The sequence below is a fragment of the Lysinibacillus sp. GW823-FHT02G10 genome (genome assembly GCF_058797135.1).
On sequence record NZ_JBXAJI010000003.1, the window covers coordinates 57,672 to 115,342 of the forward strand.

Annotated in this window: 61 protein-coding genes and 1 other annotated feature (2 of these 62 cut by a window edge); of the genes, 9 read left to right on the top strand and 52 right to left on the bottom strand. The window is 37.4% G+C overall.

What is annotated here, in order from left to right:
• The 3 genes from lspA to AC1RFD_RS12595 form a co-directional block, all read right to left on the bottom strand.
• Nucleotides 1–238 carry the start of a signal peptidase II gene (gene lspA / locus AC1RFD_RS12585; protein ID WP_004227346.1) on the bottom strand. It extends 242 nt beyond the left edge of the window, so the window shows 238 of its 480 coding nt (coding positions 1–238); its start codon is at nt 236–238; the stop codon falls past the left edge of the window.
• Between the two features lie 164 nt (nt 239–402).
• Entirely contained in the window at nt 403–1,971 is a 1,569-nt protein-coding gene (locus AC1RFD_RS12590) for a sodium/solute symporter (RefSeq protein WP_004227344.1), read from the bottom strand.
• A 24-nt stretch (nt 1,972–1,995) separates the two neighbouring features.
• Nucleotides 1,996–2,331, bottom strand: coding sequence for a DUF485 domain-containing protein (locus AC1RFD_RS12595; RefSeq protein ID WP_048394642.1), 336 nt, complete (start codon nt 2,329–2,331; stop codon nt 1,996–1,998).
• A 202-nt stretch (nt 2,332–2,533) separates the two neighbouring features.
• Between AC1RFD_RS12595 and AC1RFD_RS12600 the strand changes: the two genes are divergently transcribed.
• A complete protein-coding gene (locus tag AC1RFD_RS12600; protein WP_066037185.1) occupies nt 2,534–3,739 on the top strand; it encodes an AraC family transcriptional regulator in 1,206 nt (401 codons plus the stop codon).
• Nucleotides 3,740–3,838: 99 nt separating this feature from the next.
• On the opposite strand, the gene ileS is transcribed toward AC1RFD_RS12600, so the two are convergent.
• From ileS to AC1RFD_RS12755, 31 genes are all read right to left on the bottom strand, one after another.
• A complete protein-coding gene (gene ileS / locus AC1RFD_RS12605) occupies nt 3,839–6,607 on the bottom strand; it encodes an isoleucine--tRNA ligase (RefSeq protein ID WP_492474957.1) in 2,769 nt (922 codons plus the stop codon).
• Nucleotides 6,608–6,719: 112 nt separating this feature from the next.
• Nucleotides 6,720–6,943, bottom strand: a binding site (T-box leader).
• A gap of 96 nt (nt 6,944–7,039) precedes the next feature.
• Nucleotides 7,040–7,564: a DivIVA domain-containing protein gene (locus tag AC1RFD_RS12610; RefSeq protein WP_004227329.1), complete on the bottom strand. Its 525-nt coding sequence runs from the start codon at nt 7,562–7,564 to the stop codon at nt 7,040–7,042.
• Nucleotides 7,565–7,659: 95 nt separating this feature from the next.
• A complete protein-coding gene (locus AC1RFD_RS12615; RefSeq protein ID WP_492474958.1) occupies nt 7,660–8,448 on the bottom strand; it encodes a YlmH family RNA-binding protein in 789 nt (262 codons plus the stop codon).
• Nucleotides 8,449–8,618: 170 nt separating this feature from the next.
• Entirely contained in the window at nt 8,619–8,900 is a 282-nt protein-coding gene (locus AC1RFD_RS12620; protein WP_004227322.1) for a YggT family protein, read from the bottom strand.
• Between the two features lie 20 nt (nt 8,901–8,920).
• Complete coding sequence (locus AC1RFD_RS12625) at nt 8,921–9,418, bottom strand: cell division protein SepF (protein ID WP_004227319.1); 498 nt, start codon at nt 9,416–9,418, stop codon at nt 8,921–8,923.
• Nucleotides 9,402–10,106, bottom strand: a complete 705-nt coding sequence (locus tag AC1RFD_RS12630; protein WP_054549893.1) for a YggS family pyridoxal phosphate-dependent enzyme — start codon at nt 10,104–10,106, stop codon at nt 9,402–9,404. Before AC1RFD_RS12630 ends, AC1RFD_RS12625 begins: the two co-directional genes overlap by 17 nt.
• A 119-nt stretch (nt 10,107–10,225) precedes the next feature.
• Nucleotides 10,226–10,468, bottom strand: a complete 243-nt coding sequence (locus AC1RFD_RS12635; protein WP_225340754.1) for a PRC-barrel domain-containing protein — start codon at nt 10,466–10,468, stop codon at nt 10,226–10,228.
• 131 nt (nt 10,469–10,599) lie between these two features.
• The gene (gene sigG, locus AC1RFD_RS12640; RefSeq protein WP_004227313.1) at nt 10,600–11,373 is read right to left on the bottom strand and encodes an RNA polymerase sporulation sigma factor SigG; all 774 of its coding nucleotides are present in this window, start codon (nt 11,371–11,373) and stop codon (nt 10,600–10,602) included.
• 114 nt (nt 11,374–11,487) lie between these two features.
• Nucleotides 11,488–12,195 (bottom strand): RNA polymerase sporulation sigma factor SigE, encoded by a 708-nt coding sequence (gene sigE / locus AC1RFD_RS12645; protein ID WP_009373518.1) that lies wholly within the window; start codon nt 12,193–12,195, stop codon nt 11,488–11,490.
• 13 nt (nt 12,196–12,208) lie between these two features.
• Nucleotides 12,209–13,042 (bottom strand): sigma-E processing peptidase SpoIIGA, encoded by an 834-nt coding sequence (locus tag AC1RFD_RS12650; RefSeq protein ID WP_492474959.1) that lies wholly within the window; start codon nt 13,040–13,042, stop codon nt 12,209–12,211.
• 182 nt (nt 13,043–13,224) lie between these two features.
• The gene (gene ftsZ, locus AC1RFD_RS12655) at nt 13,225–14,382 is read right to left on the bottom strand and encodes a cell division protein FtsZ (RefSeq protein WP_004224858.1); all 1,158 of its coding nucleotides are present in this window, start codon (nt 14,380–14,382) and stop codon (nt 13,225–13,227) included.
• Between the two features lie 53 nt (nt 14,383–14,435).
• On the bottom strand, nt 14,436–15,719 hold the full coding sequence (gene ftsA, locus AC1RFD_RS12660) for a cell division protein FtsA (RefSeq protein ID WP_004224856.1): 1,284 nt from the start codon (nt 15,717–15,719) through the stop codon (nt 14,436–14,438).
• A 95-nt stretch (nt 15,720–15,814) separates the two neighbouring features.
• Nucleotides 15,815–16,186 carry a small basic family protein gene (locus tag AC1RFD_RS12665; RefSeq protein ID WP_048394651.1) on the bottom strand — a complete coding sequence of 124 codons (372 nt, stop codon included), beginning with the start codon at nt 16,184–16,186 and terminating at the stop codon, nt 15,815–15,817.
• Nucleotides 16,187–16,189: 3 nt separating this feature from the next.
• Complete coding sequence (locus AC1RFD_RS12670) at nt 16,190–16,909, bottom strand: DUF881 domain-containing protein (RefSeq protein WP_036077135.1); 720 nt, start codon at nt 16,907–16,909, stop codon at nt 16,190–16,192.
• A 123-nt stretch (nt 16,910–17,032) separates the two neighbouring features.
• Nucleotides 17,033–17,761: a DUF881 domain-containing protein gene (locus AC1RFD_RS12675; protein ID WP_048394654.1), complete on the bottom strand. Its 729-nt coding sequence runs from the start codon at nt 17,759–17,761 to the stop codon at nt 17,033–17,035.
• The gene (locus tag AC1RFD_RS12680; protein ID WP_048394656.1) at nt 17,739–18,572 is read right to left on the bottom strand and encodes a cell division protein FtsQ/DivIB; all 834 of its coding nucleotides are present in this window, start codon (nt 18,570–18,572) and stop codon (nt 17,739–17,741) included. Before AC1RFD_RS12680 ends, AC1RFD_RS12675 begins: the two co-directional genes overlap by 23 nt.
• 21 nt (nt 18,573–18,593) lie before the next feature.
• Entirely contained in the window at nt 18,594–19,673 is a 1,080-nt protein-coding gene (gene ftsW, locus AC1RFD_RS12685) for a putative lipid II flippase FtsW (protein ID WP_048394659.1), read from the bottom strand.
• Nucleotides 19,674–19,713: 40 nt separating this feature from the next.
• Complete coding sequence (gene murD / locus AC1RFD_RS12690; protein WP_492474960.1) at nt 19,714–21,063, bottom strand: UDP-N-acetylmuramoyl-L-alanine--D-glutamate ligase; 1,350 nt, start codon at nt 21,061–21,063, stop codon at nt 19,714–19,716.
• On the bottom strand, nt 21,063–22,034 hold the full coding sequence (gene mraY, locus AC1RFD_RS12695; RefSeq protein WP_048394663.1) for a phospho-N-acetylmuramoyl-pentapeptide-transferase: 972 nt from the start codon (nt 22,032–22,034) through the stop codon (nt 21,063–21,065). The genes murD and mraY overlap by 1 nt, the downstream gene beginning before the upstream one ends.
• Before the next feature lie 125 nt (nt 22,035–22,159).
• Nucleotides 22,160–24,076 (bottom strand): stage V sporulation protein D, encoded by a 1,917-nt coding sequence (locus AC1RFD_RS12700; protein WP_048394665.1) that lies wholly within the window; start codon nt 24,074–24,076, stop codon nt 22,160–22,162.
• A gap of 57 nt (nt 24,077–24,133) precedes the next feature.
• Nucleotides 24,134–26,356 (bottom strand): penicillin-binding protein, encoded by a 2,223-nt coding sequence (locus AC1RFD_RS12705; RefSeq protein ID WP_492474961.1) that lies wholly within the window; start codon nt 26,354–26,356, stop codon nt 24,134–24,136.
• Nucleotides 26,353–26,724, bottom strand: coding sequence for a cell division protein FtsL (ftsL, locus tag AC1RFD_RS12710; RefSeq protein ID WP_004224836.1), 372 nt, complete (start codon nt 26,722–26,724; stop codon nt 26,353–26,355). Before ftsL ends, AC1RFD_RS12705 begins: the two co-directional genes overlap by 4 nt.
• On the bottom strand, nt 26,725–27,675 hold the full coding sequence (gene rsmH / locus AC1RFD_RS12715) for a 16S rRNA (cytosine(1402)-N(4))-methyltransferase RsmH (protein WP_048394669.1): 951 nt from the start codon (nt 27,673–27,675) through the stop codon (nt 26,725–26,727).
• A 62-nt stretch (nt 27,676–27,737) separates the two neighbouring features.
• On the bottom strand, nt 27,738–28,169 hold the full coding sequence (gene mraZ, locus AC1RFD_RS12720) for a division/cell wall cluster transcriptional repressor MraZ (RefSeq protein WP_004224832.1): 432 nt from the start codon (nt 28,167–28,169) through the stop codon (nt 27,738–27,740).
• A 254-nt stretch (nt 28,170–28,423) separates the two neighbouring features.
• The gene (bshC, locus tag AC1RFD_RS12725; protein WP_347723584.1) at nt 28,424–30,040 is read right to left on the bottom strand and encodes a bacillithiol biosynthesis cysteine-adding enzyme BshC; all 1,617 of its coding nucleotides are present in this window, start codon (nt 30,038–30,040) and stop codon (nt 28,424–28,426) included.
• 398 nt (nt 30,041–30,438) lie between these two features.
• Nucleotides 30,439–30,834: a DUF3397 domain-containing protein gene (locus AC1RFD_RS12730; protein ID WP_066037194.1), complete on the bottom strand. Its 396-nt coding sequence runs from the start codon at nt 30,832–30,834 to the stop codon at nt 30,439–30,441.
• The gene (locus tag AC1RFD_RS12735) at nt 30,831–31,733 is read right to left on the bottom strand and encodes a ketopantoate reductase family protein (protein ID WP_269898952.1); all 903 of its coding nucleotides are present in this window, start codon (nt 31,731–31,733) and stop codon (nt 30,831–30,833) included. Before AC1RFD_RS12735 ends, AC1RFD_RS12730 begins: the two co-directional genes overlap by 4 nt.
• A gap of 368 nt (nt 31,734–32,101) precedes the next feature.
• Entirely contained in the window at nt 32,102–32,479 is a 378-nt protein-coding gene (locus AC1RFD_RS12740) for a transcriptional regulator (protein ID WP_004224822.1), read from the bottom strand.
• Nucleotides 32,480–32,590: 111 nt separating this feature from the next.
• Entirely contained in the window at nt 32,591–33,358 is a 768-nt protein-coding gene (locus AC1RFD_RS12745) for an enoyl-CoA hydratase/isomerase family protein (protein WP_492474962.1), read from the bottom strand.
• Nucleotides 33,359–33,521: 163 nt separating this feature from the next.
• Complete coding sequence (gene rpmF, locus AC1RFD_RS12750; RefSeq protein ID WP_004224819.1) at nt 33,522–33,695, bottom strand: 50S ribosomal protein L32; 174 nt, start codon at nt 33,693–33,695, stop codon at nt 33,522–33,524.
• A 24-nt stretch (nt 33,696–33,719) separates the two neighbouring features.
• Entirely contained in the window at nt 33,720–34,253 is a 534-nt protein-coding gene (locus AC1RFD_RS12755; protein ID WP_004224818.1) for a YceD family protein, read from the bottom strand.
• 167 nt (nt 34,254–34,420) lie between these two features.
• Between AC1RFD_RS12755 and AC1RFD_RS12760 the strand changes: the two genes are divergently transcribed.
• Nucleotides 34,421–35,632 carry a nucleotidyltransferase gene (locus AC1RFD_RS12760; RefSeq protein WP_103117539.1) on the top strand — a complete coding sequence of 404 codons (1,212 nt, stop codon included), beginning with the start codon at nt 34,421–34,423 and terminating at the stop codon, nt 35,630–35,632.
• A 44-nt stretch (nt 35,633–35,676) separates the two neighbouring features.
• Here AC1RFD_RS12760 and AC1RFD_RS12765 read toward each other — a convergent pair whose 3' ends face one another.
• Entirely contained in the window at nt 35,677–36,723 is a 1,047-nt protein-coding gene (locus tag AC1RFD_RS12765; protein WP_492474963.1) for a SepM family pheromone-processing serine protease, read from the bottom strand.
• 118 nt (nt 36,724–36,841) lie between these two features.
• Here AC1RFD_RS12765 and AC1RFD_RS12770 point away from each other — a divergent pair, with 118 nt between their 5' ends.
• Nucleotides 36,842–37,741, top strand: a complete 900-nt coding sequence (locus tag AC1RFD_RS12770; RefSeq protein ID WP_492474964.1) for a hypothetical protein — start codon at nt 36,842–36,844, stop codon at nt 37,739–37,741.
• Nucleotides 37,742–37,800: 59 nt separating this feature from the next.
• Here the strand turns inward: AC1RFD_RS12770 and coaD are convergent, their stop codons facing one another.
• The 3 genes from coaD to AC1RFD_RS12785 form a co-directional block, all read right to left on the bottom strand.
• Complete coding sequence (gene coaD / locus AC1RFD_RS12775; RefSeq protein WP_004224812.1) at nt 37,801–38,292, bottom strand: pantetheine-phosphate adenylyltransferase; 492 nt, start codon at nt 38,290–38,292, stop codon at nt 37,801–37,803.
• Nucleotide 38,293: 1 nt separating this feature from the next.
• A complete protein-coding gene (gene rsmD, locus AC1RFD_RS12780; RefSeq protein WP_048394681.1) occupies nt 38,294–38,860 on the bottom strand; it encodes a 16S rRNA (guanine(966)-N(2))-methyltransferase RsmD in 567 nt (188 codons plus the stop codon).
• 71 nt (nt 38,861–38,931) lie between these two features.
• Nucleotides 38,932–40,353: an RNA polymerase II gene (locus tag AC1RFD_RS12785; RefSeq protein WP_269898955.1), complete on the bottom strand. Its 1,422-nt coding sequence runs from the start codon at nt 40,351–40,353 to the stop codon at nt 38,932–38,934.
• Between the two features lie 56 nt (nt 40,354–40,409).
• On the opposite strand from AC1RFD_RS12785, the gene AC1RFD_RS12790 reads away from it, so the two are divergent.
• Nucleotides 40,410–40,799, top strand: a complete 390-nt coding sequence (locus AC1RFD_RS12790; RefSeq protein ID WP_036077099.1) for a DUF7147 family protein — start codon at nt 40,410–40,412, stop codon at nt 40,797–40,799.
• Nucleotides 40,800–40,801: 2 nt separating this feature from the next.
• Here the strand turns inward: AC1RFD_RS12790 and AC1RFD_RS12795 are convergent, their stop codons facing one another.
• Nucleotides 40,802–41,074: a YlbG family protein gene (locus AC1RFD_RS12795; RefSeq protein WP_492474965.1), complete on the bottom strand. Its 273-nt coding sequence runs from the start codon at nt 41,072–41,074 to the stop codon at nt 40,802–40,804.
• A gap of 399 nt (nt 41,075–41,473) precedes the next feature.
• Between AC1RFD_RS12795 and AC1RFD_RS12800 the strand changes: the two genes are divergently transcribed.
• Nucleotides 41,474–42,385, top strand: coding sequence for a glycerophosphodiester phosphodiesterase family protein (locus AC1RFD_RS12800; protein ID WP_048394685.1), 912 nt, complete (start codon nt 41,474–41,476; stop codon nt 42,383–42,385).
• Between the two features lie 90 nt (nt 42,386–42,475).
• On the opposite strand, the gene AC1RFD_RS12805 is transcribed toward AC1RFD_RS12800, so the two are convergent.
• Entirely contained in the window at nt 42,476–43,528 is a 1,053-nt protein-coding gene (locus AC1RFD_RS12805; protein ID WP_492474966.1) for a tartrate dehydrogenase, read from the bottom strand.
• Nucleotides 43,529–43,632: 104 nt separating this feature from the next.
• A complete protein-coding gene (locus AC1RFD_RS12810; protein ID WP_004224800.1) occupies nt 43,633–44,079 on the bottom strand; it encodes a YlbF/YmcA family competence regulator in 447 nt (148 codons plus the stop codon).
• Nucleotides 44,080–44,166: 87 nt separating this feature from the next.
• Here AC1RFD_RS12810 and AC1RFD_RS12815 point away from each other — a divergent pair, with 87 nt between their 5' ends.
• The gene (locus tag AC1RFD_RS12815; protein WP_492474967.1) at nt 44,167–44,667 is read left to right on the top strand and encodes a PaaI family thioesterase; all 501 of its coding nucleotides are present in this window, start codon (nt 44,167–44,169) and stop codon (nt 44,665–44,667) included.
• Here AC1RFD_RS12815 and AC1RFD_RS12820 read toward each other — a convergent pair.
• Both AC1RFD_RS12820 and AC1RFD_RS12825 read right to left on the bottom strand, forming a co-directional pair.
• Complete coding sequence (locus AC1RFD_RS12820) at nt 44,648–46,120, bottom strand: UDP-N-acetylmuramoyl-L-alanyl-D-glutamate--2,6-diaminopimelate ligase (protein ID WP_492474968.1); 1,473 nt, start codon at nt 46,118–46,120, stop codon at nt 44,648–44,650. The two genes, AC1RFD_RS12815 and AC1RFD_RS12820, sit on opposite strands and share 20 nt — an antisense overlap.
• Before the next feature lie 151 nt (nt 46,121–46,271).
• On the bottom strand, nt 46,272–47,426 hold the full coding sequence (locus AC1RFD_RS12825) for a CAP domain-containing protein (RefSeq protein ID WP_048394693.1): 1,155 nt from the start codon (nt 47,424–47,426) through the stop codon (nt 46,272–46,274).
• 147 nt (nt 47,427–47,573) lie between these two features.
• Between AC1RFD_RS12825 and AC1RFD_RS12830 the strand changes: the two genes are divergently transcribed.
• Entirely contained in the window at nt 47,574–47,975 is a 402-nt protein-coding gene (locus AC1RFD_RS12830; protein ID WP_103117537.1) for a YugN family protein, read from the top strand.
• Between the two features lie 146 nt (nt 47,976–48,121).
• The gene (gene ytvI, locus AC1RFD_RS12835; protein ID WP_103117536.1) at nt 48,122–49,183 is read left to right on the top strand and encodes a sporulation integral membrane protein YtvI; all 1,062 of its coding nucleotides are present in this window, start codon (nt 48,122–48,124) and stop codon (nt 49,181–49,183) included.
• Nucleotides 49,184–49,197: 14 nt separating this feature from the next.
• Here ytvI and AC1RFD_RS12840 read toward each other — a convergent pair whose 3' ends face one another.
• From AC1RFD_RS12840 to cyoE, 7 genes are all read right to left on the bottom strand, one after another.
• Nucleotides 49,198–49,659, bottom strand: coding sequence for a DUF420 domain-containing protein (locus AC1RFD_RS12840; protein ID WP_016992774.1), 462 nt, complete (start codon nt 49,657–49,659; stop codon nt 49,198–49,200).
• A gap of 40 nt (nt 49,660–49,699) precedes the next feature.
• Nucleotides 49,700–50,623: a cytochrome c oxidase assembly factor CtaG gene (gene ctaG, locus AC1RFD_RS12845; protein ID WP_054549850.1), complete on the bottom strand. Its 924-nt coding sequence runs from the start codon at nt 50,621–50,623 to the stop codon at nt 49,700–49,702.
• A 180-nt stretch (nt 50,624–50,803) separates the two neighbouring features.
• Entirely contained in the window at nt 50,804–51,148 is a 345-nt protein-coding gene (locus tag AC1RFD_RS12850) for a cytochrome C oxidase subunit IV family protein (protein WP_004224789.1), read from the bottom strand.
• Nucleotides 51,148–51,774 carry a cytochrome c oxidase subunit 3 gene (locus AC1RFD_RS12855; RefSeq protein ID WP_004224788.1) on the bottom strand — a complete coding sequence of 209 codons (627 nt, stop codon included), beginning with the start codon at nt 51,772–51,774 and terminating at the stop codon, nt 51,148–51,150. The genes AC1RFD_RS12850 and AC1RFD_RS12855 overlap by 1 nt, the downstream gene beginning before the upstream one ends.
• Nucleotides 51,774–53,657, bottom strand: coding sequence for a cytochrome c oxidase subunit I (gene ctaD / locus AC1RFD_RS12860; protein ID WP_004224787.1), 1,884 nt, complete (start codon nt 53,655–53,657; stop codon nt 51,774–51,776). Before ctaD ends, AC1RFD_RS12855 begins: the two co-directional genes overlap by 1 nt.
• A 40-nt stretch (nt 53,658–53,697) precedes the next feature.
• Nucleotides 53,698–54,786 carry a cytochrome c oxidase subunit II gene (coxB, locus tag AC1RFD_RS12865; protein WP_016992772.1) on the bottom strand — a complete coding sequence of 363 codons (1,089 nt, stop codon included), beginning with the start codon at nt 54,784–54,786 and terminating at the stop codon, nt 53,698–53,700.
• Nucleotides 54,787–54,885: 99 nt separating this feature from the next.
• The gene (gene cyoE / locus AC1RFD_RS12870) at nt 54,886–55,803 is read right to left on the bottom strand and encodes a heme o synthase (RefSeq protein ID WP_288581936.1); all 918 of its coding nucleotides are present in this window, start codon (nt 55,801–55,803) and stop codon (nt 54,886–54,888) included.
• 336 nt (nt 55,804–56,139) lie between these two features.
• Between cyoE and AC1RFD_RS12875 the strand changes: the two genes are divergently transcribed.
• Nucleotides 56,140–57,063, top strand: coding sequence for a COX15/CtaA family protein (locus AC1RFD_RS12875; RefSeq protein WP_048394700.1), 924 nt, complete (start codon nt 56,140–56,142; stop codon nt 57,061–57,063).
• A gap of 62 nt (nt 57,064–57,125) precedes the next feature.
• Here the strand turns inward: AC1RFD_RS12875 and AC1RFD_RS12880 are convergent, their stop codons facing one another.
• Together AC1RFD_RS12880 and AC1RFD_RS12885 are read right to left on the bottom strand one after the other, a co-directional pair.
• A complete protein-coding gene (locus AC1RFD_RS12880; RefSeq protein WP_004224783.1) occupies nt 57,126–57,314 on the bottom strand; it encodes a hypothetical protein in 189 nt (62 codons plus the stop codon).
• Nucleotides 57,307–57,671, bottom strand: partial view of a TetR/AcrR family transcriptional regulator gene (locus AC1RFD_RS12885; protein WP_115673800.1) — the 3' portion only. It continues 256 nt past the right edge of the window; 365 of the gene's 621 nt are visible here — the last part of the coding sequence; its start codon lies off the right edge, out of view — the gene reads right to left on this strand; its stop codon occupies nt 57,307–57,309. The genes AC1RFD_RS12880 and AC1RFD_RS12885 overlap by 8 nt, the downstream gene beginning before the upstream one ends.

The window sequence follows — 57,671 nt, forward strand, 5'->3', positions numbered from 1 at the left end:
CTTCTTTATGATAAAAATAGACAATCGCACAGATAACAGCAACTGTGACAATACTAAACAACCACATTTGCCCCTCTAGCATCCCCCATGCTGCCCCTCTATTTCGATGAGACAAAATACCAAACCATGGGTCCCATACAGCAATGCGTTCAGCATATTCCATATTTTTCACAATCAGCCATTTTGTCCATTGATCCAGTAAAACGACAAATGCAGCTAATCCATAATATTTATACACAGACATTCCTCCGTTCACTCAACATCTTACCTATTCTACCATAACAGTACCATTCACAATAACTAATATCATATCTAAATATGGCTGATTCTAAATCTCTTCAAGAAATATAAAAAGGCTACCCCTATTACGTTTAAGCAATAGAAATAGCCATAACTTATTGGTTAGACAGTTTCAGATTCTTTTGAATGTACTCGCTTCATGAAGTCATTAACATCAGCAGGAACTTTGCGATCTATTAATGACACGATGATAACAGATAAGAAGCCCACAGGTACTGTCACAATACCTGGAATTTTAAACTGCAAGAAGCTTGGTAACGTTCCTGGTAAAAAGATCATCCACATAGACACGCCAAGTCCTATTAATAATCCTGCAATGGCTCCTTTTTCTGTCATGCCTCTCCACCAAATACCTAAAATGAATATTGGGGTAAATGTACTTGCAGCGACAGTAAAAGCGAGCGCCACTAAATGGCCAATAGATGCATCCTTTACAAGTAAACCCAATGCTCCATATAAAATACCTAATAATACAATAGCCACTTTCCCAGCAATAACTCGTTGTTTTTGTGTAATATCCTTTTTCATGATATTGGCATATAAATCATGAGCTAGTGCACCTGAGCTTGTAATAAACAATCCTGAAAGATTGGAGAAAATAGCTGCAAATGCTCCTGCTATAACTAATCCAAGTAGCCATTTGCCACCTAGTGCAAGGGCTGTAGTAGGAATGACCATATTATTCCCACCCAGCACTAAATCACGCATGACTTCCTCACTAGCTGTCCCAGAAATGAAAATAGATCGACCTACAACACCTAAATAAACAGCTAACAAGAAGAACGCGCTTGCAATTCCAATGGCCATGAGTGCAGATTTACGGGCTGCTTTAGCACTTGGGTTTGTATAAAAGCGCAATAAAATATGAGGAAGACCAATTGTTCCTAGCGCTAATCCTATCGTCATACTAATTGTTTGCCAGAACGTGGGGAAATAAAAGCCCGTGCCTGTCCAAGCAGCACCATCAAAATTGATATCATTGCCATCTAAGGCATACGGTGAAGTGCCTGTAATTGGACCGCTAAATGAATGGATGGCTGCTAAAATTTTATCATAATGTAAACCGCCATAAACTGCTGCAATTAACATCACAATAAACGCACCAAGACGAATCCACAACTCTAATGCTTGGTTGATGGTTGTTCCTTTCATACCACCAATACCTACATAAAAAATCATAACAACACAAGTAAATATAATGCCGAATTCATAAGAAGTACCGAAAAACATACTTAAAATCTGTGCAGCACCTAATAATTGGGGAGCTGCATAAAAGCCTGAAATAGCTAACACCACTGCCACAGCTACAAGCCGTGCTCGTCTACTATGAAAACGATAGCCTAAAAAATCTGCAACGGTAAATGCACCAAAACGTCTTAAAGGACCTGCCACAAAAATCGCTAATAATGTTAACCCAATGGAGAAGCAAAAAGCATAATAAGCACCATCATATCCAAGTTGAAATGTTAACCCTGCGATACCCAGGAATGTTGCTGCACTTAAGTAATCCCCACCAATGGCAGACCCATTTGTAAACCATCCGAAGCTTCGGCCACCTACAAAGAAATCCGAAGCTGTTGCATTTCTTTTTGTTAAATACGTAATGTATACAATTGTTCCCATTAAAGCAATGGTCATTAACATCTTTGGTTCTAATAGAGCTTCCATCATTCAACATTTCCCCCTTTGTTCCAACTACTTATTTGCTATATCATATTGCTTTAGACGTTTCTCGTACATGGCTGTGTGAACATATGCAATAATAAATGCCATAGCCATCATTACAATCGTTGTCACAAACCATGTGACTGTCATACCACCCCAGATCTTCTTAAACGCAAATGCTGGCGCAAACCAATTCATAACAGGGATACTAAAAATCAAAATAAAGTAAAATATCGATAAACCTAAACCTGTTGTAAATTCATCTTTCATAATTTTGTTTGTTGTTGCATCTAAAGGTGGTAGATCTTTCACATCAATTGTTCCTGCTTCTACATAGTCATAATCATGACTGCCTACTTCCGCCATAAGCCAACTCCCCCTTTTCTGGTAAGTGAATAATTGTCTGAAATTTCAAATTATTATTCACTACAATTATTCTATTCTATTTCAACTTCAATATAGATATAAAATATTGCTGTATTAGTACAAAAAATTGCTATTTTAAGTTAAAATATTTTTATCTTTTTATTCGTAGGGGGCTGGTAGCATTTTAAAGGTGGTATGGTATATGGAAAGCTCATTTGACAAGCAGCAAATGAGTGAATGGTTAAAAGAGGTTTTACCAAACGCTTTAGAGGAATGTAAAGTGCCAAAGCCAGAAGATGAGGTCATTATTGTCTATGAAGTCAATCGGTTATTTGATTGGGTAAAGATTAATCGATTAAAAAGAAATTATCCTAATAGTATTATTGTCCCGTTTGTTACAGAACACCTTACCTACTCGACTGGTATAGCAATTGAATTAGCTTTACCTGCACTTCTCATAAAACCATTACAAAAATCAAAATTTTTACGAATTGTAAAAAAGCTGTATACGTCCTATCAGGAAAAAAAGGCGAGTACACTTACAATGCTTGAGCTATCACAACAAGTATCCCAACAACATACCTCTCCATTTAGGGAAGCATTTTTAAAACGCCTGATCCGTGGAGAAATTGACAATGAACAAGAAATAATACAATCTGCTTCATTTTTATCGACAAGCTGTATACCTAATATTGTATTTTTAATTCAAGGCTATATTGATGGGGCTAATAAGAAAGCTGTCCCACACGATGCAAGTAGTAGTATTACAACCGTTTTTCGTCAGCACTTTGCTGAGAAGGCCTCATTATCCTTTTTACATTTTGAACGCTATTTATTACTTCTCATGCGAATTCCTACTGATTACAACTCTTTCAAACATTGGACTGAGGGTGAAGCCTGTTTATTAGAGGTTATCGAGACCCTAAAAAGGGATTGTTCTATTCATCTTTTTATGGGGGTTGGAGGTGTATTTCAGGATGCTATGCAAGTGAAGGAATCCTATAGCCAGGCTAGAAAAGCACGTAGAAAACCACCTATCCATAATATACACATCCGATATTACGAAGATTTAACAAAGCATGAGCAGCTGCAAAAAGCTATTCAGTATATTGAAGAACATTACGACGAACAACTGACCATTCGTGATGTTGCAAAATATATTAACTTTAGCCCAACTCATTTTAGTAGACTATTTAAAAAAGAAACAGGTCGCAATTTTGTTGACTATGTTGCTTATACACGCATTATCAAAACCTTACCTTTTTTACGCAAGTACGACTACACCATAGAAAAAATCTCCTCCACCTGTGGCTTCAATACACCAAATTACTATAGTTTAACTTTTAAAAAATATGTAGGTATATCTCCAACAGACTATCGCAATACGACAGAAATTTTATTTAAATAATGGAAAAGAATCTGCAAAACTTCCATGAAAAAAGCAAGCCTCCAACAAGGAGACTTGCACATCCTCTACATTTAAATGCAGATTCTTGTTATTTATAGATTAAACGTAATACTTTTCTACAACTTCTGCACAGCGAGCACATACTGTAGGTTGTGCTTCATTTGAACCAACTGTTTCAGAAATTGACCAGCAACGCTCACATTTCTCACCTGTAGCCTTCTCAACAACAATGGAAACATGCTCAAGTGTTAAAGCTTCAGCAGGTGCCTCCTCGATAGCAGCTACCTCAAAAGCTGAAACGATGGAAAGTTGTGCAAAGTCAATGTTGGCATCGTTCAATAATGCGACAATATCTTCTTTTGCGTAGATAGTGACTTTTGCTTCAAGTGATTTACCAATTGTTTTCGCATTACGTGCTTCCTCTAATGCTTTTAAAATATCATCGCGTACATCAATAATTTTTTCCCATTTTGTACGTAGGCTGTCAAAATTCGCTTGGACATCTACCTCTGGGAAATCTGTTAATTGAACAGAAACTTCTTCTACAATACCTTGAGCATGTAGATAAGACCACATTTCATCTGTTGTATGTGGGATAATTGGTGTCATGATTTTTACTAATGTCATCAATGTATCATAAATAACTGTTTGCATCGCACGACGATCCTTATTGTCATGACCCTCGATATAGACTACGTCTTTGGCAATATCAAGATAGAATGAAGATAACTCTACAGCAACGAAATTATTGACTACATGATAGACAGCAGCAAAATCATAGCGATCATAGGCAGCACGCACAGTTTTTAAGACATCCTGTAAGCGCATATACACATATTGATCCATTTCACGAAGCTCAGCATAACTTACACGATCTTTCGTAGGATCGAAATCAGCAATATTGCCGTGTAAGAAACGGAAAGTATTACGAATTTTACGATACACTTCAGATACTTGCTTTAACATATCCATAGAGATGCGCACATCTGCTGTATAATCAACAGAAGCAACCCATAATCGAAGTATGTCTGCTCCATACTGATCCATTACTTTTTGCGGAATAATCACATTCCCTAAAGATTTACTCATTTTACGTCCTTCACCATCAAGTACAAAACCATGTGTTAAAAGTCCTTTGTATGGTGCATAGCCGTTAATAGCTACAGATGTAATAAGAGAGGAATTAAACCAACCACGATGTTGGTCAGAACCCTCTAAATAGAGATCAGCTGGATATTTCATACCACGTTCTACTAGTACACCTTGGTGTGATGAACCGGAATCAAACCATACATCCATAATATCATTTTCTTTTGTAAATTCGCCGTTCGGGCTACCTGGATGTGTAAAGCCTTCTGGTAATAACTCTTTTGCTGTTTTTTGGAACCAAATATTTGATCCATTCTCACGGAATAATGCTGAGACATGACTAATTGTTTCAGGTGTAATAATAGGTTCACCATTTTCAGCATAGAAAATCGGAATCGGCACACCCCACGCACGTTGACGTGAAATTACCCAGTCTCCACGATCACGAATCATATTATAAAGACGAGTTTCTCCCCAAGCTGGTGTAAATGCTGTTGCTTTTACAGCCTCTAATAACTCCCCACGGAATGCTTCAACAGATGCAAACCATTGTGGTGTCGCACGATAAATAACAGGCTTTTTCGTACGCCAGTCATGTGGATAGGAGTGCGTAAAGAAATCAAGCTTTTCTAACGCTCCTACTTCTTTTAGTTTTTCTGTGACGAGTTTATTCGCATCATTATAAAACACGCCTTCAAAGCCAGGTGCTTCATCTGTATAACAGCCACTATTATCAAGAGGGCTAAGAATACCTAAACCGTACTGTTTACCAATATGATAATCGTCTTCACCATGCCCTGGGGCTGTATGAACACAACCTGTACCCGCTTCAGCAGTTACGTGTTCACCTACCATAATAAGCGATTCACGATCGTAGAATGGATGTTGTGCTACAATACGATCTAATGCCTCTCCTTTTACCTCTTGTACAACCTCATAGTCTACCCATCCAAGCGTAGTTGCCACTGACTCTAATAACTCTTTGGCAATGATGAATTTTTTATTAGCCACTGCAACTACTACATAGATAAATTCAGGATTCAAAGAAATCCCTAAGTTTGCTGGTAATGTCCATGGTGTTGTTGTCCAAATGATAAATTTAGCATCTGCTGGAACAACACCCTTCGCATCCTTAATTGCAAAGCTTACATAAATGGATGGAGATTTGATGTCCTTATATTCAATTTCAGCTTCCGCCAAAGCAGATTCAGAAGAAGGAGACCAATAAACCGGCTTTAACCCTTTATAGATATAACCTTTTTCCGCCATTTTACCGAATACTTCAATTTGACGAGCTTCAAACTCAGGCTTTAATGTAATATATGGATTTTCCCAATCACCTCGAATGCCTAGACGGCGGAATTGGGCACGTTGATTGTCAATTTGCTCATAAGCATACTCTTCACAAAGTTGGCGGAATGCTGCTACTGACATTTCTTTACGTTTTACACCTTTGTTAGTCAATGCTTGCTCAATTGGTAAACCATGTGTATCCCAACCTGGAATATAATTGACATGGTAGCCAGTCATGGAGCGATGACGTGTAATCATATCCTTCAATACTTTATTTAGAGCATGACCTATATGGATATCACCATTTGCATAGGGAGGACCATCATGTAGAACAAATTCTGGTCGACCTTCCGTACGCTCCATCTGTAATTTGTTAATATCCATGCCATTCCATTTTTCTTGCATTTTTGGCTCATTTGCCGGTAAATTTCCACGCATTGGGAAATCTGTTTTTGGCATTAATAAAGTATCTTTGTATTCAACCATTAAAATTCCTCCTTTATTTTACACAAACAGGTAGACATTTTTCTCATAAGACAGTTATTGGCAAAATTATCTAAAACGATTCGGAAACAAACAAAAAAAGCCCTCAATCCCACTAAGGGACGAGAAGCTTCTACTCGCGGTACCACCCTAATTGTAGTACAAAAAATTGCACTACCTCTTAAAAGCACGTTTAACGTCGTGCATCACGAAATAACCTACTTTTTTCAGTTATTTAGCTCAGAAGTGATGTTCAATGCTAGTTGTATGTTTGGGCTCTCACTGTCCCCAAATCGCTTAACAACGCCTAACAAATACTGTCTTCGTCTCTGCTTTTATGCATATCTGTTCAAAATAATTACTATTACAAAGTATATGAAATTCAAACAATCGCGTCAAGTTTCATTTGTCAATTACAGCAATTAAAAAGAAAAGTTAAATATCCTCAGAATCCTGTGCTTCTTCAACAGATGCTTGAATTTCTGTTAAATCGATATCATATTGCAGCAAATGATCCCAGTCATCTGCATTAAGTAAATCCAGCTGTGCTTCTACAAGCATCTTGAAACGATTACGAAATACCTTAGATTGCTTTTTAAGCTCATCAATTTCAATCGTCACCTTACGAGCCTTCGTCAAAGCTTCATTGACAATTCGATCAGCATTTTTTTCAGCTTCTTTTACAATGAGCTTTGCCTCTTTTTGAGAATTTCTTCTCACTTCATCAGCCGCTTCTTGTGCAACGACAATAGACTTCTGCAAAGTTTCTTCTAAGGTGTTGAAATGCCTCGCTTGTTCTAAAGCCATCTCTAATTGCTTATCAACCTCTTTTTTTTCACGAAGCAGAATTTCATAGTCTTTAATAATCTGATCTAAAAATTCATTTACTTCATCTTCAGCATAACCTCTGAAGGCTTTTGTAAACTCCTTATTATGTATATCAATAGGTGATAATGGCATACAATCCTTCTCTCCTTTACATGTACATTCGTAATTCCTATTATACAATTGTTCCGACAACTTAGCAGTAAAAATTAATGAAATTTACTTCACTTTCAGCTTTTTTGGGCCAATCGACCGATTTGAAGACGGATTTTATCTTTTTTTGTTCGGCCTTCAGTCATAATAATTTTCACCCGACCACTTCCACGTATCGATAAAATATCTCCCTCTTGTAATTCAAAAGCAACTGTATCTCTTTCTGTCCAATTTACACGAACTTTTTTCCCAGTAATTAAAGCTTGAGCTTTTTGGCGTGATACATTTAATACAGTCGCAATAATTACATCTAAGCGCATGGAAGATACTGTATGAGATTCCTCCAACCATTCTTCCTCATTTACAATAAGGGAATCCGCTTCTTTTAAAGACTCAATATGCACCTTAACTTTACCAATACCTGTTAAGTGTAACCGAACATATTCTGCTACCTCTTGAGCTACAACGAATTGCACCTGCTGATCATTTACACGAATATCACCAAATTTGCCACGGTTTAAACCTAATGAAAGCAACGCACCTAAAACATCAGGATGTCGTAATTGGACAAATTTCACTGGATATTGAATCGTAAAGGCCACTAACTGAAAGTCTTCTTCTATTGCTTCATAGTAAGTAGGAAAAATAAGCATACGCTGCCTCTCCGCCTCTTCAAATAAACCTGTGCATGCAGTTTTTAGGGTATCATTTTGCCCGATAATCGATGTCACAATAAAACGTTGTCTTGGATCAAGAAAATCTGTCAGCTTAGGCGCATAATGATCTTCAACCTCACGCTGCCAGCTTATTACCTGTTCAATAAAGGGCTGTTCATCTTTTCGAAAATGCTGGATTAAGTGTTCCATCTTGTTGTCTCCTCTTTCACTAGTTCCATTTTGCTTTGTTAGTTGGAAACTTAGTATTCCCAATTAATGACGTTTGGACGTCATTGTTTTAAAATTTTTTATTAGTCGCTTTAGTAGCATAGAAAATTAAAATAAATAAAAAATCCCCACCAAAACGTGAGGATTTACTTCTAAGCGAACATAAAATATATTTTCTGAATGACTATATAAAGCCCTCTTTCTATAAAATTCAGCATAAAGATGGCCACAATTGGCGAAATATCAATCATACCAAGAGGCGGAATAAATTTCCTAAAAATCCCTAAATATGGCTCACAAACTTTTTCAAGCATGCGACCAATTGCTGAATTTTGAGCGGCAGGCACCCAAGACATTAAGATATATGCAATTAGCATGAATGAGTAAATCTTAAATGCTAATGATACATAACCAAGTATAATAAAAAAAGTCATATAAACTACAATCCTCGCTATTAATTATCGTCTAAAATAAAGTTTGTAATTTCACCAGTCACTTCTACATTATCTGGCGTACAAAGGAAGATATCTTTACCGATACGTTGAATATCTCCAGCAAGAGCATAGACTGTGCCACTTAAAAAATCAATAATGCGTTTACCTTGTTCTCTTTCGATGCGTTGCAAATTGACAATTGTTGCACGTTTATTTTTTAAATGCTCTGCGATATCTTGTGCTTCTGCATAAACTCTCGGTTCTATTAAAACAACTTTTGCTCCCTTAGAACTCATAGCTGCCTGCAAACTGACAATGTTATTAGGAGTTGCTGTGCTTTGTGGCATGATTTCATGAATAGGTGCTTTGCGTTCTTTCATCATTTTTTTTGGCTTAACTGAATGAATCGGTTGCTGTTGTTGTATGGGTTGTTGTTGCTGAATAGGAGCTTGCGTGATTTCTTCTTCTAATTCTTCTTCAAGGTAAAAGAAGTTTTTAATCTTATTTTTCATGCTCATCCTGTTCCCCTCTTTCATTTCCAACAAGAGCCGTTCCGACTCGAACAAAAGTAGCCCCTTCCTCTACCGCAATTTCAAAGTCATTAGACATGCCCATTGATAACTCGGTACAAGGTGCGTGTGCGAATCCTTGCTCGGCTATTTGCTGTTGACATTGTTTTAATTGCTTGAAAACAGAGCGAATAATTGCTTCGTTTTCGGTGTTTGGTGCCATAGTCATTAAACCTACAACTTGAATCTTAGTAAAACCTTTTAATGCTTCTACAAAAGGCAAAACTTCTTCGATAGTTAAACCATGTTTTGATTCTTCACCAGAAATATTTACTTGTACAAAACATTTAACAGGTTGTTCGGCTCTTTTTTCAATTTCTTCTGCCAAACTCAAACGATCTAAGGAGTGTAAATAATCAATGCTGTTAATCACTTGTTTTACTTTACGTGTTTGAAGCGACCCAATGTAATGCCAATGAACATCAGCATGTATCTCAGTAATTTTACGATGTAAGCCCTCTGGTCTGTTTTCTCCTAAATGAGTGAGCCCTGCTTCAATTGCTTCTTGTGTTCTTTCAACAGAAACTTCCTTCGTCACGGCAATTATTTGGACTTTTTCGCCCTCACGATTCCCTTTTTTTTCTGCTGCTGTTATTAAATCATTTAGTTTGTTTAAATTTGTTAAGATTTTTGTCACTGTTTTTCCCAACTTTACAACAATAGTTTCTTTTATTGTAACAAGCAATGCTTGATTTATCAATGAATAGCCTGACCTATGTCAGCATACAATTCCCACAATTTTAATGTGCCTATGTCTTAGGAAAGGGCTTTGACTAAAATGACATCCTTACCAACAACAAGCACATCCTTCATATACACTTTTCTCACAGACTCTTCACCTTTAAAAAAACCAAGATATTTGCGAGGCTCTGCAATCAAAAATGCTGTCACATAGCCTGTTTCTTTTGATACTTCAGCATCTATTACAAAGCCTATAAATCGTCCATTTCCTGCTTCAATGACTTCTTTTTGTTGTAACATCGAAAAACGCAATGACATACCTCCTCTATTGTTTACTTTCGTATAAACATTTCTACTACCATCAAACTTTGCTGTTACTTTATATTTATGTATCATTTGTTCATTGAATGAAGATAAAATGCGCACCGAATTATACGATGCGCATTTTTTTATTTGTAATCTTTTTGCATTGTTTCAATTGCATTTTTTTCAAGACGTGAAATTTGTGCTTGAGAAATCCCAAGTTCTTTGGCAATCTCAGTTTGGGTCTCTCCATAATAAAATCGTTTGGCAACGATCATTTGCTGACGTTCATCTAGCTTTTGCAAGCTTTCCTTTACCGACACATAGGCAACCCATTGATCTTCTGATACATCATCATCACGTAATTGGTCCATCATATAAACAGCATCTCCGCCATCTGAATAAATGGGTTCCTGTAATGAAACTGGATCTTGAATGGCATCTAAAGCAAATAAAACGTCTTCCTTTTTCATGTCGATCATCTCGGCAATTTCTTCAATCGTTGGTTCTCGCAAATTATCGGTTATCCATTGCTCTTTTGCCTGCATTGCCTTATAAGCTATATCTCTTAGAGAGCGAGATACACGTAATGCATGATGATCACGCAGATGGCGACGAATTTCACCAATAATCATTGGTACAGCATATGTCGAAAATCGTACATTATGCTTTAAATCAAAATGATCAATGGCTTTCATGAGGCCAATACAGCCTACTTGAAATAAATCATCTGCCTGTTCACCTCTATAGGCAAATCTACCGACAATACTAAGCACTAACCTTAAATTGCACATCACAAGCTCTTCTCTAATCTCTGTTTCTCCAGCTTGTAATCGGATAAAGAGTTCCTTCATTTCCTCGTGCTTTAGAATTGGCAAAGTCGATGTATCTAAGCCGCAAAGATCTACTTTTGTTCGCATATTCGATTCCTCCGGATGTTATTCTCTGACTAAACCGTGACATCAGTTTGTCCGAGAGAAACAAGAATATGCACAAAAGCTGCGACCAATTTTAGGTAGGATAAATTTCCCTTTCTAAGAAATTGGTTGATTTAAATTTTCACGTAAATCTTGAATAATTTTCTTTTCTAAACGGGAAATATATGATTGCGATATGCCTAAATGATCTGCAACTTCTTTTTGTGTCATTTCAACTTTTCCATTGAGACCAAAGCGACATTCCATAATATAACGTTCACGCGCACCTAGTAAATTAATAGCGTGGAACATATGCTGACGTTCAATTTTTTTCTCCACATTATCTAAAATAATATGCTCTTCTGTTCCTAAAATATCTGACAGTAATAATTCATTTCCATCTGCATCAGAATTTAGTGGCTCATCTAAGGATACTTCACCCTTCATACGACTTGTTTTTCGTAAATGCATTAAAATTTCATTTTCAATACAGCGTGATGCGTATGTTGCAAGCTTAATATTTTTATCCGTATTGAACGTCTCAATTGCTTTTATTAAACCAATGGAGCCAATACTGATTAAGTCTTCGATTGGCGTTCCCGTATTATCAAAACGTCTAGCAATATAAACAACAAGACGTAAATTACGTTCAATTAGTGTGTCTCTAGCTCGTAAATCACCATTCATAAAGGATGCAATGACTGTAACTTCTTCTTCTCGACTTAATGGCACTGGCAATGAATCATTTCCCCCTATATAGTACGTTTCACGACTCCGAAACTTACTCCATAATTTTTTCAAGCTAGCAAGTAGCCTAAGAAGCAATAGTTCTCCCCCTCTATGAGTTATTTGAAAGCGCTGAAAAATGTAAAATTGCTGCTGTGCTATGTGGAAAATTTTTAGCTTTTTTGGTTAATACGATATATTCATTCATTTTCACTTGCGAAGGCTCCCCCTTTATATGCCACTCATCAAAGCGAAAACCAAGGACAACGGTTTGCTGCTGTACTGTATTGACATGAATAAATCGTATATAACGCTGATAATCTTCTGAAAACATAGATACATTGTACGGATCTGTTTCTTGCCATTCCATTAATGATTCCCGGAACGCTGAAGGTAAATGTGGTCTCAAAGCAGTATAGGAAACAAAATGAACCGGCTTTCCTGATAATGGCTCAATGGCTTGATTTCCTGTATCTACAAAGGCAGAAAGTGGTATCTTTGCCCCAAAGATTGTTAAAGTTGTATCAAATACAAATTGACCACTTAAGCGTTCTAATTTTACAAAACCCCATTGCTTATAAAATGCAATAAGATTTATAACTGCAAGCAAAAAGCAAATCATAATGAAATGGATGGAAGAAAGATTTTTTAAAAAAGGTTGTAGTGCTGTTAACAATCCGCCAATAACGATCGTTGCTGTTAACACAATAGGTCCTTGCTTCTGAAAGCTTCGAATCTTAAAGTGAAACGCTATACCAATTAACAATATAAAACTAAGAATTGTCGTCCACAGCACTTGACCGCCAATGACAGCTACAAAACTACTACAAATAGAACTCATTAATAATCTTGAATTTTTTACAAGGACTCCTGTTACTCTTGCCGTAAACGTGAGTATCGCTAGATTAAAAAGCGTATTAATGAGCACCAGCCATTCTCCATACATAACAGCCGCCTCCTACTTACAAAGTTAGCACGTTACTCCCACAAATATTGTCAAACAATCGCATCATTTCCTAAAAATGTTTTGACAAAAAACATGGTTTCCTTACACATTTGAACATCATGGCAGACAATATAAAAAGCTCGTATTTTACATATGTAAAATACGAGCTTTTTAGAAGTTAATTAACCACGATTTTTGCGGTTACGTAAAAATGCCGGAACCTCAAGCATGTCATCCTGTGCATAATTTTGCTGATTTTGACGTGGCTGCTCATGTTGAACATGCATTTCTTGTCGTTGTTCACGAATAGGTGCTTGTTGCTGTGGAGCAGATTGTCTGTTCATATTAAGTGTTGGTTTTGCTGTAGGTCGTTGTTGCTGTAAAGCTTCCTCTGTGAAGCCTGTCGCAATAACTGTAACAATGATTTCATCTTTAAGATTTTCATTAATTACAGAACCGAAAATCATATTTACCTCTTCATCTGATGCAGAAGCTACGATATCTGCTGCTTCTTGTACTTCAAATAAGCTAAGATTTGAACCACCTGTAATGTTCATAAGGACACCTTTAGCACCATCAATGGATGATTCAAGCAATGGACTTGAAATAGCTTTCTTTGCAGCCTCAGAAGCTCTGTTTTCACCTGTTGCAATACCAATTCCCATTAAGGCTGAACCTTTGTTGGACATAATCGTTTTCACGTCTGCAAAGTCTAAGTTAATAAGACCAGGTGTAGCAATTAAATCTGAAATACCTTGTACACCTTGACGTAATACATTATCGGCTTCTCTAAAGGCTTCTAACATTGGTGTTGATTTATCAACTATTTGTAGTAGCTTGTCGTTTGGTATCACAATCAGTGTATCTACTGCTTCTTTCATACCGCCAATTCCACCGATTGCTTGTGTTTGACGTTTACGACCTTCAAAAGTAAATGGACGTGTGACAACACCTACTGTTAGGGCTCCCAATTCACGTGCAATTTGTGCAATCACTGGAGCTGCCCCAGTACCCGTTCCGCCGCCCATACCAGCAGTCACGAATACCATATCGGCGCCTCTTAAAACCTCTTCTAGCTGTTCTCTGCTCTCTTCAGCAGCTTTTTTTCCTACTTCTGGATTTGCACCTGCACCTAATCCACGCGTTAATTTAGCCCCAATTTGTAGCCTTACTTCCGCTTTGGATAAATTTAATGCCTGAGCATCCGTGTTAACTGCGATAAAGTCAACACCTTGTACACCATGTTCTATCATTCGATTGACAGCGTTGTTACCGCCGCCACCAACACCTATGACCTTTATTACTGCAAGTTCATCAACACTTGTATCAAATTCTAACATCTCTTTTTCCTCCCACGGTAACTCGACTCTGTATCATTCATTACGCATTCTAGTTAATCAAAAAACTTATCAAATAATTTTTTTGCTCTCCCAATTACGCTTTCTTTTGGTTCTGAAGGTGCAGAATACTCTTGCTTTTTGCTTATAGCTGGTTGAGCCCCTACAACTGCATATTCAACAGGCTGCGTATTCGTACTTTTACCGTAAAAATCATCTTCTAAATAGGCGTAACGAATAAGTCCAACTGCCGTCGCAAATGAAGGCTCTCTAACACCGATATAATCGGGTGTATAGATTCTAACACGCGTTTGTAGAATTTGACGTGCTAATTGGGCAATCCCCTCAAGCTTTGCAACACCACCAGTTAAAACTACACCGCCTGGTAAATCTCTAACACCTAAACGTGCTAATTCATCTATAACTAACTCTAGTAATTCTTCTAATCTAGCACCGATAATCTCCGATATATAACGTTGGCTGTACTGATCAGTAGAATCTGTACCCACGACAGGCACTTCAAAGAGTTCGTCATCTGATGCGTCATCATAAAAGGCGTGTCCAAACTGGTGTTTAATTTGTTCTGCTTGTTCTGTTGGTGTTTTTAAAACGATTGAAATATCTTTCGTTATATGATCACCACCAACTGGTATGACACCCGTATGCGTTAATAACCCCTCTTCAAAAACTGCAATTGTTGTAGATCCGCCACCTAAATCAATAAAGGCAGTTCCTTGGTTTTTTTCATCTTCTGTTAATGCAAAGTAGCCTGATGCTAATGGCTGCAAATATATTTCTCGTATACTTAAACCCGCTCGCTCAACACAGCGAAGAACATTGTGTAAAAGCGTTTTGGATGTCGTTATCATTGTTGCATCCATTTCAAGACGGATGCCAATCATACCACGAGGGTCTTTAATTTCATCAAGGTTGTCCACAATAAACTGTCTTGGAATGATGTTAACTAATTCACGTTCAGGAGGTATTGACATGACTTGTGCAGATTCTACCACTCTGTCTAAATCATCATCTGTAATTTCTCTATTTTCACTATTTACAGCGACAACACCTTTAACTAGCTGTAACATCGTCTGGTTAGCTGGAACGCCTAAAACGACTTCATGGATTTGATAACCAGTCATTCGTTCGGCCTGTTCTATTGCTTTTCGAATAGATTGTACTGTTGCATCAATATCAACAATTGCACCTTTTCGAACTCCATTCGACTTTACATTTCCGACGCCAATTACATGTAATTGCCCGTCACTCATTTCACCTATTAATACCTTGACAGAGGAGGACCCAATATCAAGGGAAATGTATAAATCTTGCTGATTCAATTCGCTGCACCTCCTTGAAAAATGCTCTTGTTTTCATTCTATTGTAAATTTGGCATAATGTCTAAGCAAATCGAGTATTTTGGTCAATTTTTCTCTCATTCTATGGAAGTTTTTTTCCGCTTGTGACGTTTCTCATCTAACCGAGTTAGTAATATACGCCTAATAATTGCTATATTTTGGAATAAACGTACTCCAAAAGCGAAAATCGCTGCTAAATACAAATCTATCCCCAAATTCACTCCTATAAAAGCTAATCCTGCTGCTAGAACTATATTAAAAAAGAATCCTGATACAAAAACTTTATCATCGTAAACTTGCTGTAATTGAGCACGAATACCTCCAAATAATGTATCTAAAGCTGCTAAAACAGCTATTGACAGATAATTTTCATACATAGAGGGGATTTGTATATTTGTTAACAAGCCAAGGGCAAGTCCAAATACCAAACCTAAAAATGGTAGCCACATATATTAATCTCCTTTTTTTACCTCTGCTAAATAATCATTTGTCAACGGCTGATCAAATGCTGGAATTTGTAACTGTTCAATTGGTTCTTCAATTACTAAATTAAAATTGTCTAAATAAAATGAGTCTATAAATGTTGAGGCCTGCAAGGAATTATACATTTTTTGTGCTGCTTTATAATCGCTTGTCCCAACAAATATCTCAAATGAAGGCGAAGACAGTGGTATACTGTTTACTGTTGTCTTACCATTAATATCCCGTATGGCTGTTGTTTGTACTACCCGATTACCATCAATTGAGACATTAGTAGCATTGTTCTTAAAAAGGGTATTCAATAATTGAGTTAACAAATCGGGTGAAATCTCTTTAATTTCATAGCCCATTTCTATCAGTTCAGGTGCAGGTTCAACTCGAAGTACAACACCTGGCCCTATAACTTCTGTTAATCCTGCTTGTAGCTTTAAACGATTTAATGTTTCATTTAAAGCTGCTTGCTGATTTACTTTTTCAGATTGCTCATAGCGATCCACTACTTCATGAAGTGAGCGAATTTCTGCCAGTAGTGCGGAATGTCTTTGTTTTTCTTGTGCTAATTCCTCTCTTATTGCCCAAATATCTCGTGTATCTCGCTCAGCTGGTTTTTGTATGGTATTGTATTGTACCGCTATCATCAAACCGATAATAAATAGCACGATCGTTATTCGGGTGTACATATTTCTTTTCAAAATAGCCCCTCCTAGACGTATCGTATGCCCCTCAGAATACGACTTTGAATTGTATAATTTTCTACAATCGACTATATAACTGAAGGCTAAATTAAACATGAAGTTTAAAGTATAGAACTTGTCCTAACTTTCTATTTTTACTTTTGGCATGGTAAGCTTCTGATTTTCTTCAAGTGACACAACAATATTGTCATTTAGTAATTGATCCACCACGCCCCCGTTTAAGTTTAAAGAAGCTATTAATGTATCTGAATCACCAACCGCTTCGATTACAAACGGAGCTGGATGTTGTGTACCATCAATTGTTATTACTGGGCCATTACAGCGAATATAAGAACTCGCTAATACACGTTGTCCATTAATAGCAATAGCTTGCGCGCCTGAAATTTTTAGTTCATTTAACAATTTAAATACATGACTTTCATGGACAATATAGTCATTTGGATTTAAGGATTTTGGATCATAGTCTCCATCTTGAAGGGTTATGCGTATGCCCTTCCCCTCACTCTTTAGTTCACCGAGTAAAAGCCGTAAATCTTCTGCTTGCTCAACAAGCTTCTTGTAGTCCTTTTCGTTTGAAGCAAAGGATTTTTCATACTTCCGAATTTGTTCTTGTAAATGATTTAGTTCTTCCGTAAGTTCTTTATTGCGCTCTTGTTGAGTGATTAGCTCCTCACGATAAGAATCTTCTTGCTCAAAAAGCTCAGAATTAATAGTGCCTGCTTCTCGATTATCTTTCGCCTGGTTGTATGAATAGCCGATGATAAATCCTGTTGTTACACAAACAATTAGTAATTCGAATTGTTTTCTAGTAAAAAAACTACCTTTGCTATTCGTCTTCTTGTTGTTCATCTTCTGTCACTTCCTGGTTAACCATTTCACCATCTGCATTTACTTCCATGTCAATACTAATCTTGTTGTATTCCTCGTTAAAAGGACGATAGTATGAACCGACCTCTAAATCAATCACACCTTTTTCTAAGTTAGCAATTTGTGCGACGATAGAGGGGTAGTAATTTAACTTTTCCGCTAGTGTCTGAATAACAGCACGTACTTCGTAGCCATCATTCATATAAAGCTTGACTGCATTTGGATTAGCTTCATTACTATTCGTGTTAACCTGTGAAATTAAAGCTAATACTTCGGGCTTTAATTGTGCTAGCTGTTCAACAAGCTTATTAATTGTCTTTTCACCAGTTATCCCGATAAAAACAGGTGCATCAATGGGTGTATCATTTCCCGTTTGTTCAAAGCGCTTGCCGTTTTCTAGCAAAGGATAATAAGTCCCATCCCCAGCTAAGTACGCAACTTTTTTCCATTCTTTAATATCAATTGTTACGCCTTGTAACCAGTTACGGTTAACCTGTACTTCTTTTACCCATTTATCCTTTAATAAAATCTGTTCAATATCTTCCACTTTGAAACTCCACATTGATTTTCCTGGCGCAAGAGTACTTGCCTCCAAATAATATTGGTCATTCGCTAGCTTTGCACCATTGACAGTGATTTTATTGATGTTACTGTATGGAGATTGAAAATAAAGGAGTACTGCTAACACAATAAAGAAAAGTAATATTAGCACTATAAATTTCCGGTTTGTACGCTTTTTTCGTCGCTTTTTTAGCGTAGGTATGCGTTCTTCTATATCAATTACTTTCTCCACAAAAGTACTCCTCCTTTATATTTATTTCGCTAATTGATAAATAATACCTATTATTAACCACATTGTTACTAAAGATGTTCCACCATAGCTAATAAAAGGTAATGTAACACCCGTTACTGGCACTAAACCTATTACTACGGCTATATTTAGAAAAGCCTGCACCATAAGCATTGTGACTAGCCCGATAATCGCATAATAGGACGTTCGGTTTTTAGCCTGTACAGCAAATCTATAGCCTGCATAGATCGTTAGTACAAAAAGCACTAAAATAACGAGGCCACCAATCAATCCGACTTCTTCTAAAATAATGGCGTAAATAAAATCATTTTGAGGCTCTGGTAAATACAGAAACTTTTGTCGGCTTTGTCCAAAGCCATGCCCAAAAATCCCTGCTGGACCGATAGCCATTAAAGATTGCACCGCTTGGAACCCGCTAACCAAGGGATCAGCCCATGGATCAAGAAATGCTTCTATACGCTTTAGACGATATGGCGCTGTCGCTATGAGACCTACTAATCCAGCAACACCAGCTAGCATAATCATGGCGTATAATTTTAGAGGATAGCCAGCGACAAAAAACAATAAAAACACAGATACAACGAGAATAAATACTGAGCCAAAATCCGGCTGCAACATGATAAGAACAACAGGAAGTAACAGGATAAAACCATGTCGCCAGTTAACAACAGGAGTGCCCGTTTTATGTTGGGCTAATATATGGCTCAAGTACACAATGACGGTAATTTTCGTTAGCTCTGCCGGCTGTATTGTTAATGGACCTACACCAATCCAGCTTTGCGAACCATTTCGCACTAATCCTATACCAGGAATCAGGACGAGAACGAGTAAAATTAACGAAAATATATAGGCCATTTTCCAAAAGGACTGCTCTCTCAAAATATTTAATCGAATCGTGATTAAAAATACGACAATGGCTACCACAAAGTATACGCTTTGCTTCATATAAAACGGCATTTTTCCACTATAATGAACGGCACTCCAATAGGTACCTGCAGAATAGACGAAAATAATGCCGATTATTGATAGCATCAAAGTTGTGACGAGCAATAAGTAGCTTTCTTTACCTCTCAGTAATGCCATCCTTCCAAGTCAAGTATATTCTAAAATAGTTACAGGCTCATTACAGCTTCATTACAGCATCAATAAAAACATCTCCACGTATTTCAAAGCTGTCATATTGATCCCAACTTGCACATGCTGGAGATAGTAAAATAACATCTCCTTCTGCAGACATCGGTGCTGCATATTGAACAGCGTCTTCTACATTTTGAGCAATGACGGTATGTTGGACACCACACGATTTTGCAAATTCTACAAATCGTAAGCCAGTTTCTCCAAACGCAACAACACCCTTTACATGACTCATACAAGGGCGAAGCTCTTCGAAAGAATGTCCACGATCTAAGCCACCTGCGAGTAAAATGACAGGAGCTTGGAAAGCATCTAAAGCACTCTTTGTCGCTAAGCAATTGGTTGCCTTAGAGTCGTTGTAAATCTTACGACCGTTCCATTCACGTACGAATTGTGTACGGTGTCTAACTCCACCAAATGTCGCTAAAACCTCTTCCATCTTCTCTTTGTCACAGCCAACTAAAATACAGGCTGCCACGGCTGCTAGGATATTTTCTAAATTATGCTTACCAGGCAAGGCAATGTTCGCGCGATCCATGTATGGTTCACCTTGCCAATAAATTGTTGTATCATCTGCACTAATTCCATTTGCAGTACGCCCCTTCGAACTGAATGGAATCTTCTGTGCATGAGATTGTGCTGCATATCCAACCACTATCGGTTGGTCGGCATTATAAATAAAATAATCACTGTCATATTGATTACGAGTTACGCCAAACTTCGCTTCAGCATAGTTATTAAATGTTCCATGATAGTCTAGATGCGCATCATAAAGATTCGTCAAAATAGCAATTTTAGGCTTAAACGTTTTAATCCCCATCAATTGGAAAGAAGACAATTCTGTTACAATGATGTCATCTTGATTAGCTTCTTTTGCGACGCCACAAGCAACTGTCCCAATATTTCCAGCAATTAAAGGATTTTTACTTCCGTTACTTAACATGTCGAATATTAAAGTTGTCGTCGTTGTTTTGCCATTTGAGCCTGTTATACCAATAAATGGTGCATCACTAATTAAAAAAGCTAGCTCAATCTCTGTCCAGACTGGAATCTCTCGACTAAGGGCATCAGCCACAATTCGATTGCTATAAGGTATACCTGGATTTTTTACCACTAACTCAAAGCCTTCATCAAGTAAATCTTCAGGATGGCGACCACAGATAACTGTAATCCCCTTCTGTAAGAGCCCTTGTGCATCTGGACTTTCATCAAATGGTTTTGAATCATTTACTGTTACAAATGCACCAAGCTCATGTAAAATTTCAGCAGCGGCCACACCACTTTTTGCTAGACCTAACACAAGTACTTTTTTATGTTGTAAATCTGTATAGTTTTTCATTAGAACGCCTCCGATAAGACTGCAATTAATGCTACTGCTAAGGCAGTTGACCAGAAGACAAGCACTACTTTCCATTCTGACCAACCCGATAATTCAAAATGATGATGAATAGGGCTCATTTTAAAAATACGCTTTTTTCGAAGCTTAAAGCTACCTACCTGCAAAATAACGGAAAGTGTTTCGATCACAAACACTAAGCCAACTAGTAAAAGCAAGAATTCTTCTTTTACTAAGACAGATACCATAGCTAATGCTCCACCTAATGCTAATGACCCCGTATCCCCCATAAATACCTTTGCAGGATTTGCATTAAATAATAAAAAGCCTAATAAAGCACCTGTTACAGCAAACGAAAATAGTGCAATATCTGCCTGACTTTGGAATAGCGCAATAACACCAAATGCTGCAAAGGCAATGGAGGCAGTACCCGCCACTAGCCCGTCTAGTCCATCTGTCAAATTCACTGCATTGGAGAAGCCTACTAACCAAAAAATTAAAAAGGCTACATAGAATACATCTAGATCAATGGTCCACTCCGTAAATGGAATAGCTAACGTTGTATCAAACGATCCTACATGTAGAAGGAAATACGCAAGAATAGCAATAACAATTTGACCAATCAATTTTTGAAGAGAGGTTAAACCTAAATTTCTTTTAAATACAACCTTTAAACCATCATCTAATAAACCTATTAAGCCGAATCCTGCTAATACTAATAAAAGTACTACGGTCTGTGTCGTTAATAAATCTAAAAAGCTACCTACACCAACAGTTGTTACGAGGATGGATATTAAGAAAATGATTCCCCCCATTGTTGGTGTACCAGCTTTTTTCATATGTGATTTTGGTCCCTCTTCTCGAATACTTTGCCCAAACTTTAGACGACGAAGAAGTGGAATACTAATTGGTGCCAGGATAACTGTTACTATAAAAGCAAGAGCTAAAATGGTAAGTGTTGTTGCGAGTTTCATTGAAAAATCTCCTTTAAATCTTGTTTCACTTTCTTCTTTAAGAAAAAAGCATTAACTTTCATTTTATTATTACTACCCTTCATAATAATAGTGGTTCTTTCCCATTTTTTAAAGGTAAAGTTATTTTAGTTCTCCAAATATAAATGAATGGTACCATCTTGTTTGATAACACTATCCACTTCAGGTAATTGATTACCAATTTTAGTCCCTTCTCCATGCCATTCAATACGGAATGGATAAAATTGCTTGGCAATATCATCCTTTGTTTGACCAATAAAATTCGGTACCTTCACAGTAATTGGGTCACCATAACGATAATCCTTTTCCAGTTGTTCCTTCGATTTTTCAATACCTACAAAAGGCGCAACATCCTCAATAATTTGCCCCACTATAGGTGCTGCTACAACACCACCAAACTGGGTTGTCTTTTTCGGATTGTCAACAGCTACATAGACAACAATTTGCGGATTGTCTGCTGGTGCAAAGCCAATAAAGGATACGATGTACTCTCCACTTTTATAACGGCCATTTTCAACTTTTTGCGCTGTTCCAGTTTTACCACCAATTCGCAGTCCATCTCGAAAGGCTTGTCGACCTGAACCATTCGCTACTACTGATTCCAAAGCACCACGAACCTTAGCAGAGGTTTCTTCACGAATTACCTGATTTTTAACAACTGGTTGCGTTTCTTGTATGACTTCACCTGTATTTGGATTAAATACCTTTTTCACAACATATGGCGTATAAAGCTTGCCTCCATTTATGGCAGCAGCTACTGCTTGAACTTGTTGAATAGGTGTCACGGCTACCCCTTGCCCAAATGAAGTGGTGGCCTGCTCAACAGGACCAAAGGCATCCTTAGAAAATAAAATACCCGATGCTTCACCAGCTATATTAGACCCTGTCTTTTTTCCAAAACCAAAGTCTTTAATATATTGTAGTAATCGCTCATTGCCTAGACGCTGACCTAATTCTATAAAGCCTGGGTTACAGGAGTTCTCAACCACCTCTAAAAAGGTTTCATGCCCATGTCCTTCACGTTTCCAACAGCGAAGCTTTGCTCCCGCCACCATCGTATAACCTGGATCATAAAAGGTTTCATGCTCCAAATCTACTAAGTTTTCTTCCAACGCAGCACTAAGGGTAATAATTTTAAAAGTAGAACCGGGCTCATACGTCATCCATACAGGTAAATTTCGATTGTAGATGGCTGGCTCTACTAATTGATATTCCGCTGGGTGGAAAGTAGGATAAGAGGCTAATGCCAAAATTTCGCCAGTGTTTGGATTCATCGCAATCGCTAGTGCTTGGTCAGCTTCATAGCGCTTCATTGCTTGCGATATTTCGCGCTCTACGACTTGCTGTACATCAACGTCAATTGTTAGCTCGATCGTAGCACCATCCTCTCCTGCTTTCCAAGCACTTGAAACATTAGGCAAATTATTACCTTTGGCATCTGTAAAGAGACGGATAGCAGAAGAATTAGCCTGCAGAAATTTATCATATTCATATTCAATTCCAGCTAATCCTTGGGCATCATACCCCGTAAAACCTAAAAATCGAGATAATAAAGTGCCATAAGGATAATCCCTAGAATAATCAACACCACTATACAATCCTTCAATTTGCATGCCTTGTAATTCTACTGCTTTTTCATAAGGTATATTTTTGCCTTCAGGTGCTAGTTTCACTAAGTACGCTTTTTTTTGCATTTTCTCTAATAGCTTTGCTTTATCCACTTCTAGAACCTGGGCAATTTTTTCAGCAGCTCCTTCAATATCATCACTTTGTGAAGGCATGAAATATAAAGTAGGCGCTAGCTTATTAGTTACAATACTCTCTCCATCTCGATCTGTTATATGCCCTCGTTCATTCGCAAATGGAATTTCCCTGTCCCAGTTCTCCTCTGCCTTAGTAGTCAATTCTTTTTGATCTAACACTTGCAAAAAGAACAACCTAACAACAATTGCCACTGCTACACACATAAATAACACATATAAAATACGTAAACGCTTTTTAGAATGGATAGAAATCCACTTCATTCGACATCACACCTTGTTTTTTACAACGTATGAAATAAAGTGGACTTCTATTCAGTATTATTCATCCTCTACTTCTTCAACTTCACCCTCAGAGGCAGCTTCAACGTCTTGTACAAAGCTTTCAGCAGGTGTTTTGAGCTTAACAACAATCGGGGAACTATCAGTGATGACGGTTCCAGCTGAAACGCTTTGACTTGCTACAAAACCTTCGCCGAATATTTCCATCTCTAGTCCAGTCATAGATTTGAAGACTAGTAAATTACGTAATGACCAATTCGTAAAGTCTGGCAATGTTACCTCGCCATCTGTCTTTAAAAATACAAAACTACCTTTTACCAGCTTTTGAGTGTTCGATGGATATTGTTCAATAATTTTACCACCACTACCAACAACAATTGGTTGTAAACCATCATTGGCTAATTCTACTTCAACCGCTTCAGCACTTTGACCTGTAAAGTCCTGAATGCTGACTTTATTGACATGTTGAACATCGTCTGGGTTGATATTAAGGTGCTTTAAGCTATTTAACATAACTGGATTAAAGACTTTCGATACTGGTACAGATCCAAGCTCATTGTTCAGCTTAGGTTTTTTCACTGAGACATATACAATTAGCTGTGGATCATCTACAGGAGCCAAGCCTAAAAATGAATAAAGGTATTGGTTTGAAAGATATCCACCACTAGCTTTCGGAATTTGGGCAGTCCCCGTTTTCCCTGCAACCTCATAATCCTCCAATATAAAATCCTTCGCTGTCCCATGTTTTGATGTTAATGTTGAAGCTAGGATTTCTCGTACTTGTTTCGCTGTATCAGCTTTAATCGGCTGTCCTTTTTCAACAGGCTCATGATTTTGAATAATTTTCCCTGTAGAAGAATCAACAATACGGTCGATAACATACGGTTGCATCATCTTGCCATCATTCGCAATAGCAGTCATCGCTTGGATTAACTGAATAGGTGTTACTGTTGAACCTTGGCCGTAAGTTGTTGTTACTCGTTGAATAGGGTACTTCGATAAAATAGTACCCGCTGCTTCATTCGGTAAATCAATTCCCGTTTTGTGCCCAAAACCAAAGCGGTCTAGATAATCAATAAATACGTCATCGCCAATCTTAGTTAATAAATGGGCCATACCAGTATTGGCAGAGCGTTGAAAACCTTCTAAATAAGTGATTGGACCCCAACCATATCTATTGTGATCTCGAATCGTACGGTCAAATACTGTATATGAACCTGACATAAACCAATCATTCGGTGTCCATTTTCCCGTATCGATAGCTGAAGCAAGCGTGAAAGTTTTCATCGTTGAGCCAGGCTCAATTGTCTCCTCAATCACCTCATTCAGCCACTTCATATTTTGACTATCACGTGTTTCTGGGTTAAATGTAGGACGCTGTGACATTGCTAAAATCTTTCCAGTCTTCGGATCTGCTACTACCGCGGTCATGGACTCAGGATTATATTCCTGTTCAACCTTTGTCATTGCTTCCTCTAAGAAGCTTTGGATTGTTTTATCAAGTGTTAAATAAATGTCGTCCCCATTTTTTGCAGGTGTAATCATTTTCTCACTGTTTGGAAGCAAATAGCGGAAAGCATCTGTCTCATATTCCACCTTGCCATTAACGCCTGTTAATTCTTTATCATACGTATATTCTAGACCCATTTCTCCCTTGGTTGTAACCGTGCCATCTTCATTATCTTTTTTGAGAGCATAGCCAATTAAATGCGAGGCAAATACACCATTTGGATAATACCGTTTTAAGTCACTCACAAAGAGAATTCCTGGTAATTTTTCTTCCTTTATTTTACTCATGACCTCGTGACTAATGCCACGGCCTGCGCTACCAAACTCAACTTGATATAAAGGTTCACCATCACTTCTATATCGATTGTTCAATTTTTTAACAATCTCGTCTTCCTTTTCCTTCATCGCTGGAATATATTTCGCTAGTACTTTTGCCGTTTTCTCCGAATCCACTACATGACGAGGATTCTTTGGATCTGTTGTAGCCTTTTCGCTTACAATGGCAATCATGCGATAACTCAATGTATCCTCTGCAATTACTTGTCCATTTTGATCATAAATCTTCCCACGATTAGCTGTAATTACACTTTCCTTACCATACTTAGCTGCTGCTCTCGCTGCAAGCTCTTGTCCTTCCACTTCACCTGTAGCCTGTAATGTCACCATTCTTGTGAATAATAGAAAAAAGAGCCCTCCATAAAAAATTAATAATAGAAAGGCTCCCCATTGGAATCGAAATCTCTTTTTTTTCATTCTCCCGGCACTACCTTTACATTTTTCTCATTTTGAGTTAAACCGAGTTCTTTGGCTTTTTTCCATATGTTTTCGTATGTAGAAAGTTCACTTACACGAACCGTTAAGTCAACATTCTGTTTCGCAATCTCTTCTGCTTCTGATTCGATTTTTTGAATGTCTATACTTGTTGTTTGAATCGCTGCTTGTTTATTTAATACAAGAATTCCTAGTACAGCAATAATGCCAATTAAAACAATTAGCATTGTCTTTTCAAACTTCTGGTTCGTTTTTTTACGACGTATGATAGTGGGTTGTGGACTAGGTGGTGTTATCGGTTGTTGCACTTGTTGATGTTGGTGCTGTTGCCTTACACGAACTGCTGCCATTTACTCACGCCCTTTGTCGTTAATTTTCTCCACCACTCTAAGCTTCGCTGAACGCGCACGATTATTAACTGCCAATTCTTCATCAGAAGGAATAATAGGCTTTCGTGTAATAAGCTTTAAAGTTGGCTTCATGTCATCAGGAATTACAGGTAAATTTGGCGGTAATTCCGGTAATGATGACGCTTCCTTAAAGATTGTCTTGCATAGGCGGTCCTCCAATGAATGGAACGTAATGACACTAATGCGCCCCCCTACGTTAATCATATCAATCGCATCGACTAATGAATCCTCTGCTGCGCCTAGCTCATCATTAACAGCAATTCTTATTGCTTGGAAAATGCGCTTTGCCGGATGTCCACCTTTTCGGCGTGCCGCTGCTGGAATACCCTCTTTAATTAATTCTACAAGTTGACCAGTTGTTTCAATCGGTGCTGTTTTTCGAGCCTCTTCAATTTTACGGGCAACTTGTTTAGAAAACTTTTCTTCTCCATAACGGAAAAATATACGAACAAGATCTTCGTATGCCCATTGATTAACAACATCTGATGCTGTCAGTGTTGCAGTTTGATCCATACGCATATCAAGTGGTGCATCGTGGTGATAACTAAAGCCTCTCTCAGGTGTATCTAATTGTGGAGAAGATACGCCTAAGTCATATAAAATACCATCAACCTGCTTAATGCCATGAGCTAATAGTTCTTCTTTTAAGTAACGGAAATTCGAATGGATAAATGTAACACGCTCTATATAAGGTGCTAATCGAATTTTCGCATTTTCAATAGCCGTCATATCTTGATCAAAACAAATTAAGCGGCCTTTATCTGATAATTGTTGTACTAGATATTCACTGTGTCCCGCACCACCTAGTGTACAGTCCACATATACACCATCAGGATCTATGTTCAACCCATCAACAGTTTCTTTTAATAACACGGTTGTATGATCGAACATACCACTCGCTCCTCTCAGGCCTTAACCTCATTCAACTATCACGTTGTAATGCCTATTACAAGTTAAAAATCAAAGCCAATCATATTTTCTGCAATTTCATTAAAAGATTGTTCAGACTCACTAAAGTAAGCTTCCCAAGCATCCTTAGCCCAAATCTCGATTCGATTTGAAACACCCAACACCACACATTCTTTTACTAGATGAGCATGCTGCATAAGGGTAGCTGGGATGTTGATACGCCCCTGCTTGTCTATCTCTACCTCTGTTGCTCCAGAAAAGAAAAACCTCGCAAATGCTCGTGTATCTTTTTTGGTCATTGGTAAACCTTTTAATTTCTCTTCGAGTTTTCGCCATTCATTCATAGGATAGCCAAATAGACAGTTATCGAGACCTCTTGTGACAACAAACGTTTCGCCTAAAGCTTCACGAAATTTTGCCGGTACGATTAATCGCCCTTTCGCATCAACGGAGTGTTGATATTCTCCCATGAACATACTACTCACCCCACTTTATTAAATAATGTACCACATCCCCCCACTTTCCTCCACTTTTTTTAAAAAAAACTTGACATTTTATCACTTAATATGCAATTAGACCTTTAGGAATTTTTTTGACATGTGCTAAATGATACAAAAAAAGAGCCACCCCTGGTAGGATAGCTCTTTAAATACTATTTATCTCGACATTATTCATCAAATTCACAGGATATCAAATTACTACTTAGGTAAAAAGTATCTGTTTATTAATTTTATAAATAAAGTAAATAGTGGTGTTTACCGATGCTATAATTTTGCTTCAGCATTTCAGTAATTAACATAGGTCCAAACTCATTGAAATATTGATACGGATTAAAGGATCTCTCTTGGAAACCATCATTAGGATATAATTCATTTTGCAATGTCATAAATTTACGAATCGTCGTTTCATGCTTACCCAATACAGTTTGTTCAATTTTTTGCTGTAGATAGTCAAATTGCTTCGCATGATTTTCTTGATTTTTCTCAAGAATCTTATCTAATTGCAGATGCTGTTTCTCTAAATAGGAGGCTAGCTCTTCATATTTTTCTACTAACAACTGCTGCATAGCTTGAATTTGGCGTTTGGCTTCACTGTCCTGTACATCTGCAATAAAACGTTCTTTCAGGTGTAATGCTTTCCCTTCCCATACGTCAGTAACAGTTAGTTGATGCTCGCGTAATAATTGCTCTACATGACGAGTGACAATAGTTATATGTAGGCGCGGAGCAAAAATCGGCATTTGTAAATCTAACACTGAAAATGCATTTTTCAGTGTCGCCCAATAAGCTAGCTCTCCTGGACCTCCAACAAACGCTAATACTGGCAATGTCATCTCCTGCATCAATGGGCGAGTTACTACGTTATTACTTAAACGTTCAGGATGATTATGCGCCACTTCTAATAGCTCTTCTTGTGTAAATTTAAGGTTTGCCGCTAAATTAACAAACAGATCATTTTTTCTTTCTAAAAGATGTCGCTCCCCATCTTCTACGTAAAATAAATTGGCTGCTTCATATGTTGCTAAAATAGGCTTACCATAGCCAGCACGTTCAAGCTCTTGCTCCTTTTCCGTTACTACTCTAGCAATTTCTTCATTGGATTGAATGATTTGAGCAAAATATTTATGTTCAAATTGACGGAATTGAAAGTTAGCGGCATCGATTAATAATAAGCCTTCCTCTTTGAATAATTGATTCATTAGACAGGCAAAGAAATCTGTAAATGTTTCACTATTGTTCAATGCGTCAACTAGTTGCTTAATCAGCGTTTCTGTATACTCTGTTTCTCCAATATCACGAATAATTGTATTAATTAATTGCGTCATCAACTCTTTGTTGAGGGCTGTTGCAGAAGCCATCGTTTTACGTCTAGAGCGCTCCCCATAAGCTCTTTTTTTCAGCAATTCCCCATGTACCGTATAGGTGTGATTGATTTCTTCTAAGTCATGATCTTCTCCAGCTATCCAGAAAACAGGAATAACAGGCTGTTGAAGCTTCGTACTTTGCTCTTTCGCTAATGCAATAACTGAAATAGCTTTATGAACGGAGTAAAGAGGGCCTGTTAAGATACCTGCTTGTTGTCCACCAACTATTACCATAGCTCCTTGCTCTAGTTGTTCTAAATGTTCATTCGCTTTTTTGGATAACCCCAGCGGCTCCATAAATTGACGGATGATTGTTGTTAACTCTTTTTGATCACGGGAATTTCGCGCTAAATGCTCCGCTCTTTTCTCAAAAGCTTGATCATTGTATTCATACTCAAAAAATTGATGAATGGCAGTATTTGGCGACCAGTAATCTGCTAGTACATGATTTTTTATAGGTACTTGGATTGACTCCAGTTTCATTTAACATAAACTCCTCTACTCACTAAATCATTTCCTTACTCATAACAAGAAATTGAATTTCATTCATACTATGCACATGAGGCTCTCAATGTTGCCTTGACATTCAAATTGCTCAAAAAAAATCCGCGGCATCTATTAGCGGCTTTTAGGCAACAATGTTGCAGCAGACATTTCGATTTTAAAGCCATCATTCTCCCTCGAGAAGGATTTTCTATACCTAACTTTGCTTTCGGTACAAAAAAACATGCGCTGGTTCACTTCCTTATATCACTGAACTACGCTTCTAATTACGAAGGTTTATGAATGCAATCCATATTCTCATCCCCATAGAATGATTTTTATAACTATTTTAATGCTATTATTTTAACGCTTAAAGCTTCAACATGAAAAGAAAATGCTTAGACAACCTGTAAATATTCCATAATGGATTGGATAACACCCACGATACATATCAATAGGTAAGCCGTACTAAGTATTAAGAATAAAAAACGCCAAATTTTCTTTAATAACGGCTTTACTTCTATTTCCTTTTTAGTCCGCCAATCAATATATGTAAAAATCATGGCCATCATTATCGCGAGGATCACTAAAAGCGCTCCAACATTCACACGCCAAAGCACACCGATAGCTAACGGAACAGAAAAAAACAAGCACAATGTCGTAACATCAGAGGCTGCTCCAAAAGCATGTGTGCCTCGAATTTTAACTTTCCTGCCAACCAGATAAACAATTACGAAAAGAACAATTGGACAAAAAATAATGATACTAATAACTATATGTAAAAGGTCTTTCAACTTCTTTCACCGCTCTCCTCTATTGCAAGCACTTGATGATATAAAGTACGCAAAGTAGGTAAATTATGACCGTTTGCTAAAGCTTTATTTAGAATGACACCAACAATTGTTTCGATTTCACTTTTTCTCCCCTGCAGACGATCCGCTAGCATAGATGAAGTATTGTTGGCCGTTTTCCTACATAAGTCTATCACATCACTAAAAGATATGGTGTGTTCAATATCTTCAAAAGCTTCCGTAAGCTCTCGATAAATATTTTCTAGCAGTAAAAATGCTTGTTGATTAGTCACTAACTCTCCGTTCTTTACTTGCAATACAGCTGTCAATGGATTAATTAAGCTATTAAGTGCCGCTTTTGCAAAAAGCATTTGCTCTGCATTACTAGCCAATTCAATAGGAAATAAGGAACGTTGTAATTGTAGTAGCTGTTGAAAAGCCTGGTGTTCTCCTCGTTCTATTGCTATTTTAAATAGCCCTACTCCTCTATGTTGAACCGTTGAATGGTCCAACAATTGAGCTCCAAAGGTCACTGAACCAAAGGCGATATTTTTTTGTGGCAAGAGTAGTGCCTCCTCAAAATGCGCTAAGCCGTTTTGCATAAAAAGCAACGGCATTTCACTTGAGAATAAGGCTAATTGATTGTAGAGCTTTTGCAAATGTCCGTATTTAACAGCAATCACTAGTAAATCTTGTTTTGGTAGATTAGCCAAATCTGTAGTAGCAACAATCCTTTGCACAGTTTTAGTCCCATCAACGTTGATACGTGTTAACTTCTTGGCATTTAGTTCAATTACTTGTTCTTGCCTTCTGGCAACCAACGTTACTGGTACACCAGACTCCGCTAAAAAACTTGCTGTTAATTGACCAACTGCCCCTGCTCCAATTATCGCTACTTTCATTGTCTACACCCTTTCCATCTTTACTGATCAATTTTCCTCGATGTCATCACATCCAGATTGTTCCAAAAATACTCAAAACACTCTGTAATACTTTGAAGCAACACGATACTATTCACACCATCAAGCACTTTTTGGCGTGCCTCCTATAACAACAGACTTTAAAACCCCCATCTGATGCTCACCTCTGAATAGTATACTTTTCATAAAACTATAAGAATAAGGTGCCTTAGAATACATCTAAGGCACCTTCTACGCAGGTTCTTTTATTATACAGGATAGACTGATTATTGACGATATACAGAAAGGGTTTTATGTCCATAAAAGAAAAGCAATGTAATTCATGTTCCAAAAACCACGTAATCATAATTTTAATCTTTCATTAATGAATAACCTTGCTGAAGCCATTTCACTAGCTTCTCATGCTCATTTTGCAATTCCCGATGCTTCATTTCAAGCGTTTGATAAGCCTCCGTTAATTCGTCAAAACTTGTCAACGCTAATTTCAAATGACTTCGCATAGATTGTTGGGGCTGATTTCGCACAGCTAGTAGTGACTGACTATATTGACCACGCAATGTTTTATTCCATCGGAAGCCACACGCTTGTTTTGTACGACCTAGTTCTATGGCCGCCATTTCAAAGGCCTCTAGCTGTGTTTTGCCATTTTGCACATTATGCAATACGATTTCTGCTAGTCTTTCATCATCTTCCTTTGTCCATTGATCTTTTCTTTTTTTCAATTCCATAATCTATCACCCTCGCATTTTTTACTACTATATGCAAAAGCAAGCAAAATAGAATCATTGCATGAAAAAAGACAGTGATGATGTTTTTACTCTCAACACTGTCTTTATACATTACTTATTATTCTTCTTTGTCAAGAAATTATTAACCGCTTGATGGTGCGCTTCACTTTCCCACAACTTTGCACAGGTACTAACTTCTTCCATCACACGCTCATACATATTTCGTTCACGCCACTTTCTAAGCTCAATCTCCTTATAAGCTTTATGAACAGAAGGATGAATTTTTCGCATATGTTCAATAAAATCGTTCAAGGCATCTTCTTTTGAGCCTTCAAAAACACGCATAGCCCATCCTATCTCATATAATAATTGCGCAGGGTAAGGCTTCGCATCCACGAGCATCTTCATCGCACGATCATGACGCAAACCTCGTTCAAATAAATATGTACCGCCACCCCAGCCACTTGTAATGGCTAGTGTTCCTTGGATAAATCCACATTTCGCATGGCTAGCTACTAAACGAAAATCACAAGCTGTTGCAATCTCACAGCCCCCTCCAACAGCGGTACCATTTATAAGTGCTATAGTTGGTACAGGAAGCGTAGCAAGGTCATATAATATTTTCCCCATCTTACTTAACATACCAAACGCCTCATCCTCTGTTTCCAAAGAATGAAACTCAGATAAATCCCCTCCTGAGCAAAACGATTTATCGCCAGCACCAGTCACTACTAAGAAACGCACATCTTCATGCCCACGAATATATGTAATGACTTCTTGAAGACCGTTCATCACATCATCATTGACAGCATTCCGTTTCTCTTCACGGTTAATGGTAAACGTCATAATGCCATCATGATTGTCAATCGTATAAGACATATTACTCCCCCCTTTGTCGCAATGAATAAATTGTATCACACAATTATTTCACTATTGTAAAGAACTTCATAATCAACGAAATATTCCGTCTTTTTAAGCAAACAAAAAGGCTAGTAAAGAGCCATGGTCTCTCTACTAGCCTTTTAAGTGAGCAAACACTGTATTATTTGCTTACTACTTCTTTACCTTTGTATTGTCCGCAAGCTTTGCAAACACGGTGTGATAATTTAGCCTCACCACAGTTAGGGCAAGTTACCATACCAGGTACAGATAATTTGAAATGCGTACGACGCTTTCTTTTTGCAGTTTTAGAAGTTCTTCTAAATGGTACAGCCATTGATGGCACCTCCTTACAGATCGTCTATTCGTCTGTTTGATCAAAATACTTAGCTAAAGCAGCTAGTCTTGGATCCACTTTTTGTTCGTCAGCTTTTTTGTGTAGCTCTACGTCTTCATCTGTTGCATAAGACCAATTTTTACCACCATGCACTTGTCCTTCAGAATCTTCCTTGAACACTTGCATTGGTACCTCAAGCAAAACTAATTCCTCAAGAACCGGTTTCATGTCGATGACTTCACCGTCAATATAGTGAATGTCTCCGTCATCGTCTCCTCGTTTATCTTCGTCAATCCAGCTAAAAATTTCAACTGTCTCAACTTCAATTGGAAACTCAACATCCTCCCATGTGCGAGCACATGGTAGTGTTAACGTTGCTGTCACAGTTAACTGACATGTCATTTGCGATGCACCAAAAGTACATAGCCCTTTTACATGAACGGGCGAAATTGCTCGAATATCCTGGTTTCGCTCCATCACTTCATCCAGCTGGACAAAGGCATCGATTGGCATCCCGTTTTGGCGGTATTTAGATAATTGATGAATTGACCATTTCATTCGTTTAATCACCTCGAGACAACACTGTTGATTATATAATGTGTAAAAATAGATGTCAAGATAATTTCTTGTCACCACTTTAAAACCCACCTATAATTATATACTATGAGAAGTGTATTTACTCCTAACAGTTTAAAATAAAGACACAAATTATAAGGGGGAGAAGCATGCAAGCAGTTGGAATTGTTGTTGAATATAATCCTTTTCACAACGGACATGCTTATCATTTAGAACAGGCTAAAAAAGCAGCACAGGCAGATCTCGTAATCGCTGTTATGAGCGGCACATTTTTACAACGTGGAGAACCTGCCATGGTAGATAAATGGACACGTACTAAAATGGCGCTTTCTGGCGGTGTAGATATTGTTATTGAACTGCCTTATGTCTATAGTACAGCACCTGCTACAGATTTCGCAAAAGGTGCCATTTCCTTATTAAGTGCTGTTGGTTGCAACTCTTTTGCCTTTGGAAGTGAAGACGGCTCTATACAGCCCTTTCTAAACACTTTCGAGCTGATTGACAGCCACCGTGCAGAATATGACCTGTTCATTAAAGACAGCCTTAAAACAGGTGCCAGCTACCCAAAAAGCCTACATTACGCCTATGAACAGCTTTCTCAGATGTACCCTGCTCCATACATCGATCTTGCACAACCAAATAATATTTTGGGCTTTCATTATCTTGAAGCAGCGAGGGCACTTAACAGCAATATTAAACCATTAACAATTCCTCGCGTTGCAGCAGGATATCATGATGCATTAAAGGAAGATGCATCGATCGCCAGTGCCACTGGCATACGTAAAGCCCTTGCCTCTACAAATTCTTTACAAAGTGTACAAAATGTTGTTCCTACAGCTACTTTTGATTATTTAACAGACTGGCATACAAAGTATAACCAATTTGCAAGCTGGGAAACATTTTGGCCGTTATTACAGTTCACCATTATAAGACATACCCCTTCAGAACTTACTCGTTATGCAGAAGTAACAGAGGGCATAGAAAACGCAATTGTAAAGGCAGCCAAAAGCAGCTCTACATTTTATAGCTTTATGGAAAAAATAAAATCTAAGCGTTATACTTGGACCCGCCTTCAACGGATGATAACACATATCTATACAGGGTTTACCAAAAAGCAGCTTCAAAGTTTTAACGCGCCCTCTTTTATTCGGCTATTGGGTATGAGTTCGACAGGACAAGCTTATTTAGGTCAGCAAAAAAAGAATATAGAATTACCCTTAATCAGTCGAGTTGCAGCTACAAATGATGCGATGTTAGCTATCGATATACATGCAGCAGAGCTTTATAATTTAAGTATCGAGCAAGGAACAAAGGATTTTACGCTGCCGAAGGATTATCAAACACCACCTATTCGTTGCTAAAGACATCAAAAGGGATGCTAAAGTCCTTTTAGCATCCCTTTATATTATTTTGGTTGAAGTTGCTTTAAATAATTAATAGCATCGTCAACGCTCTTCACTGGAACGATTTTCATTTTCGTTTTAATCTCTTTGGCCGTTTTGACAGCCGTTGCATAATTCGATTCTAGCTCTGGATACTTCGCTTTCATTTCTTGAGAGATTTCATCATCTGGTGCAAAAAAGATTTCCATGCCGTCACGATCAGCGGCAATAACCTTATAGTCTATTCCACCAATTCTTCCAACAGATCCATCTATTAGCATTTCACCTGTTCCAGCAATTGCATAGCCTTTTGTTAAATCTTCATCAAGTAATTGGTCTAATATTTCAAGTGTAAACATCAGTCCAGCAGAAGGTCCCCCTATATCCTCTGTTTTCATCGTCACTTTCGGATTAGTTTCAATCGATTTGCTTTCAGTATAAGAAATACCTAAACCCGCTCTATGTTCTTGGGCGTTAGGAATTTCCTGTAGTGTAATAGTCTCCTGGTGTTGTTCTTCATTACGCATAAATTGAATGGTTACCTTATCGCCAAGCTGCTTAGGTTTTAATAGATCTACAAGCATTTGCTGGCTAGTTATTCTTTGTCCATCAACCTCGACAATTTCATCACCAGCTTTTAAAATACCGTCCGAAGCTCCTCCGTCTAAAACGTTTAATATGAATACACCATTAAAAAGTACCTTTGTCTCTAGCCCTGCTCTTTGGAAGGCTACATATTTGGCATTAAATTGTGAATCAGACATTAACTTTAACTGTCGAATATTATATTCCTCATCATCCTCTAAAGGATTTCGTACTTGTTCAATATCCATTAGCTTTTGATATTTTTGAACTTTCGCCCACAAATACGAAAATGGTGTGGCTTGCTGCATAGCAACTGTCATTAAACTTAAAGACCCCTCACTATCTGCCTCTTTACTATCCACAGTAACAAATTTACTGACATCATAGGCACTTCCAGGTTTCATAATATACGCGTCTAGTCGGTATAACATCATAAAACAAATCACGACTATCAACACTGCATAAATACTAATTTTTTTCTTCACTTGAAAACACCTCCTAGGACGCTTGCAAAACCATACGTTCATGTTTTTGCCTTTCTCACATATATTGATTTTAGCATTTGCCTATGTGAATGACAAAAAGTTGAAACGAGATGATAACATGTTTGCTACAATTCAAATAGTGCTCTGCGTAATTCTAATTCTCTTACTCTTGTTATTCCCACAAACCGCTCACAGTGGTACTGATTTAGGCTTAAATCTTTTCATGGAAGCACTTTTTCCGTACTTATTGCCGTATCTTGTGTTAACACAATGGCTTCTGCGTTTAACAGCCCCTATGCGTACCAAAACAAAAAGGGCTTCTTTATACGTACAAGCCTATATTATTAGTGCTCTTGGAGGCTATCCAACTGGTGCAACCACTATTGTTTATTTGAAAAATAGTGGTCAATTACACCCTAAAGAGGCAAATTTCTTGCTAGCTGTTTGTCATGCACCTAGTCCACTTTTTGTATTAGGTTTTGTAAGCCTTGATTTACTACACAGTAATACGTTTGGATGGTTGTTTTTATGTTTACTACATACGTTTAATATTTGTTGCCTAGTAACTGGCTACTTTTTCTTTCGCAAAACTGATTCACCTAATATCTCCGTACACAACACACCACTCTATAGTGCTCCATTTTCGGAAAGTATTAAAGAAACAGCCCCAACCATTCTACTAGTTGGTACAACCATCATCTTTTTCACAACGATTCAAACCATTGTACAACAAGGCTTAGATCAGCTGATACCAAAGCTTCCCTATACGATTGAGCTTTCCATAGCAGCTGTTCTGGAGGTAACGAACGGTCTTAAAATGACAGTTACAGCATTTCCAGATCTTCCCTATACCCATTTACTTGTTGTGATTTTGTTAACGATGCAAAGTATAAGTATTCACTTACAAATTTTTGTTATCGCCAAATCTGCAAAACTTTCTGTACGACCTTATATTAAATTCCGCCTCCTTAGCATAATCATTGTACCAACTATTTATGCTCTATTTTTTCTAAAATAACAATCGCTCTAAATATCAAAAAAGAGGATGTCATCGTTCTTTTGACATCCTCTGCATCCTTATTGTGTAAAACCATATTTTTCTTTTAAAGCCTTTACGACACATGTAGGGACTAGCTCGTTAACATCACTACCGTATTTCGCAACCTCTTTTACTATACTAGAACTTAGGAATGAATATTGATTTTTCGTCATGATGAAAAAAGTTTCAATTGTTTCATCAAGGAAACGGTTCATAGATGTAATTTGCATCTCATATTCAAAATCTGAAACTGCTCGTAAGCCACGAACAATTGCCTTCGCCTTTTTTTCCTTAGCATAATCAATCAATAAGCCTGAAGAACTCTCTATACGAACATTAGGTAAGGTTTTTGTCACTTCAGCCATCAAAGCCATACGTTCCTCTACAGAAAACAAAGGATTCTTTGCTGAATTGTTTAATACTGCTACATATACGATATCAAACACATCAGCCGCACGTTTAATTATATCTAAATGGCCGAATGTTACAGGGTCAAAACTTCCAGGAACTACAGCAATTTTTTCAGACAACTTATTCTCCCTCTTCCTCTGTACAGCGATAAACAGAAATAATTGTTCCGCCATAGGTTTCTTGTCTTGTTAAAACAAACTCCCCAAAATTTTGAGGTAATCCTATCTCTTTTGCATGTTCACATAAAATAATACCATCTTGTTGTATTTTACGGTTATCGACCAAAATCTGTACGAGGTCATAATATTCCTGCTGATGGTAAGGTGGATCTAAAAAAACGAGTTTAAATGTAATATCACGCTTTAATAGCGCTTTCACAGCACGCTTTGCATCTATACGAAAAAGCTCTGTATATTCTTCATAACGGCATTTTTTTATATTTTCTTGTAGCACCTGGAATGCTTTAGGATCTTTCTCAATAAAAATAGCACGTTCTGCTCCTCTACTTAATGATTCAATCCCCAAGCCACCGCTTCCAGCAAACAGATCTAACGCTAAACCTCCATCAAAAAATGGCCCAATTATATTAAAAATGGACTCCTTTACTTTGTCAGTTGTAGGCCTTGTCGTATTTCCTGCTATTGCTTTAAGCGGCATTCCTTTGCGCTCTCCTGCTACAACTCTCATATCAGCATCTCACCGTACTTTCGACTATATAAAGTATTTTGCAGCGAAAGGTTGGCCCTCCGCTGCAAAAGTTATTGTTGCTCTTGTTTTAATATTTGAATACGCTCATCCTTTTTTTGTAGTTCAACTAGGAATAATCGCTGTAACCAAGCTTCTTCTACATAATAATGATCAGCAATCTTAATGATTGGTTCAGAGATAGTCGAATACCTACGCTGGTTGAATACATAAAATCCAGGCTCTTTAGGGAAACGGAATGTACGATGCTCACTATTTACATAATAGCCATTCTTTCCTTCCGCAGCTGAGTAGCCGAGGTAAGGCAATAATGTATCTGCCGTATACAATACCTGTCCCTCATAGAGAATAACATGAACATCTTCCTTCAATGTATCATCCACATAGACATCACGTGCATCCTCAAATAAAAGTGGATAGGTTCCATTTTGCTGAGCTGCATTTAATGTAAAATAAGATGTCTTGGCATCTAATACCTGTGATAAGTACTTGTCCATTGTATCTGGTGAAATCGATTCATCTCCAAGCTTTTTCAATGTTTCCTGCCAAGCTTGTTGTTGAGCATCCGTCATGTAATCATTTAATGTCTTGATGATTTTCTTTGTTTTTTCTCCACCAATTGGATCGCTTATTAAATAGGATGCCACAACCTCAGGCAACCATTCTGGGGAATCTACAAAATTATATTGTGATTTGATTTGTGATAAAATTACTTCTTGCTCTACAGCTTGTGCAGTAAGTGTTGGTAAAAATAACAATCTTTCGTCATGAACTGCTACTGGACTTTTTTCTTGAATAATTGCAATATGCTCATCACTTAGAAGCTGTAAATTTTTTAATGACTTTAGAAAATCATTAGGGACTTCTTGCTGGGCATAAATTGATAACACCGGTGTCTGTTCTTGCGCTTTAAGCTCCCCGGCTTGCCAATATAAATCTTGAACAGTACCGTTTCCTCTAAACATGGTGTAATTGACAAGTACAAGTTGTTGTTGACCTACTAGGGGCAAACCCGTAACCCATTGTCCTTTCACCTTACTGTCTGTAGAAATTGAAACAATTGAATACGATGCTTCACCATTTATTAGTGTAGCAAAAACATTTTGAAGGAGCATCTTATTTTTTAAGCCACCCTCAATTGGAATTATGTATGACACAGATTGTGATTTTGTCTCCCCTTTTGCAAAGTAAGAAACTTCATCTGATAAACGATCACAGCTTTTTTCATTTTCAATAAAGCAACTAGCGTTTGTTGCTTTTTCTGGCCATTTAATTTTCACCTTTTGATTTGGTAGGTTTTTAAAATGTTGACGAATATCTAAGCTATTTTCGCGATAGACAATTTCTATTTCCTGAGAATAATGAAAATCCCCTATGCCTGTTTCTAAATCAGATGAATAAGCATGGTATTGGAAAAATACCGTTCCTGTAATGATTAGTGCTAAAATAGAAAAAAAGCTTAATGCAAATTTCATGTGCTTGACCTCCCGCAGCATGATACTATGAATATTGGAAAGGATGTGCAATTATTATGCCACAACAATTTATAGAATTAGGTGAAGGCTATGGTGATGTTTACGAGCTACTCGAAATTATTAAAACCAACCAGGAACGTTTTCATCAAGCCTTTTTACTAACATCTACAAAAGAAGACAAGAAGGTGATTTCTTTAGCTGTCGCCCTTAAACCAGTCGGCGAAAGTAAGTTCATGCCTATTTATATTTGTCGAGAAGGCATCCCATACAATGAAGAACAGCCAACACAGCGACAAAAAATGTTTGAAGCACAAATAGAACAACTCGGTCGAAAAGCAGTAGTTGTAGAAATAAAGCACTCATCTATATTTTCGGAATCAAAACTATTTTATCAATACTTAATAGGTATATTAAGACTAAATAACTATATACCTGCATTAACATAAGTTTATAGACCTACTTTGTAGTCATATTCCTTTGCTTTATCTGGTTTTGCATTTTCATATTCAGTTTTTATAAAAGGACGATAAGACGCCACAACGTCTTTCACAAATGGAAGGCGTTGTAGTTTTGTTGTCATCATGTCAATATCCTCACGATCGCAGTAAAGCACTACGTATTTTTGCCTTCTAGAAATATAAAGAACATGACCATATTTCCGAAGTGACTTCGCATGTTTTAATTGATGGACGTAAACGATTAGCCCTTGTCGTTCGTTCATAGTGGATTCCCTCATTTCTTACATAAAAGAATACCATAGACCAGAAAATGATAGCAACAGAGTTTAGCTGACAGAACGCTCAATTTTCCGTTATAATGGAAAAGCATACGACGTTGAACATCGTGAAGATGAATCAGTTGTTTTAATTAAATTCAATTGTAGCATCATTACAGGAACAGAAGAATGCTGAAAGATGATCATGCCTCAAATGAACCCTTTACAAGACATTTGCACCTCCATAATGATTGTTTTTCAAATAGGATGGCAAAAATCGGCATAAAAAATCATCATTCACTTATATAACTAATTTTAATAGTAGGCCCTGTACTTACTACTATTGATTAAACAATGAATTCACTACTACTTTTTATATGAGGATAATTGTTAAGGAGGACGAATATGGGTAAGAAAACAAAAATTGCGCTAGCAATTGCAGCAGCAAGTGCAGCAGCTTGGGCAGGCAGTAAAGCTATTTCAAAACCACAGCAACGCGAAGGTAAACAAGCATTACAATTCGAACGCCCCATAATTCTTGCACATCGTGGCGGAGCTCTTTTAGCACCAGAACATACAATGGTTGCATTTGAAAAAGCTGCACAGCTAGGTGTCGATGGCTTTGAAATCGACATTCGCCTAACAAAAGATGAGGAAATTATTGTTTTCCATGACGAGACAGTTGAACGTACAACGGATGGCTATGGTCTCATTGCAGATATGACGTTGGCAGAAATCAATGCCTTGAACCACGGCTACCAATTTGAAGATTTAGAGGGAAATTTCCCATATCGAGAGGATAAATTAAAAGTCGTAACTTTACGAGAGTTGCTTGAAGCCTATCCAAATATGTTAATCAACATTGATATCAAAGATGCTCCTGATACGTACGAAGGGAGTCTGATGCCTTCTAAACTTTGGCGCTTAATTGAAGAACTTCAAGCTGAACATCGTGTTGTTGTGACAAGCTTTTATGGTGAGCAAATAGATCGTTTTAATTTATATGCTCAAAATCAAGTAGCACTTGGTGCAGGTGAATCAGATGTCAGAAAAGCATTTGCTTCTTTCTCAAGTCAGTTTGGACATTTATATCACCCTAAAGTGGATGTTTTTCAAATCCCTCCAAAGTCAGGGGTTATTGCATTAGATTCTCCTAAATTTATTCAGTTTTTAAACAACCTCAATATTCCTGTCCACTATTGGACAATCAATGACCTAGATACGATGAAAAAATTACTCAATAATGGAGCAAAGGGCATTATTACAGATCGTCCGGATATTGCAGTTGAGTTATTACAAGTTCAAGAGTCTAAATAAAACTAGGAATGAAAGGGAAGCACACTGAACTGATGTGCTTCCCTTTCATGTAAATGTTAGATCCATTATTACTTCCCATTACAGTAATACTTAAGTTAAATAATCTATGATTGCATCAGTTACTTCTTGTAGTGTGGCAGCTCCACCCAAATCAGGCGTTTTTATACCCCTCGCTAATGTTTGCTCTATAGCATTCAATATCCTTGTTCCCACATCTTGATAACCAAGAAAATCGAGCATCATCTTACCTGTCCAAATTTGTCCAATAGGATTGGCAATTCCTTGACCAGCTATATCTGGTGCAGAACCATGGACAGGTTCAAACATTGATGGATATAGCCCTTCAATGTTTAAATTTGCTGCAGGTGCAATACCAATGCTTCCCATAATGGCACCGCCTAGATCTGTCAAAATATCCCCAAATAAATTCGATGCTACGATAACATCAAAATTTTCTGGCTTCATCACTAAAAATGCCGCTAGTGCATCAATATGATTAGATGCTTGACCTACCTCTTCATAGTCTTTTCCTACTTGAGTAAACACTTCATCCCAAAAAGGCATGCTATATGTAATCCCATTTGATTTTGTAGCACTTGTCACATGTCCATTACGTGTTTTGGCTAATTCAAATGCATAGCGCATCGCCCGTTCTGTACCCTTTCTTGTAAAAACAGCATTTTGGATTGCCACCTCATCTTGTCCACTATGTATTCTTCCTCCGCTTTCAGCATACTCCCCTTCAGAATTTTCCCTTACAACAATAAAATCAAAATCATTTGGTTGTCGTAAAGGTGATGGTAACCCTTGAAGTAGCTTTGCAGGTCGTACATTAATAGATTGCTGTAGCTCACGTCGAATTTTAATGAGAAGGCCCCATAATGATACATGATCCGGAACCAAATTAGGCATACCAACTGCACCTAAAAATATTTGGTCATACTGTTTTAACAGCTCTATGCCATTATCAGGCATCATTTTTCCTGTCTCTAAATAGTATTCACAGCCCCATGGAAAAATTGTCCATTCAAATTGAAAGCGTCCATCTAACAAAGCTGCCTGATCAAGAACTTTTATTGCAGCTGGCACAACCTCTTTTCCTATTCCATCCCCAGGTATTACGGCAATTCGATAAGTTTTCATTAATGCTTCCTCCTTGATTTTAATTATAAAAAAGACTGTAAACTAACTCAGTTGCCTTCGAGTTGTCTACAGTCTAGAAGAGATATGTTATATACACATCCTATTTACGCTGAGCAAGAGCATGAACCGCCCGAGCCACATCCACCTCCGCAAGATGAACCAGATGCAAAGAATGGATTACTAACAGGAACTTTTACCGCTTCAGAGACCGTTTTTCCTATTAATAGGCTAATCTCATCCAGTAAATCCTGAAAATCGTTTTCAGCAATTTTTAAGGCTGAAACTTTCTCATTTAAGTCAAGTGCCCTTTTCTGTTGGCGAATCGACTTCATAATTGTATGATAGTCCGGATGATATTTTCCGAAACGTTGTACATCTTCGTACTGCTCTTTCATGCGATTAAATGCATATATAGCCTCTACAATTTGTGCATCACTATATACAGCTTCATACGCTTGTTGTAGCGCCATCGCAGGTTCTGAGGAAAGAATCATCTCACAAAGCGCTTCCGCCTCATCCAAAATGATTACCCAGTCAGAGGTCATCATCATCTTTAATTCCCCCAATCTCTTTCCCATCATAACAGATTTTATGGTAATTTTACATTAATGATAATTTTAATGAAAGAGGTTTTCCAAATGATGACAACATCTAAGGATCAGGTTGAACAGTTAGTGGCCGAGATTTTACAAGACAGTACCGAGGAAGATGAAGAAGTTTTATTACATCTTTTAAATGGCCTACAGGAGAAACAGCAAGGCATTCACCGTCGTTATATTAATGCTACTTTACATATGGTAGGTAAATTTGAGCCTGAGGTCAGTGAGGTCCGTATCCCTATTACACCGGTCATTCATAATACGATAAAGGTGCCACACGGAGGTATTGTTGCAACGATTGCCGATGCCGCTATGGGAGGGCTTGCTTCGCGCTCTGTGCCTGAGGGCTATAATGTAGTTACTACGAACATGAATATATCGTATATTGCTACCACTACAAATAAAGAATTGATTGCACGTGGTCGTTTTGTTCATAAGGGACGCCAAACGCTTGTCATGGAATGTGATGTTGAAGATGAGACTGGTCGCAGACTTGCCATTGCTACAGGATCATTCTTCGTTATTCAGCGTCGTCCGTAATTAAACTCGCAAAATAGTCTTTAATACATTGTTGATCGGAAAAAGGGAACTTTTGATTTTTAATTTGCTGTGTTTGTTCATGCCCTTTTCCGGCAACAAGGACAATGTCTCCCTTTTCTGCCTTTGCTAATGCTTGATGGATCGCAAGTTTGCGATCTAAATAAATTTCATAATATTGTTGCTCTGTAAATCCAGCAATAATACTTTCATTAATCACAATAGGATCTTCATCACGAGGATTATCTGTTGTTAAATAAATAACATCAGCATATTTACTTGCTACTGCCCCCATTGCAAAGCGTTTCGCCTTGTCTCGATTTCCTCCACAACTGAAGACAAGGTAAATTGTTTTAGAGCGATCAAAGGTTTGCAATACCGCTTGCAATGCTTCTGCTGTATGGGCATAATCTACATAAACATCAATTCCTAATGGATTTTCAATCTTCTCTAGCCTGCCCTCTGGTAGCCTTAACGACCACATATGTCCAACTATATCTTCCATAGGGACACCTAAGCGCCATACAGCCATTAAGGATGCAACAGCATTTTGCACATGGTATTTACCGACAAAAGGAATTTCTACAATATGCTCACTCGCGGAAGTCTGTAAACAAAGTACGGTTTTTCCAACTGATTCACTGACGATTTGAATATGTAAATCATTGTGATTATCAAAACCAAATGAGCAAGATTTTTTCTTATCATAAATACCAACAGAACGGCAAAAATTATCATCTCCATTTAATACTAGCTTTTTTGATAAATCCGCTAAACGTTTCTTGGCACGTTTATAAGCTTCTAAACCTCCATGATCTTCTAAATGATCTTCTGATAAATTTAAAAATACACCACAGTCAATGTCACAATGATCGAGCCTATGCTGCTGCAACCCCATTGAAGAAGCTTCTAATACAACATGGGTCACACCTTTTCGCACACATTGCTTAAGAATGGGGTGTAATTCTTTAGCTTGCAATGTTGTTAATTGCTCATAAGCCGTTTGTTTTTTCTCACCATTGATGAAAAAGCCAACCGTTCCAATAACTGCTGCATGTTTATGTAGTGCATTTAGAAGCTGACTAACAAAATGGCTCACTGTCGTCTTTCCATTTGTACCTGTAATGGCGATAACAGTTAAAGCTTCTGCTGGAAAAGCAGCAAGCTTCGCACTTGCATACGATAAAAATAATGCTGTATTTGGAACCCATACAAAAGGAATTTCTTTATCTATAATTGGCAAAGAGATACTTTCTTCTGAAACGATGGCAGCAGCTCCACGTGCCAATGCCTCTTTGACAAACCGACTTCCCGATGTTTTTTTACCTTTTCGCACAATAAATATATCACCAGGTTGTACCGCCTGTGCATAGTCCTCTACACCAGTAATTTCTGTCCGTATAGATCCTCCCGTCACGCTACATGGCCAGTCTTTTAATAACTCTGCTAATTGCAAACCTCATTCCCCCTTTCAGTTCTCTATCATATGACGGCGTTTGTAACGGTGTGACGAAAAATGTAGAAGCCTAAAAGAAGGAAAAACTCCACATAAAAAATGAAGACAAGCCCGTTTGTTGAAAGCTTGTCTTCATCTGAATATTCTTCTGTTATGGTAAGGTTTGATTTGATTTATCTGTAGATTCTTCGCTATCTTGTTTTTCATTTTTCGTCTCTTCATTATCTTGCTCTTCTCTACCCACTTCTTGTGTAGTAGGTTCAAGATATATTTGTGTATAATAATCTACAAAGGCGCCAGAACCAACGCGGGTATATCGATCATTCAAAAGAACTTTTCTATGTTCAGGAGAATTTGTCCAGCCATGCATGGCTTCAATCGCATCAAAATAAGCAGTTGCCAGGTTTTCGTTCGCTTCACTATACTCGATTTTTTGCGTCTGTAATCGTTTTTTTAGATCCCCATAGGTTGGAGATTCATGCGCTAAAAAATTTTGCACCTTCATGTCCTCACTATGCATTCTTGCTGCTTCCTCCAATGATTCATCCATTTCTAAAGGAAGTAAATCATGATGGACTCTTGTTACATTTAGCAAATCGTCTAATTGTTTAGCGCTAGCCACATCAATTTCTTGCTGTAAGAAAGAGGAAGGTGGAGCACGTCTAACAAGCTCCCCTTGATAGCTCATTTCATATGGCTGATGAAGGACAAGTGTTTCACTGTCTGTATATCGTATCCCTTGCAACTCACTTGTCTCCCTATCTATGTAAAGCTGTGCATAAAGACCATCAAATTTGATAAGCAGCCTTGTTTGCATATCTTCTTCACTCATTGAGAAAATGAAAATATTTTCGCCTACAGTGGCGGCTACCTCATAATCAATGATCGTCATTCTGTATATTTCATCACGTTTTTGGCCTACTTTAAAAGGAAATGCATCAATTTCTTGTCCTGCTATGTAAATTTGTGTCACAATATTATTATCAATACCAATCATAAAAAAAGTTGAAACGTCTTCATTGTAGACCCACCATTGATAACCGAATGAAGACGGCTCTTTTCTTGCAGGCTCCCCATATTGTTCTAAAACAGTTTGTGTGCCTTTTCCTATCAATGTGGATATACCCGTTTGTGGACGTGTCATTGCTCCTATTGCAGGTTCCTGCTTTAGCTGTGTTTGAGGTATGATATTCGAATTGGTATTTGGGCCTTCTAGTGGCTCATTTTCCTTAGGGGTATTAAAAAACATAAAACCAATTAATGCAACTGCACCACAAACCATTAAAATGCGGAATAAAGCTTTCATACAGGGCTCCTTTTCATCACCATTATTGTAAGTTATTATATCAATTGTAATTGGGTTGACACAATGTTGTCATTGCAACAATGTCGAATATGCTCTATTATAAAAATGAGCGTATACTTTGTACGAGAACCTAAAGGAGGACTATACATGTATTTTGAAAATACTAACCTTGAAAATTTAACAGCTGATCAAGAGCTACTTGTCAGCATTATGAAAAAACATGGTTTAGAATGTGATGGCGGCTGGGATTACGAGCGTATGACATTTGATAAACGATTCGATACTCGTGAAGGTCGTTTTTACCTACGCGTATTCGCATATGCTATTTCTGGTGACGTAGGTGCACACGATGCTATCCTTACATTAATGAAACCAGTCCTTGGTAAATACTATTATCCGCATGGTGTTGAATATGGCGATGACGAGGTTTATCCAGCACACCTTGTAAAAAAATGTGAAGAAATCTTAAAAAAGGTTAAATTAGAGTTAGATCAATTCTCAATCGAGCCTACAAATAAAAATAACTTTGAACCTGTTAACGCACGCTAATCTTTCGTACATTGAAGTGACGGCAAGTAAGCGTAAATAGCTTCATGGTTGTAAAAAGACTGGTAGTCCAGTCTTTTTTTATTTTGAGTAAAAAAAAATTTTTTTCTCATACTACCTATATCTATTACAAGATGTAGGTGAGAAAAATGTTATCATTTTTTAATCGTCCTTTTTTTCGTCATCCCATTATTGTTATTGCAATGGGTATACTGATCCTTTGGTCCATCTCCATATCATTACCAATTTTACTTGCCTACTTAACCGCGTTATTGTTAGAACCAATCATCGTTCGAATGAGCAAACGGTTTAGAAAAAAACGGAAAATCGTTGTCTTCTTCTTTTTTTTGTTTTTTCTAAGTATATCTTTATTATTATGTACACTTATCCTTTATATAAGCTGGAAACAATTTTCTTCCTTTATTATTGATATACCTGATTATCTTAATCAATTGTCTGCCCTATGGATTCAAATGCAATCTAAGCTCAGCAATTACACCTATCATTTACCTGTAGAGCTAGTTTCACAAATTCAATTTATGATTGCAAAAGCTTTAGCATCCATCGAAAAATTTTCTTTATCCTTAACGAACGTCAATGTTTGGTCAACGTTACTAACATATATTCCCACACGTCTTTTTGATATATTTGTTTATTGGATTGTGTTGTATATGTTGCTTTTAGAATTACCAACAATTAATCGTAAATTATTATCGCCCGTTCCTTTTCATTACCATCAAAAAATTATCTTTATTGGCCAACGTGTTAAGCTAGCCTTATTTGGATTTCTGAAAGCTCAATTACTTGTAGGGATAGGGATCTTTGCTATATCATTCGCTGCGTTTTATTTTTTAAAAACACCATTCCCTATATTGTTAGCACTTTTACTTGTTGTTTTAGACTTTATCCCTTTTCTTGATTCATTTATTTTATTAGTCCCATGGGCAATCTATCAGGTCTTTGCTGGCGATTATTTATATGCAGCTGTCTTAATTTTACTAACCATTGGACAATTTCTAGTCCGACGAATGATTGAGCCAAAAATTATTGGCGATAAAATTGGACTTTCTTCCTTGAATACCTTTATTGCCATGTTTATTGGTTTTAAAATCTTTGGATTTATTGGAATATTAATTGGTCCATTACTGGTTGTTGTAGTGCTTTCACTATTCCAACCAACTATAAAAAATCTCCCTCCTGCACAGAAATAAGGAGGGAGATTTTTTTAAAATCCTAAAATGGCTTTAATTACTGATGTTGTTTCACCAGGCTCAAATAAAATATACAATAATAAATAAACTAATACACCAGTTATGGCAACAAAGAACCAAATAATACTTGTAATTGGCCCAATTCGTCTGTGTAATTTAATGTTCATTTTCAAACCTGAAATAATACTAACGATACCAAACACAGCTCCAGATGTCGCTAAAATAATATGGAAAATCAAGAAGAACGTATAGTATGGTTTTAAATCTTCTCCACCGCCAAAAGCCGTATTTCCAATAAAGATTGTACGGGACGCATAGATGATAAAGAAAATAAGTGCTGCAACACCTGCAGCAAGCATCACTTTCTTATGTCCCTCTACATTTCTTTTTATAATTAAGCCCCACCCTATCGCTACTAGTACAGCACTAATAACGATAAACGATGTACTAATAGTAGGCAAAATTTGCAATTCCATTGTCAAAACCCCTTACACAAAGTAAATTTCTATTCTTCAATTAATGTTGCTGTTGACTTTCCCACTTCTTTTGGTGGGCAGCTAAAGCGTCAGCAGTGATTTTATCTGGATCTTTTTGCTCAGATCGATACCATCTTGTGAAGATCGTACCAATTAGTACACCAAAAATAAGCTCTTGTAGGATTTTCATTAACACGCCACCTAATTGCTGATCTGCAACTGGTTTCATGTCTGTAAATAGCTCTGGTCCAGATAAAGATAATCCTGACAATGTAGAGGCTGGTACACAAAGCTCCATTGCCTTTAACCATGCATCACCGTTTGTATATGTCTCATACATTGCATTTGGCGCAAAGATGATTAATCCACAAGCAGGTGTAATTAAAACAGCATTAGCAATAATATACGCCAATTTATGCAAAGGCTTCATTTGATTACTATTTGGCAAATTTTGAATTAAAGGCCAGTACATAAACACTGCAGATAGAAATAATACAAATGTATAGGTACCATGTAATGTTTCATTTAATTTAATGTAATCCAATATGGACGGTAAATGATAGAAAGAAAATAGACCGATAAATACAAAGACAGCAACAACTGGTAATGTTAGCACTTTAAACAAAGTTCTAACTACAGGTGCCTCAATAGCCACCTTCCAAACCCACCAGGGAATCCCTTTAATTAAGAAAATAGGGACCAGCAATAACAGAATAGCCATTTGCACCATGTGCATGGTAAACATAATATGAGCCATTAAATCAATCGGAGATCCTTTGATAATATAGATGGTAATCATAGCTAAAACAAAGTAAATAGCTTCACTTTTTTTCAAAGGTTCACTTACTTTAAAATCTTTACGCCACTTTGTTGTGACTAAAAAATAGATGATTGTTATAAAAACAAGAACCCCTATTAAATACGGGCTCCACAATGCTTGGAAACCAAATATACTAAGTGGCATATGGAACGCACTCCTTTAAACTTCAGTACTCCTATTATAAAACGCTTACAGCTATACTGCAATGAACGAAAGGTGAACAAATGTTAAGTTTCAACAGTGTTGCCTCTTTGGATACCTAAATAACCTCAAAACATAAGAAAAGCACGTTCGTACAAAATAACGAACGTGCTTTTTTGGTGATTACCACCAAATGATTGTTAAAAATGCTAAGAAGAATGTAAATGCGATTAAAATTCCCATCCACATGAAGAAACCAATAACACCACCAAAGTGAGTTTTTTTATCTTCTAAGTGCATGAAAGAATAAAGTTGAAGTACAACTTGAACGCCAGCCAATAATAATACGAATGGCATAATTAAGTATTTAGAAAAATCAGCTGCAACTACTGCGAATGCGATAAAAGTGAAGAAAATCATAATCGCAAAGTTGATTACTTGTTTACGCATATGAACGGCATTATGATGACGATCATACTCATACTGTGCCTGTGACTTAGCAACTATAGGTGTATCGTGTGAAGACATTATCCGATCACTCCCATCAAGTATACTACTGTAAAGATAAATACCCAAACTACGTCGATAAAGTGCCAATATAAAGCAGCAACGAAGAATTTAGGTGCATTGTACAGGTTTAATCCACGTTTAGCATTACGGATCATTAAAGTACCAATCCATACAAGACCTAAAGTTACGTGGAAACCGTGTGTACCAACTAACGAATAAAACGCTGTTGCGAATGCAGATTGATTAAATGTAAAACCAAGGTGCACATAGTGGTTGAACTCATAGATTTCAAGTGCTAAGAATCCAAGACCTAAAGCTAATGTAATCGCTAACCAAGTTTGCATACCTTTAAAGTTAAAGTTACGCATATGGTAAATTGCATAAACAGATGTTAGTGATGATGTTAATAATAACATCGTCATAGCAAATGCTAATGGTAATTCAAATAAACCTTGAGTTGTGAACTCCATGCCAGCTGGCCCTTTGTTCTTAAGCGCTAAATAAGTAGCGAATAAACTTGCGAAAAGTACAACTTCACAGGCAAGGAAAATCCAGAAACCAACGACTTTATTTTTACCTTCCATCGTAGCTTGTTCAGGATGATCTGGCCAAGTATGAGGAGTAAATTTAGTATTGAAATCCATTATTTATTTCCTCCTTTGCCGTAAAGATGTTCTTCAATTTCAAGAATTTCTTCTTTGTGTAAATGGAAACCATGATCGTCTTTAACAGAACGAGCAATCATCGCACCAAATGTAATTGCTAAACCAATGATTAATACATAAATAGACCATGGCTTATCTGCGTCTGGATTGTAAAGTGCACCAAATGCTGCAATAAACATACCTAATGAAATAACGAATGGAATCGCTGAGTTATTTGGCATATGGATATCACCTAGTGGCTCAGCAAATGTTACTTCTTTATTACCTTCTTGTTTTTCAATCCACCATGGATCTAAACCACGAACAAGTGGAGTTTGACGGAAATTATAGAATGGAATTGGTTGTGGAATTGACCATTCTAAAGTACGTCCATCGCCCCATGGGTCGCGTCCTGCTGGTTTGCCCTTAATAGACATTAAGCAGTTGATTACCATTAAGATAACCCCTACACCCATCATTAATGCACCGATTGTAGAGATATAGTTGAATTGATCCCAACCTTGACCTTCCATGTAAGTGAATACACGACGTGGCATACCCATCAAACCTAAGAAATGTTGAAGGAAGAATGTTAAATGGAATCCGATAAAGAATACCCAGAAAGTAATTTTACCAAGCGTTTCGTTTAACATACGGTTGAAGAAAATTGGCCAGTAGAAGTGCGCTGAACCGAATAATGCTGTAACGATACCACCAACGATTACGTAGTGGAAGTGAGCAACGATAAAGTAAGAATCATGTAACTGATAGTCAAGAGGTGCAGATGCTTGCATGACCCCTGTAACACCACCCGCAACGAATGACGGGATAAATCCAAGTGCATAAAGCATTGGTGTTGTAACTTTAATAGATCCACCCCAAATAGTTAGGATCCAGTTGAATACTTTCATACCTGTTGGAACCGCAATTGCCATTGTTGCAACAGCGAAGATTGCGTTTGCTGTTGGCCCAAGACCAACTGTAAACATATGGTGAGCCCAAACCATGAACCCTAAGAAACCAATTAAAATTGTAGCGAATACCATTGAAGAGTATCCGAATAGACGTTTACGAGAGAACGCTGGAATAATCTCAGAGAATAAACCGAATGCTGGTAATACTAAGATATAAACCTCTGGGTGTCCGAAGATCCAGAATAAGTGTTCCCAAATTACTGTGTTACCACCCATTGTATGGTCAAAGAAGTTACCACCGAACATACGGTCAAATAACATCATTAATAAACCAATTGTTAATGGAGGGAATGCGAATAAGATTAAGGCACTTGATACAAGAGCAGTCCAAGTGAATAATGGCATACGCATAAATGTCATACCTGGAGCACGCATTGTAATAATCGTAACGATAAAGTTAAGACCTGAAATTAATGTACCTGCCCCTGAAATTTGTAAACCAAGAACATAGAAATCAATACCATGTCCTGGAGAGTATAAAGATAATGATGCATAAGAAGTCCAGCCCGCATCAGGAGCGCCACCCATAAAGAATGACAGGTGAAGGAATACTGCACCTAGGAAGAATAACCAGAACCCTAATGAGTTAAGGAACGGGAATGCAACGTCACGCGCACCAATTTGTAATGGTACAAGCATGTTCATAAATGCGAATAGTAGTGGCGTAGCAGCTAGGAATAACATTGTTGTTCCATGCATTGTTAATAATTCATTGAAAAAACCAGCTGATACGAAATCATTATTTGGTTTCATTAATTGAATACGCATTAATAATGCTTCAAAACCAGCGATAGCGAAGAACAATGTACCGGCTAATAAATACATCACTGCTAACTTTTTATGGTCAACAGTAGTGATGTAATCCCAGACAGCTGCTCCAAAGCCCTTTTTCTGTGTGTATGAGCTCACAACTTTTACCTCCCTCAAAATTTGTTACATAGAACGAAAATTATTTTTCTACTGATAAGCCCATGATGTAAGTTGCAAGAGCTTCAATTTCTTCATCAGATAAATTACCGTAGATAGGCGCAGTGCCTTCAGCATTCATCATTAAGTTACCTGGTTTAAATTCCTCAGGGTTTTTAATCCAAGCTTTTAAGCTTTCTTCATTATGCTCTAAGAAACCAGCAACACGGTTACGGTCACCAAACGTAGTTAAGTTTGGACCTGGTGTACCGCCTGCTCCTGAACCAGAGATAGCATGACAGCCTAAGCAGCTATTAGCAAAAGTCGCTTCACCAAGATCTGTTGAAGCTTTGTCAGCAGTTTGTCCTTCAGTTGCTTTCATTGCATCAACCCATGCATCAAATGCATCAGGGCTTAATGTTTTTACTTTAAAGTCCATTAATGCATGTGAAGGTCCACATAATTCAGCACATTTTCCATAAAATACGCCATCTTTAAGATCTTTTGATTCTTTATCGAATACTAAGTAGAATTTGTTTAAGTTTTCCACGTTTGTATCCATTTTACCGCCTACAGCAGGAATCCAGAATGAGTGCTTAACATCGGCAGCTTTTAAATTAAAGTAAACTTTTTCACCTGTTGGTACCACTAGCTCTTGAGCCGTTACGATACCTTGGTTAGGATATTCGAATTCCCACCAGTATAATTTTGCCGTTACATTGATCGTTAGGGCTGTTTTGTTCCCTTCTTCATCTACCTCATCCATTGCAGCAACATCTGCAAATTTATAAGTAGTTGTAACAACTGGTACAGCGATAATTAATAATAAAATAATCGGAATAACTGTCCAAATCACTTCTAAAGTATGACTACCCTCTACTTGCTTAGGGATAACATTTTCACCTACGCGTGCACGACGGTATTTTAGGAATGCAAGTAAATAGATAACAGATACTATTACTACTACTAGCGTCATAATTACAGTAGTTAACAGTAATAAATTTAATTGTTGTTTACCTACTTCTCCAGATGGTTTTAGTGTAGAAAGATAATCTTCACCACAACCTGAAAGGAAAACCATCATCACTGCTAGAAGTGAAAAAAGACGCCATTTTTTAAGCCCTTTCATCATAGCTTAATTAAACCCCTCTTTCTTTGTTGTATTTTCATGTGTACCTAGGACATCAGTTCTGTCTATATGAATTCTTATAAAAAGAAAGAATCCCTAACTTTAGCTAAACACCGCAAATATTATGATGGCTACAAATAGTATGGTCATATGATTCAACGAATAAATAAACATTTTATTTGCCCATTTCATATCATCTTTTGTTGTAAAGCCTTTCAGAGCTAGTATTAACCAACCCAAGTTCAATGCAGTAGCAAGAGTTAAAAAGCCAATTCCAAGCTCTGTTAAAAGGAAAGGTAACGGTAATAATAAAAGAATCCAGAATAACATTGAGTACTTTGTACGTTTAAATCCCTTTACAACAGGTAGCATTGGTATTTTAGCTGCACGATATTCCTCAGTCCGTTTCATTGCAAGCGCATAGAAATGTGGCGGTTGCCATGCAAACATGATAAGGAATAAGGCTAGTGCTCCTGGACCTAAGGCAGGCTCAATCGCTGCGAATCCAATAATAGGAGGAATAGCCCCCGAAATACTACCTACAACCGTGTTACTAACATGCTTCCTCTTTGACCACATTGAATACAGAACGACATAAGCAAATATTCCTACTAGTCCCCACATGCCGGCTGCAAACGATGCCGCAAATAACAAAATTTCACCTACAATTAAAAATGAGAGGGCAATGGTCAACACAAAGTTTGGCTTAAATCTGCCTGTCACTGTCGGTCTTGCCTTAGTTCTTTTCATGATGGGATCTATATCCTGATCAATGAAGTTATTCATTGCACCTGAGCCACCAATGATTAATGCCGCACCCAGCATGGTGTAAAATATGACATCAAGCTCTTGCAAGAAATGTCTACTAGTAAACTGAAAAGCCAGCCACATCCCTGTAAACGTTGTGACAAGATTCGAGTTAACGATTCCAATTTTTATTAGTGCTAAGAAATCTTTTACAACAGATGTTGTTTCTGGACCAGGATTTCTAGTAGCCGCCAGTGTACGACCGTTTGACATAATACCTCTCCTTTCATTTTTGTAAGCATATTCCGCTAACAATAACTATAGCGAAATTTGCGATTGATTTCTAGACATTAAGTGAAATTTAGATGAAGTTGTAAAAATTAGTTTTGTCTAGAAATATAATTAAAAACAACATATCTATAGTAAAACATTTTCTAAAATGAATTGTGAAGGTTAAAGCACGAAATTATGAACAATTTGTGAAATGGAATCGACATCTAGTAGTCCCTTCTCTTTACAAGTTGTTTTTTATACGTATTTTCGATATTATCTAGTAGCAGAAACATTACGTTCTTGTAATGTTGATAGATAAAGTAGGTGACTCATTTTATGCAACACAACAGGTATTTGAAGTGGTTTGCTGTTGCCGCTACAGTAGGGATGCTCCTTATATTACTAGGTGGGGCTCTCGTTACCAAAACAGATAGTGGCCTAGGCTGTGGTCGAAACTGGCCTGATTGTAATGGATCTCTTATTCCAAAGGAGATTACACCAGAAGTCCTTATTGAATTCTCACATCGTCTCGTAACAGGAGTTGTATCTATCTCAATTCTTGTGTTAACCGTTTGGACATGGCGTAAGCTCGGACATATTCGCGAAGTAAAACTATTAGGTTTCCTAGCAATGTTTTTCTTAATTGCGCAAGCTCTTATTGGAGCAGCTCAAGTATTATGGGGGCAAGGTGATTTCATCTTAGCACTTCATTTTGGGATATCTCTGATTTCCTTTGCCGCTGTTCTTCTTCTCTCTATGATTGTATTTGAAGTCGATCGGAAATTTGATGCCGATAACGTATTTATCGGTAAAAAGTTACGTTGGCATACAATTGCTGTCACAATTTATTCTTATTTAGTCGTTTATACTGGGGCGCTAGTTCGACATACAGATTCGAGCTTAATTTGTCCCGATTGGCCATTTTGCTATAATGAAACACCTTTGGCACCCCCGAATAATATGTATGAATGGGTGCAAATGGGACATCGATTAGCTGTTCTTATTATTTTCATTTGGATAGCATACATAACTTGGCACGCTGTAAAGGAATATAAACATCAACGTGTTATCTACTATGGATGGATAATTGCCTTTACTATAGTAGTTTTACAAGTTATTGCAGGTATGTTAGTAGTTCTTACTAAACTGAATTTAACGGTAGCTTTACTGCATTCATTATTTATTTCCCTTTTATTCGGTTTATTATGCTATATGATCATGCTAGTTGCTCGAAGTAATTATAATGAGAAAAAGAAATAGCCCAGAAATAGCCCATTAAAAAAGATTCGCCACCAAAGATGTGTCGAATCTTTTTTCTATGACTATTTTTGTTTCTTCATAGCTTCAGTCCCTATAATTCCAACAATTAAAATAATCATGGATACCAGTGCATAATCTTTAAAAAATGTTGTAAAAGGAATGTCGAAATATCGACAAATTAGCGTTACGAGACGGCCTCCTAATAAAATTAAACCAATGACTAACATCCAGTTAAATAGCGCTCTAAGCATTTTTTGGCCCCTCTACTTTCATTGCTGTCCATATAATATTTGTTACTTCGAGACTGTAATCCTCTGCCGCAATCGCAAGCGGTCCCCCTATAAGCATATATTCACCAATCGCTCCTTGAATTACTTTTGCCATTACATTGACAGAGCGAACACTAAAAGTCCCCTGTTTTTTACCATCTTCCAAAATATTACATAATGCCGTCAATAGTGGGTCTTCCTCTTCATCTGGCAGTTTATAGTAAGGGATGTCATGTGCAGTCCGAGCGTTGAAGACAATTTCTAATAATGCTGCATTTTCTTTTGGGTGTGTCGCTTGATAAGCAATGCTTGCCTCTATGAAGTTTGCTAATTGTGTGA

Bases quoted from the DNA above. Each gene is read 5' to 3' on its own strand.
- ftsL (WP_004224836.1), bottom strand. From the start codon at position 26,724: ATGGCAGCAGTTCGTGTAAGGCAACAGCACCAACATCAACAAGTGCAA.
- AC1RFD_RS12615 (WP_492474958.1), bottom strand. From the start codon at position 8,448: ATGGAACACTTAATCCAGCATTTTCGAAAAGATGAACAGCCCTTTATT.
- ftsW (WP_048394659.1), bottom strand. From the start codon at position 19,673: ATGGCATTACTGAGAGGTAAAGAAAGCTACTTATTGCTCGTCACAACT.
- rsmH (WP_048394669.1), bottom strand. From the start codon at position 27,675: ATGTTCGATCATACAACCGTGTTATTAAAAGAAACTGTTGATGGGTTG.
- AC1RFD_RS12620 (WP_004227322.1), bottom strand. From the start codon at position 8,900: ATGACTTTTTTTATTATACTTGGTTATGTATCATTAGCATTTAAGATT.
- AC1RFD_RS12815 (WP_492474967.1), top strand. From the start codon at position 44,167: ATGATGACAACATCTAAGGATCAGGTTGAACAGTTAGTGGCCGAGATT.
- AC1RFD_RS12880 (WP_004224783.1), bottom strand. From the start codon at position 57,314: ATGCTTAGAGCGCTATTTAACTGGATGTTAGTCATTGGTTTAATTTTA.
- coxB (WP_016992772.1), bottom strand. From the start codon at position 54,786: ATGATGAAAGGGCTTAAAAAATGGCGTCTTTTTTCACTTCTAGCAGTG.
- AC1RFD_RS12810 (WP_004224800.1), bottom strand. From the start codon at position 44,079: ATGATGATGACCTCTGACTGGGTAATCATTTTGGATGAGGCGGAAGCG.
- AC1RFD_RS12740 (WP_004224822.1), bottom strand. From the start codon at position 32,479: ATGGAATTGAAAAAAAGAAAAGATCAATGGACAAAGGAAGATGATGAA.
- AC1RFD_RS12650 (WP_492474959.1), bottom strand. From the start codon at position 13,042: ATGTATGGAGAATGGCTGGTGCTCATTAATACGCTTTTTAATCTAGCG.
- AC1RFD_RS12735 (WP_269898952.1), bottom strand. From the start codon at position 31,733: ATGAAAGTAGCGATAATTGGAGCAGGGGCAGTTGGTCAATTAACAGCA.
- AC1RFD_RS12610 (WP_004227329.1), bottom strand. From the start codon at position 7,564: ATGCCATTATCACCTATTGATATACATAATAAGGAGTTTACAAAAGCC.
- rpmF (WP_004224819.1), bottom strand. From the start codon at position 33,695: ATGGCTGTACCATTTAGAAGAACTTCTAAAACTGCAAAAAGAAAGCGT.
- ftsZ (WP_004224858.1), bottom strand. From the start codon at position 14,382: ATGTTAGAATTTGATACAAGTGTTGATGAACTTGCAGTAATAAAGGTC.
- ytvI (WP_103117536.1), top strand. From the start codon at position 48,122: ATGTTATCATTTTTTAATCGTCCTTTTTTTCGTCATCCCATTATTGTT.
- sigG (WP_004227313.1), bottom strand. From the start codon at position 11,373: ATGCGAACAAAAGTAGATCTTTGCGGCTTAGATACATCGACTTTGCCA.
- AC1RFD_RS12760 (WP_103117539.1), top strand. From the start codon at position 34,421: ATGCAAGCAGTTGGAATTGTTGTTGAATATAATCCTTTTCACAACGGA.
- AC1RFD_RS12665 (WP_048394651.1), bottom strand. From the start codon at position 16,186: ATGTGGCTACCATTTTTAGGTTTGGTATTTGGACTTGCCCTTGGCTTG.
- bshC (WP_347723584.1), bottom strand. From the start codon at position 30,040: ATGAAACTGGAGTCAATCCAAGTACCTATAAAAAATCATGTACTAGCA.
- AC1RFD_RS12825 (WP_048394693.1), bottom strand. From the start codon at position 47,426: ATGAAAGCTTTATTCCGCATTTTAATGGTTTGTGGTGCAGTTGCATTA.
- AC1RFD_RS12875 (WP_048394700.1), top strand. From the start codon at position 56,140: ATGCAACACAACAGGTATTTGAAGTGGTTTGCTGTTGCCGCTACAGTA.
- AC1RFD_RS12790 (WP_036077099.1), top strand. From the start codon at position 40,410: ATGCCACAACAATTTATAGAATTAGGTGAAGGCTATGGTGATGTTTAC.
- AC1RFD_RS12770 (WP_492474964.1), top strand. From the start codon at position 36,842: ATGTTTGCTACAATTCAAATAGTGCTCTGCGTAATTCTAATTCTCTTA.
- AC1RFD_RS12850 (WP_004224789.1), bottom strand. From the start codon at position 51,148: ATGTCTTCACACGATACACCTATAGTTGCTAAGTCACAGGCACAGTAT.
- AC1RFD_RS12625 (WP_004227319.1), bottom strand. From the start codon at position 9,418: ATGAGCATGAAAAATAAGATTAAAAACTTCTTTTACCTTGAAGAAGAA.
- ctaG (WP_054549850.1), bottom strand. From the start codon at position 50,623: ATGCCACTTAGTATATTTGGTTTCCAAGCATTGTGGAGCCCGTATTTA.
- AC1RFD_RS12590 (WP_004227344.1), bottom strand. From the start codon at position 1,971: ATGATGGAAGCTCTATTAGAACCAAAGATGTTAATGACCATTGCTTTA.
- AC1RFD_RS12700 (WP_048394665.1), bottom strand. From the start codon at position 24,076: ATGAAGTGGATTTCTATCCATTCTAAAAAGCGTTTACGTATTTTATAT.
- AC1RFD_RS12675 (WP_048394654.1), bottom strand. From the start codon at position 17,761: ATGAACAACAAGAAGACGAATAGCAAAGGTAGTTTTTTTACTAGAAAA.
- mraY (WP_048394663.1), bottom strand. From the start codon at position 22,034: ATGAAACTCGCAACAACACTTACCATTTTAGCTCTTGCTTTTATAGTA.
- cyoE (WP_288581936.1), bottom strand. From the start codon at position 55,803: ATGTCAAACGGTCGTACACTGGCGGCTACTAGAAATCCTGGTCCAGAA.
- AC1RFD_RS12840 (WP_016992774.1), bottom strand. From the start codon at position 49,659: ATGGAATTGCAAATTTTGCCTACTATTAGTACATCGTTTATCGTTATT.
- ileS (WP_492474957.1), bottom strand. From the start codon at position 6,607: ATGGTTGAATACAAAGATACTTTATTAATGCCAAAAACAGATTTCCCA.
- AC1RFD_RS12805 (WP_492474966.1), bottom strand. From the start codon at position 43,528: ATGAAAACTTATCGAATTGCCGTAATACCTGGGGATGGAATAGGAAAA.
- AC1RFD_RS12855 (WP_004224788.1), bottom strand. From the start codon at position 51,774: ATGGATTTCAATACTAAATTTACTCCTCATACTTGGCCAGATCATCCT.
- murD (WP_492474960.1), bottom strand. From the start codon at position 21,063: ATGAAAAACTATACAGATTTACAACATAAAAAAGTACTTGTGTTAGGT.
- AC1RFD_RS12800 (WP_048394685.1), top strand. From the start codon at position 41,474: ATGGGTAAGAAAACAAAAATTGCGCTAGCAATTGCAGCAGCAAGTGCA.
- rsmD (WP_048394681.1), bottom strand. From the start codon at position 38,860: ATGAGAGTTGTAGCAGGAGAGCGCAAAGGAATGCCGCTTAAAGCAATA.
- AC1RFD_RS12705 (WP_492474961.1), bottom strand. From the start codon at position 26,356: ATGAAAAAAAAGAGATTTCGATTCCAATGGGGAGCCTTTCTATTATTA.
- mraZ (WP_004224832.1), bottom strand. From the start codon at position 28,169: ATGTTCATGGGAGAATATCAACACTCCGTTGATGCGAAAGGGCGATTA.
- AC1RFD_RS12830 (WP_103117537.1), top strand. From the start codon at position 47,574: ATGTATTTTGAAAATACTAACCTTGAAAATTTAACAGCTGATCAAGAG.
- AC1RFD_RS12745 (WP_492474962.1), bottom strand. From the start codon at position 33,358: ATGTCTTATACGATTGACAATCATGATGGCATTATGACGTTTACCATT.
- AC1RFD_RS12755 (WP_004224818.1), bottom strand. From the start codon at position 34,253: ATGAAATGGTCAATTCATCAATTATCTAAATACCGCCAAAACGGGATG.
- AC1RFD_RS12635 (WP_225340754.1), bottom strand. From the start codon at position 10,468: ATGTCATTGCGTTTTTCGATGTTACAACAAAAAGAAGTCATTGAAGCA.
- AC1RFD_RS12600 (WP_066037185.1), top strand. From the start codon at position 2,534: ATGGAAAGCTCATTTGACAAGCAGCAAATGAGTGAATGGTTAAAAGAG.
- AC1RFD_RS12795 (WP_492474965.1), bottom strand. From the start codon at position 41,074: ATGAACGAACGACAAGGGCTAATCGTTTACGTCCATCAATTAAAACAT.
- AC1RFD_RS12785 (WP_269898955.1), bottom strand. From the start codon at position 40,353: ATGAAATTTGCATTAAGCTTTTTTTCTATTTTAGCACTAATCATTACA.
- AC1RFD_RS12595 (WP_048394642.1), bottom strand. From the start codon at position 2,331: ATGGCGGAAGTAGGCAGTCATGATTATGACTATGTAGAAGCAGGAACA.